The sequence below is a fragment of the Bacteroidales bacterium genome (assembly GCA_022647615.1).
Classification (GTDB): Bacteria; Bacteroidota; Bacteroidia; order Bacteroidales; family UBA932; genus Egerieousia.
The window spans coordinates 1,614,804-1,672,474 of sequence record JALCKZ010000001.1 but is presented as its reverse complement, the minus strand read 5'-3'; the positions used below and the strand labels follow the sequence as shown (position 1 = coordinate 1,672,474).

The 57,671-nt window shown below is 40.5% G+C and carries 39 protein-coding genes, 2 tRNA genes, 1 other RNA gene, 1 pseudogene and 1 riboswitch (2 of these 44 cut by a window edge); of the genes and pseudogenes, 14 read left to right on the top strand and 29 right to left on the bottom strand.

Annotation, left to right across the window (positions count from 1 at the left end):
* The 13 genes from LKM37_07260 to LKM37_07200 form a co-directional block, all read right to left on the bottom strand.
* Positions 1–35, bottom strand: partial view of a glycosyltransferase gene (locus LKM37_07260; protein MCI1720785.1) — the beginning only. Its footprint begins 3,400 nt before the window's first position; only the first 35 of its 3,435 coding nucleotides appear in the window; it begins with the start codon at positions 33–35; its stop codon lies beyond the left edge, outside the window.
* Between the two features lie 1,702 nt (positions 36–1,737).
* Positions 1,738–3,888, bottom strand: a complete 2,151-nt coding sequence (locus LKM37_07255) for a S9 family peptidase (GenBank protein MCI1720784.1) — start codon at positions 3,886–3,888, stop codon at positions 1,738–1,740.
* A 53-nt stretch (positions 3,889–3,941) separates the two neighbouring features.
* Positions 3,942–4,910, bottom strand: a complete 969-nt coding sequence (locus LKM37_07250; protein ID MCI1720783.1) for an ROK family protein — start codon at positions 4,908–4,910, stop codon at positions 3,942–3,944.
* A gap of 52 nt (positions 4,911–4,962) precedes the next feature.
* Positions 4,963–5,925 carry a magnesium and cobalt transport protein CorA gene (locus LKM37_07245; GenBank protein MCI1720782.1) on the bottom strand — a complete coding sequence of 321 codons (963 nt, stop codon included), beginning with the start codon at positions 5,923–5,925 and terminating at the stop codon, positions 4,963–4,965.
* A 101-nt stretch (positions 5,926–6,026) separates the two neighbouring features.
* Positions 6,027–7,484 carry a sodium:solute symporter gene (locus tag LKM37_07240; GenBank protein ID MCI1720781.1) on the bottom strand — a complete coding sequence of 486 codons (1,458 nt, stop codon included), beginning with the start codon at positions 7,482–7,484 and terminating at the stop codon, positions 6,027–6,029.
* A 19-nt stretch (positions 7,485–7,503) separates the two neighbouring features.
* Positions 7,504–8,118 carry a recombination mediator RecR gene (gene recR, locus LKM37_07235; protein ID MCI1720780.1) on the bottom strand — a complete coding sequence of 205 codons (615 nt, stop codon included), beginning with the start codon at positions 8,116–8,118 and terminating at the stop codon, positions 7,504–7,506.
* Between the two features lie 42 nt (positions 8,119–8,160).
* Positions 8,161–8,988 carry an N-acetylmuramic acid 6-phosphate etherase gene (gene murQ, locus LKM37_07230; protein MCI1720779.1) on the bottom strand — a complete coding sequence of 276 codons (828 nt, stop codon included), beginning with the start codon at positions 8,986–8,988 and terminating at the stop codon, positions 8,161–8,163.
* Complete coding sequence (locus LKM37_07225; GenBank protein MCI1720778.1) at positions 8,985–9,836, bottom strand: ATPase; 852 nt, start codon at positions 9,834–9,836, stop codon at positions 8,985–8,987. The genes murQ and LKM37_07225 overlap by 4 nt, the downstream gene beginning before the upstream one ends.
* Before the next feature lie 63 nt (positions 9,837–9,899).
* Complete coding sequence (pnuC, locus tag LKM37_07220; GenBank protein MCI1720777.1) at positions 9,900–10,559, bottom strand: nicotinamide riboside transporter PnuC; 660 nt, start codon at positions 10,557–10,559, stop codon at positions 9,900–9,902.
* 101 nt (positions 10,560–10,660) lie between these two features.
* Positions 10,661–12,877, bottom strand: a complete 2,217-nt coding sequence (locus LKM37_07215) for a TonB-dependent receptor (protein ID MCI1720776.1) — start codon at positions 12,875–12,877, stop codon at positions 10,661–10,663.
* 29 nt (positions 12,878–12,906) lie between these two features.
* A riboswitch (TPP riboswitch) is annotated at positions 12,907–12,996 on the bottom strand.
* Between the two features lie 172 nt (positions 12,997–13,168).
* Positions 13,169–13,915, bottom strand: a complete 747-nt coding sequence (locus LKM37_07210; GenBank protein MCI1720775.1) for a glutaminyl-peptide cyclotransferase — start codon at positions 13,913–13,915, stop codon at positions 13,169–13,171.
* A 162-nt stretch (positions 13,916–14,077) separates the two neighbouring features.
* Entirely contained in the window at positions 14,078–15,268 is a 1,191-nt protein-coding gene (locus tag LKM37_07205; GenBank protein ID MCI1720774.1) for a retropepsin-like domain-containing protein, read from the bottom strand.
* A gap of 77 nt (positions 15,269–15,345) precedes the next feature.
* The gene (locus tag LKM37_07200) at positions 15,346–16,998 is read right to left on the bottom strand and encodes a CTP synthase (GenBank protein ID MCI1720773.1); all 1,653 of its coding nucleotides are present in this window, start codon (positions 16,996–16,998) and stop codon (positions 15,346–15,348) included.
* A gap of 128 nt (positions 16,999–17,126) precedes the next feature.
* On the opposite strand from LKM37_07200, the gene rnpB reads away from it, so the two are divergent.
* Positions 17,127–17,466: RNase P RNA component class A (rnpB, locus tag LKM37_07195), an RNA gene on the top strand.
* 82 nt (positions 17,467–17,548) lie between these two features.
* Here rnpB and LKM37_07190 read toward each other — a convergent pair.
* The 3 genes from LKM37_07190 to LKM37_07180 all read right to left on the bottom strand — a co-directional run bounded on the left by LKM37_07190 (position 17,549) and on the right by LKM37_07180 (position 23,602).
* Positions 17,549–18,154 carry a hypothetical protein gene (locus tag LKM37_07190; protein ID MCI1720772.1) on the bottom strand — a complete coding sequence of 202 codons (606 nt, stop codon included), beginning with the start codon at positions 18,152–18,154 and terminating at the stop codon, positions 17,549–17,551.
* A 639-nt stretch (positions 18,155–18,793) separates the two neighbouring features.
* Complete coding sequence (locus LKM37_07185) at positions 18,794–20,290, bottom strand: histidine phosphatase family protein (protein ID MCI1720771.1); 1,497 nt, start codon at positions 20,288–20,290, stop codon at positions 18,794–18,796.
* Between the two features lie 12 nt (positions 20,291–20,302).
* Positions 20,303–23,602 (bottom strand): xanthan lyase, encoded by a 3,300-nt coding sequence (locus LKM37_07180; protein ID MCI1720770.1) that lies wholly within the window; start codon positions 23,600–23,602, stop codon positions 20,303–20,305.
* A gap of 129 nt (positions 23,603–23,731) precedes the next feature.
* Here LKM37_07180 and LKM37_07175 point away from each other — a divergent pair, with 129 nt between their 5' ends.
* Complete coding sequence (locus LKM37_07175; protein MCI1720769.1) at positions 23,732–24,715, top strand: D-cysteine desulfhydrase family protein; 984 nt, start codon at positions 23,732–23,734, stop codon at positions 24,713–24,715.
* Between the two features lie 25 nt (positions 24,716–24,740).
* Here the strand turns inward: LKM37_07175 and LKM37_07170 are convergent, their stop codons facing one another.
* Positions 24,741–25,391: a DUF47 family protein gene (locus LKM37_07170; protein MCI1720768.1), complete on the bottom strand. Its 651-nt coding sequence runs from the start codon at positions 25,389–25,391 to the stop codon at positions 24,741–24,743.
* A gap of 221 nt (positions 25,392–25,612) precedes the next feature.
* Here LKM37_07170 and LKM37_07165 point away from each other — a divergent pair, with 221 nt between their 5' ends.
* The 7 genes from LKM37_07165 (at position 25,613) to LKM37_07135 (ending at position 37,189) form a co-directional block, all read left to right on the top strand.
* Positions 25,613–26,626 (top strand): branched-chain amino acid aminotransferase, encoded by a 1,014-nt coding sequence (locus LKM37_07165; GenBank protein MCI1720767.1) that lies wholly within the window; start codon positions 25,613–25,615, stop codon positions 26,624–26,626.
* Between the two features lie 132 nt (positions 26,627–26,758).
* Complete coding sequence (locus LKM37_07160) at positions 26,759–27,793, top strand: DUF1460 domain-containing protein (protein ID MCI1720766.1); 1,035 nt, start codon at positions 26,759–26,761, stop codon at positions 27,791–27,793.
* A 7-nt stretch (positions 27,794–27,800) separates the two neighbouring features.
* Positions 27,801–30,866, top strand: a complete 3,066-nt coding sequence (locus LKM37_07155; protein ID MCI1720765.1) for a response regulator — start codon at positions 27,801–27,803, stop codon at positions 30,864–30,866.
* 14 nt (positions 30,867–30,880) lie between these two features.
* Positions 30,881–33,661: a sensor histidine kinase gene (locus tag LKM37_07150; protein MCI1720764.1), complete on the top strand. Its 2,781-nt coding sequence runs from the start codon at positions 30,881–30,883 to the stop codon at positions 33,659–33,661.
* 45 nt (positions 33,662–33,706) lie between these two features.
* Positions 33,707–35,344 (top strand): HAMP domain-containing histidine kinase, encoded by a 1,638-nt coding sequence (locus tag LKM37_07145; GenBank protein MCI1720763.1) that lies wholly within the window; start codon positions 33,707–33,709, stop codon positions 35,342–35,344.
* Between the two features lie 15 nt (positions 35,345–35,359).
* A complete protein-coding gene (locus tag LKM37_07140) occupies positions 35,360–37,006 on the top strand; it encodes a PAS domain-containing sensor histidine kinase (GenBank protein MCI1720762.1) in 1,647 nt (548 codons plus the stop codon).
* A 110-nt stretch (positions 37,007–37,116) separates the two neighbouring features.
* Positions 37,117–37,189, top strand: a tRNA-Lys gene (locus tag LKM37_07135).
* Positions 37,190–37,268: 79 nt separating this feature from the next.
* Here the strand turns inward: LKM37_07135 and pssA are convergent.
* The 4 genes from pssA to LKM37_07115 all read right to left on the bottom strand — a co-directional run bounded on the left by pssA (position 37,269) and on the right by LKM37_07115 (position 41,268).
* Positions 37,269–37,991, bottom strand: coding sequence for a CDP-diacylglycerol--serine O-phosphatidyltransferase (pssA, locus tag LKM37_07130; GenBank protein MCI1720761.1), 723 nt, complete (start codon positions 37,989–37,991; stop codon positions 37,269–37,271).
* 21 nt (positions 37,992–38,012) lie between these two features.
* Positions 38,013–39,173, bottom strand: a complete 1,161-nt coding sequence (locus LKM37_07125; GenBank protein MCI1720760.1) for an aminopeptidase — start codon at positions 39,171–39,173, stop codon at positions 38,013–38,015.
* Between the two features lie 78 nt (positions 39,174–39,251).
* The gene (locus tag LKM37_07120) at positions 39,252–40,472 is read right to left on the bottom strand and encodes an aminopeptidase (protein ID MCI1720759.1); all 1,221 of its coding nucleotides are present in this window, start codon (positions 40,470–40,472) and stop codon (positions 39,252–39,254) included.
* A gap of 97 nt (positions 40,473–40,569) precedes the next feature.
* Complete coding sequence (locus LKM37_07115; GenBank protein ID MCI1720758.1) at positions 40,570–41,268, bottom strand: 7-carboxy-7-deazaguanine synthase QueE; 699 nt, start codon at positions 41,266–41,268, stop codon at positions 40,570–40,572.
* Positions 41,269–41,587: 319 nt separating this feature from the next.
* Between LKM37_07115 and LKM37_07110 the strand changes: the two are divergent.
* The 5 genes and pseudogenes from LKM37_07110 (at position 41,588) to LKM37_07090 (ending at position 46,767) form a co-directional block, all read left to right on the top strand.
* Positions 41,588–43,651: pseudogene (locus LKM37_07110) on the top strand (AAA family ATPase).
* Positions 43,617–44,297 carry a hypothetical protein gene (locus LKM37_07105; GenBank protein ID MCI1720757.1) on the top strand — a complete coding sequence of 227 codons (681 nt, stop codon included), beginning with the start codon at positions 43,617–43,619 and terminating at the stop codon, positions 44,295–44,297. Before LKM37_07110 ends, LKM37_07105 begins: the two are co-directional and overlap by 35 nt.
* Positions 44,278–45,393 (top strand): DUF3808 domain-containing protein, encoded by a 1,116-nt coding sequence (locus LKM37_07100; GenBank protein MCI1720756.1) that lies wholly within the window; start codon positions 44,278–44,280, stop codon positions 45,391–45,393. The genes LKM37_07105 and LKM37_07100 overlap by 20 nt, the downstream gene beginning before the upstream one ends.
* A 41-nt stretch (positions 45,394–45,434) precedes the next feature.
* Positions 45,435–46,577 (top strand): DUF368 domain-containing protein, encoded by a 1,143-nt coding sequence (locus tag LKM37_07095; GenBank protein ID MCI1720755.1) that lies wholly within the window; start codon positions 45,435–45,437, stop codon positions 46,575–46,577.
* Between the two features lie 116 nt (positions 46,578–46,693).
* Positions 46,694–46,767: transfer RNA gene (locus LKM37_07090), tRNA-Arg, on the top strand.
* 968 nt (positions 46,768–47,735) lie between these two features.
* Here LKM37_07090 and LKM37_07085 read toward each other — a convergent pair.
* The 8 genes from LKM37_07085 to LKM37_07050 form a co-directional block, all read right to left on the bottom strand.
* Entirely contained in the window at positions 47,736–48,851 is a 1,116-nt protein-coding gene (locus LKM37_07085; GenBank protein MCI1720754.1) for an aldo/keto reductase, read from the bottom strand.
* 101 nt (positions 48,852–48,952) lie between these two features.
* A complete protein-coding gene (locus LKM37_07080) occupies positions 48,953–50,074 on the bottom strand; it encodes an aldo/keto reductase (GenBank protein MCI1720753.1) in 1,122 nt (373 codons plus the stop codon).
* Between the two features lie 29 nt (positions 50,075–50,103).
* On the bottom strand, positions 50,104–50,442 hold the full coding sequence (locus LKM37_07075; protein MCI1720752.1) for a hypothetical protein: 339 nt from the start codon (positions 50,440–50,442) through the stop codon (positions 50,104–50,106).
* 257 nt (positions 50,443–50,699) lie between these two features.
* Positions 50,700–51,230 carry an RNA polymerase sigma factor gene (locus LKM37_07070; GenBank protein ID MCI1720751.1) on the bottom strand — a complete coding sequence of 177 codons (531 nt, stop codon included), beginning with the start codon at positions 51,228–51,230 and terminating at the stop codon, positions 50,700–50,702.
* 65 nt (positions 51,231–51,295) lie between these two features.
* Positions 51,296–51,718, bottom strand: coding sequence for a DUF6249 domain-containing protein (locus LKM37_07065; GenBank protein MCI1720750.1), 423 nt, complete (start codon positions 51,716–51,718; stop codon positions 51,296–51,298).
* A gap of 106 nt (positions 51,719–51,824) precedes the next feature.
* Positions 51,825–53,801, bottom strand: a complete 1,977-nt coding sequence (locus LKM37_07060) for a transporter substrate-binding domain-containing protein (GenBank protein ID MCI1720749.1) — start codon at positions 53,799–53,801, stop codon at positions 51,825–51,827.
* Positions 53,802–53,862: 61 nt separating this feature from the next.
* Positions 53,863–56,277: a transporter substrate-binding domain-containing protein gene (locus tag LKM37_07055; protein ID MCI1720748.1), complete on the bottom strand. Its 2,415-nt coding sequence runs from the start codon at positions 56,275–56,277 to the stop codon at positions 53,863–53,865.
* 5 nt (positions 56,278–56,282) lie between these two features.
* A protein-coding gene (locus tag LKM37_07050; protein ID MCI1720747.1) for a transporter substrate-binding domain-containing protein crosses the window boundary here: on the bottom strand, positions 56,283–57,671 show its 3' portion. It continues 975 nt past the right edge of the window; the window shows 1,389 of its 2,364 coding nt (coding positions 976–2,364); the start codon falls outside the window, past its right edge — the gene reads right to left on this strand; its stop codon occupies positions 56,283–56,285.

Below are 57,671 nucleotides of genomic sequence, written 5' to 3'. Positions count from 1 at the left end.
GAGGGACTATCCGTCTGAAAAACCTGCTTAGCCATAACCAACAAGCTGCTTAATCACTACCCTAAAAGCTGCTTAATTATTGCCCCAAAAACCTCTTTATCATTACCCTAAAAACTTCACCTTCAGCACATACAAGATTCGCTACCAGCACATATAAGATTCGCTACCAGCACATATAAGATTCGCTACCAGCACATATAAGATTCACAATCAGCACATAAAGTTGCGAGGCCACTACATATAAAAACAACCGCAGCTAAAAATACGTTGCGGTTGCAAAAAGAGTGCTAGACGCACCTTAAACTTGTAAATTTTTAATGAACATTTCATTTCAGCTCGTTTCTTTTCGTTTCTTTTCGTTTCATTTCTTTCCATCTCGCTTCATCTCGTTTCATTTCATTTCATCTCGTTTCATCTCGTTTCATCTCGTTTCATTTCATCTCATCTCATCTCATTTCATCTCGTTTCATCTCGTTTCATCTCGTTTCATTTCATCTCATCTCATCTCATTTCATCTCGTTTCATCTCGTTTCGTTTCATCTCATCTCATCTCATTTCATCTCGTTTCAGCCAGCACAAAGAACGACACGGGTATCAAAGGACAGAAGTAATACCAGAAGTTGATTCAGATGCGTTCTGTGAAGGGATGCGTTAAGCTTACCCATAGGGGGCACTGTGTATCAATATGTTACAAAAGATTCCGATTTTAAAAAAGAGATGTTTTGTAACTACCTGACTATCAACATCACCCCAGACTACCCTATATCAGATAGTTACAAAGATGCAGGGTTGCAGGGTGCAGGGTTGAAGGGTTGAAGAGTTGAAGAGTTGAAGAGTTGAAGAGTTGCAAAGTTGAAGTTATGTCTTGCTCTGCAGCCATGAGGTTTTAGGCGCCATTGCCGCGCTGAACGAAGGTTGAAGAGGGTTGTCCGAAGATGCCCAGCGCTGCTGCTGAAAATTGCTCAAACCAATGGCATCTGAGTTCCCTCTTCAACCAAGTGCAGCCTAGGCAATAAGCCGTTAAAAAACCGTGGGCGCAAGCAAGAGCATAACAAAACTTTGCATGCTATGAGATTATCAAAAAAAGTTCTGTAGGCGGAACTGTGAATCAGATAGTTACAATTTGGCCGGTCTTACAGTTTCTGCCAAACTGTAAATCGTTGATACACAATGGCGATAGCAACACTTATATGATTAAGTCAGGTTAACAATGTGCTGAGATTGCATGCGCTAAGATTGCATGCTCGCGCTGTTCGCATGCAGAGCATTCCGCTAAGATTGCATGTGCCGCTTTGCGTCGCATGCAGAGCAATGCGCTACAAAGCAGCGCATTGCCTTGTGGTTCACGCGGCTACCGCCGCGGAAAGGCACGCTCCCTACGGTCGCGGACTCGCGGCACTGCCGCTCGTCTTGAGCACATCCGGTCGCGGGCCTGCGGCCATATAGATTTCAATCCGCGGCTACGCGGCTTTGCCGCTCCGCTGAAAGATTATTTTCCAAGCAAAGTTCAAGCGCGGGCTTGCAGCCTTTGGGACGGTACGGCATGGGCCTGCGGCCATGTGGTATAATGGACAAAAAAAACAGGCGGAAAGCGCCTGTTTTTTTTACTTTTTTTTTACCTCGTTTCAGAAACTTATTTCAGAAACTTATTTCAGAAACCTATTTCAGAAACTTATTTCAGAAACCTATTTCAGAAACTTATTTCAGAAACTTATTTCAGAAACCTGTTTCAGAAACTTATTTCAACCACTTATCCAGCCAGCTGAAGAAGGTGCGCTGCCAGAAGATGCCGTTCTGTGGTTTTAGAACCCAGTGGTTTTCATCGGGATAGATTAGGAATTCTGCTGGTACTCCGCGCATAATGGCGGCATTGAATGCGGCCTCGCCTTGTGAGTATAGGATTCTGTAATCCTTCTGGCTGTGGATGCAAAGGATTGGAGTGTCCCATTTATCTACGTATAGATGAGGAGAATGCGCATAAGTGTTCTGCGCAACTTTATTCTCTTTATCCCAGAATGCGCCGCCCAAATCCCAGTTGGCAAACCACATCTCTTCTGTCTCTGCATACTGCTGCTGCTCATTAAATATACCGTCGTGAGCTATAAAAGCCTTAAACCTCTTGTTGTGGTTGCCGGCAAGCCAATAAACTGAGTAGCCTCCAAAGCTAGCACCGACACAGCCAAGACGGTCTTTATCAACGTATTGCTCATTGCATGCATCATCAATTGCAGTAAGGTAATCCTTCATGCACTGGCCCGCATAATCTCCGCTGATTTCCTCCAGCCACTCCTGGCCAAATCCAGGAAGACCGCGGCGGTTTGGAGCAACTATGATATAGCCATTTGCAGCCATCATCTGGAAATTCCATCTGTAGCTCCAGAACTGACTGACAGGACTCTGAGGTCCGCCTTCACAGTAAAGCAAAGTAGGATACTTCTTATTAGCGTCAAAATGAGGAGGATAGATAACCCAGCAAAGCATGTCTTTACCGTCAGTTGTCTTTACCCATCTCTCTTTTACATCCCCAAGCGTAATCTGGTCAAGGATAGATTTGTTCTCCTGAGTAATCTGTTTAACCTCTTTAGTTTTCAGATTGACAGTATAAATATCATCAGGCACGCTCATGCTGTGGCGCTTGGCTATCAGGTTCTTGCCTATCATCGCTACTGAACCGTAATCATGTTGTCCCTCTGTAAGTTTCTTAACATCACCCTTTAGATTGGTGCTGTAAAGCTGAGTGGTACCATGCCATGTGCCTACAAAATATAATTGTTTGCCGTCCGGATTCCAGCAATAATCATCCACATTTGAATCAAAAGATTCAGTTACATAAACTTTTTTACCGGTCGCAAAATCCTTAACACACAAGCGATTGCGGTCGCTCTCATAACCGTCTCTCTCCATGCTCTGCCATGCAATGTACTTTCCGTCGGGACTATATTTTGGATTAATATCATAACCCATATTCAAATCTCCCTCTTGATGATTGATGCTCTGGTGTTGCAATGACTCATCATATTTTATTGCAGGATCCTTGTAACCATCAGGTTTGCAAAGATTTACCGTTTTGCCGGTAGCAACATTATATTCATAAATATCTGAATCTGTAGAGGTTGCATAATCACGCCCAGTCTTTTTGCGGCAAGTATAGGCGATCTTATTTCCGTCAGGGCTCCACGCCAATTGTTCAATTCCGCCAAAAGGTTTGCCGGGACATTCATAAGGTTCTCCCTCCATAATATCCTTAACATCAGACAATTTACCGTCATTAACATTTGCAACAAAAGGATGAGGAATAGTCTCAACCCACTCATCCCAATGTTTATGCATCAAGTCAACTACAAGCATTCCGGAAGATTTTGGAAGGTCCTTGTACATTTCCCCTGCTTTCTTTACAGAACCGTCATAAGGAATCTGCGCAACAAACAAAACTTTGGAACCATCGGGAGAAAAAATAAAACCCTCAATGTCTTTATCGTCACCGACAGTTTTGTTATCAGATACCGCAAGCATCTTTCTGTCAGAGCCATCCGCGTTCATTGTCCAAATTCTGCTGCTTCCGTTTTCTGAACATAAAAAGGCAATTCTCTTGCCTCCATCTATCCAGGCGCAATCGCTCTCGCTCTTTGCTGACTTTGTAAGCATCTTATTATCAGAACCATCAGCGTTCATAGTATAAATGACGCTGTGACTCTTGTTCTCTTTTACACTATAATAAGAGACAGTGTAAACAATTTTGCTCCCGTCGGGAGAGACATCCAGGCCTCCGATTCTACCCATTGCCCACAGAGCTTCAGGTGTAAGAACTCCGCCCTTTACCTCTATATTCTGCTTGCCTATAAACACCTGCGCTTCAGCTTTTTGCGCAGAAGCACCGACAGCAGTCATAAGTAATGCACCCATTATTAATCCTAATTTCATAAAAATTATATTGTTTAAGTTTATACAAATTCTTTTCCAAGAACTAGATATGCGGCGCCCAATAAAGCCGCATCGCTCTGAACCTCAGTGGCGCAGAACTTAACGCTCTTCATGGAGATTGGCTGCCCCCATTTGCAGGCCTCTTTGTAAATCTCCGGAATGAACTGAACAGCAGGTCCAAACACGCCGCCGCCAAAAATAATTTTCTGCGGGTCAAACAAACTTACAAGATTTGCCGCCCCCATTCCCCACATCTGAACCGCTTTATTCAGCACTTTAACAGCCACGGGATCAGCAGGATATGAGGCAAACACATCATGTGAAGTAACCGTTTCAACAGGCTTGTCCCTTAGCGCGCTTTTTGTTTCAGTGAATTTTTGTATCCCGACAGATTTTTTTAGAGCCACCAGTTCTTTACGCGCCTGATAGCCAATTCCATTTCCGCTTGCGTAAGTCTCAAAACATCCGCATTGGTCAAACTCCTTATTATAAGGTGGTTCCAAAGCCATCCATCCGGTAGCTCCAACCACATCATTAGAACCGTGGATAACTCTTCCGTCCAAAAGAATACCCGCCCCTATTCCGGTTCCAACTGCAAGATAAATTGCATTATCGCAATCCTTTGCCGCCCCTTTCCATTTTTCACCCAGGATATAGCAAGTTCTGTCACTCTCTATCGCGATGCTTATATCCTTATCTGAAAGAGCCTCTCTGACATATTTTTTAAGAGGAAAATTTTCCCATCCAGGAATATTTGGCGCCCATACGGTCTCTTTTTTGGAGTATACAATTCCTGGAATGCAAATGCCTGCGCCGGTAATTGAATACACAGGTATCAGTTGTTTAATAACGTCTGCAATAAGTTCACCTACAGCACTTCCCGTACGACCCTCCAAAAGGCGCATATCTCTTTTTTGCAAGTTGCCAAACTCATCAAAAACAGCAGCGGAAACTTTTGTTCCGCCCAAATCAATACCAATTACACCCATAGCTACACTTTGGTCTTAAAATTACTGAGGATAAAGTTACTCAAAAAACCGCCTATTTGGTAATTCTTCTGTGGCGGAATAGAATAGAGGCAACAAGAACAGACAACAGCATGATAAATAGAATCATGCAAAAATCAGCCAGCCTAAAGTTTTCTCCAAAGATTGGAAGATTCACGTTCATTCCAAAAATACCGGAAATTAAAGTCGGCGGCATAAACAGCAATGAAACAAACGTAAGAATTCTCATGATTTTATTCTGTTCCAAATTGATTAGACCAAGCACCGTATTTTGCAGATACTCAAGCCTTTCAAAATTGAAATTTGTGTGGTTAAGCAAGGATACAATATCGTTTACAAGGACCTCCAGACGTGGACGAATATCGCTTGGGAACTTATCGCTTCTTAGAACCGCGGTAACAATTCTTTGCTTGTCAACAATGTTCTCTCTAACCATCATTGTGTTCTCCTGCATCTGGTTGATATCCAACAGGAAATCCTCATTTACTTTTGCCCCCACATTTACATTTTGCCCGTACTTCTCAATCTCTTTTGCCATCACCTCAATCATATCCGCATCCAAATCTACCCTGTTCTCCATGATTGCCACAAAGATGTGATAGCCTGTAGGATACAGCTTGTAAGAATTCACCATTCTTCTTTGAAATTCCGTGAATGTTCTAAGCGGCGCCTGTCTTGTTGTAACAAGCACGCCCTCAGAGACTACAAAAGAGACAGATTCCTCAGAATAACTGTCGGGACCCGGAGATATAAAGTCTGTATTTGCAAAAATTGCCGTGTCTGTTTCCGAATAGCGGGATGAGCTTTCAATCTCCTCCGCCTGTGCACGGCTCTGAAGTGTTGTTTCTAGAAATTCCTCAACTGATTTAGTTTCAACTGCGCTAGGTTCATACAAATCTATCCATAGGACATCATCAAACCCCAGATTTTCCGTCAGTTCCTTAACATCTGACGTGGTTGCAATCTGCCCCTTAGATTTGTAAAAAACCTGAATCATAATCCGGCCTCCTTTGTTATGATTAGCGTGTTGTTCATTTTCAGTGTATTGATGGCGTTAGGCCAACGCCGCAAAAGTATTAAAATTCTTTTAAAAGTGTGCTATGCCTTTGCCGGTTTTTTGACAAACATGGCAAGGCCTGCAAAAGTAAGCAGAGCGCATACAACTATCAGCGCAAAGCCAAAATCAAATACCATTGTTTGCAGAAAGTAGCAAATCACTGGTGATAAGATACATACATAAGGCACCGCCTTGTCCGCAATATGCTTCTTTGTCAAAATTCCAAACATAAACAATCCAAGAAGAGGTCCATAAGTATATGATGCAATGGTATATACCATGTTTATGACCGCATCGTTCTTTAATATGTTAAATGCAATTATCAGCAGAACAAAGAGAACGGCCATAATAATGTTCACAATCTGGCGAACCTGTTTCTTCTTTTTATCATCCCAATTTCTCTTCTCCATATCTACAATGTCTATGCAGGTAGATGTGGTAAGAGATGTAATTGCATTTGCACAGGTTGGGTAAGCGGCTGATATCAAGCCCACAAAGAAGATAACTCCAACAACCGGCTTTAAATTAAATGCAACTATCGGGAATATTTTATCAGCCTCAACTTTGCCGGCAGAATTAGTTGCAAGCGCCAGCAAGTCGGGATGATTTTGGATAAAAATTGCCAGCACCGCGCCAAGAGCAAGGAAAAGAATATTCATAACTATCATCATCCCGATAGATGTCATAATGTTCTTTTGAGATTCATGTATATTCTTGCAGCTCAGATTTTTCTGCATCATTGCCTGATCCAGTCCCGTCATTGCTATGGGGATTACAAGACCGCTTAAAAATCTCTTAAACCAATTTGTTTTGGATACCCAGTCTGTGTCAAAAATATTTGAATAATTTGAAGCGTGAACATTAGAAATCATATCGGAGAAATTCCAGTTCATGCCTCTGCAAATAAATATCAATGAGACTACTACGGCAATTATCATAAATGTTGTCTGAATCATGTCTGTCCAGATAATTGTCTTTACTCCTCCCTTCATTGTGTACAAAATTGCCAGCAGCACAAAGACTACAGCGGCAACCCAGAACGGAATATGAAGAGGCTCCAAAACAAAATTGTACAGTACAAATACCACAAGAAAAGTTCTGACTGTTGCTCCCAACAATCTGGAAATGATGAAGAAAGAGGCTCCTGTTTTATAACTGTAATTGCCGAATCTTTTATCAAGGTAAGTGTAAATGGAGGTAAGATTCATCTTGTAATAAAGCGGCACAAGGACACCTGCAATTATTGCATATCCGCCTATCATTCCAATGAGCATCGGGAGATAATAAAACTTCTCATTGAAAACATTTCCGGGAACGCTCATAAAAGAGACTCCGCTCAAAGATGCTCCAATCATTCCGTAAGCAACTAAGAACCAGTTAGATTTGCGGTTGCCCGTGAAATATGAATTATTATCTGCCTTTCTGGATGTCAAAAAAGCAATTGCAAATAGCAAAATGGTATAAACCAAAAATGTAATCAGGAGGATAGTAGAATTCATATTGATAGCCCTTAATTTATTAACCGTTAAATGGTTGTCTGTTTTCTATGGATTTTGCAAGCGTAACCTCATCTGTGTATTCCAAATCATTCCCAAACGCAACGCCGCGCGCAATAGAGGTTATTTTTACGTTATAATTTTTAAGTTTCTTAAAAAGATAATATGAGGTAGTCTCACCCTCCATGCTTGTAGAAAGCGCCAGAATCACCTCATTCACACCGCCTTTCTTAAGCCGCTCTTCCAGCTGCGGAATTGGCAGGTCAGACGGCCCTATTCCGTCCATAGGAGAGATGATACCGTCGAGAACATGATAAAGACCATTGTAAGTCTCAGTGTTTTCTATGCTCAAAACATCCCTGATGCTCTCAACAACGCATATCACGGATTTATCCCTGTTCTTATCTGAACAAACGCTGCAAATATCTGTGTCTGAAATCATATTGCAGACGGAACAATGCTTTGCATTCTTGCGCAGCTCAACAAAAGAAGAGGCAAACTTTTGAATGTTTTCCTCCGGCTGCTTCAGAAGATGGAGAGCCATGCGCAAAGCGCTCTTCTTGCCAATCCCAGGAAGTGTTGCAAATTGTTCAACCGCATCCTCCAATAGTTTTGAAGAGTAATTTTGCTTAAACATGAGTTTTCTATCTATTTAACAATCAGGTATTAATCCCGACAGTTATTTTTTCTGTTCAGATTTGTATTTATCTATTGCCTGGCGGACTGAGCCGTATTTTACAAGATATGATTTTGCAAGATTGTAATCAGTAATCTTTGTCTCATCCATAATCATGCGTGTTCCGCGGTCAAGAAGTTTGGAGTTATTTAACTTCATATCCACCATCTTGTTCCCCTTTACATGACCAAGCTTAATCATGACGCAGGTTGAAATCATATTAAGAATCATCTTTTGAGCAGTGCCGGATTTCATTCTTGTTGAGCCTGTTACAAACTCCGGTCCTACAACTGCTACAATCGGAATATCCACAACTTCCGTAACTTTTGCATCAGGATTACAAGTAATGCAGCCCGTAAGCAAGCCGCGTTTTTTTGCCTCTGCACAAGCACCTACAACATAAGGAGTTGAGCCGCTCGCCGCAATTCCTATAACGGTATCTTTATCGTTAATATTAAATTTCTCCAAATCTCTCCATCCGCCATTGTAGTCATCTTCAGCATTTTCAACAGCTTTTCTTATGGCCGTATCACCGCCGGCAATAAGTCCTATCACCAAATTAAACGGAGCTCCATAAGTTGGAGGAATTTCAGAAGCATCCAGAATTCCAAGTCTTCCGCTTGTTCCCGCACCAAGATAAAAAAGTCTTCCGCCATTTTTCATTCTTGCGGTAATACCGTCTACTAACTTCTCTATCTGAGGGATACACCCTTCAACTACGATGGGAACATGCTGGTCCTCATGATTAATTCCTCTCAGCAAATCTCCGGTGGACATCTTGTCCAAATTGCTGTAATTTGATGCTTGTTCAGTAACTCTGGTCATATTTATCTTCCTCCTTTAACGTCAATTTGATGATAATGAATTAATCCCTCAATTGGAGAGCGCATTATAATGCCAATCTCCACTCCGCACTCCTCCGCAACTTGCTCCAGTATCTTCTTGAATACAAATGCGATAGAGCCAACAAAATTTACTTTATAGTTCTTGTAGTCATATTGATAGACATTGCGCGTAAAGAACTCTTTAAAGCTGGAGCGCAGCAAATGATCTATATGTGGACTATCCATGTGATCCTCTATAAAATGAGAGAACGATGCCAGGAATCTGCTTGGAACTGGCTGTTTATAAACCTTATCCACAATCTGAGCATAATCCAGATGGTATTGTTCTGTAAATGCCGCCTGCAAATCTTTTGGCAAAACACCTTTGATATAATCAGAAACAAGCTTGCGTCCAAGCACGCCGCCGCTGGCTTCATCACCAAGGATGAATCCGCCGGCATTCACATGCTGAGTAATTGTAGTCCCATCATAAAAACATGAATTTGAGCCTGTCCCCATTATGCATGCAATCCCTTTATTATGACCGCATACTGCTCTTGCAGCCGCCAGAATATCAGAAGCAGATTCACATCTGGCCTTTGGAAAAACTTCTCCAAATGCCTCCGCCAAATCCTGGCAAACTCCTCCGGAAACAACCCCGGCGCCATAAAAATACACCGCGGAAATTTCAGTTCCTATAACGGACAAAAGCTTGTCCTTTAGAATGTTAATTATCTTATCTTTTGTAATGAAAACCGGGTTGATACCCGCTGTTTTAATAATGCTGTAGGTTCCGTCCTCTTTAAGAGCACACCAGTCAACCTTAGTGGAGCCGCTGTCTGCTATTAGTATCATCAGTAACTTTTTAGTCCGGCAAATTTACTAATAATTTTTAAGTAAAGCAGACTTGCGGAGCCATCATATTCTGACCCCGCTCTTTTTCCAGTGCCATATTCCGTAAAATGCTGATACAATATAAAATGCATATAGTATCACCGACAATACCATTCCATTTTGCCCTCCGATATATTGCATTGCAAAAATTACAGCCATCATAATATCAGCTGCAATCCACAGCCACCACTGATACAAGTAGGATTTGCTCAGCCAATAAGTCCCCAATATGCTAAGTGCGGTTGCAAGCGCATCCCAAAACGGATATGGGTCCGGTACTTGTGAAAACAGTTTGCTGAAGGTTCCTATGAAGAGATAAAGCACTGCTGTTAAGACACATAGAATTGCCGCCCCCCAGGCAATTTGTTTACCTGTCGGGATACAATAGATAATGCTGTTCTCCTTCTTGGCTTCCGGTTCTGCGGTGCCTAAATTGCTATGTTCTAACGATTTCTCATAATTTCTGCGCTGCAAGGTCCATTGCCAGATTCCATAAAAACTCATTATTACAAAGTAGATTTGAAGCCCCATCTGGGCATAAATGCCCTGAGAGTAAAATATTATAGCATAAGATGTTGCAGTAACAAGGGCTATTATCCACATAGCCCTTAACTGCAAAATTTCAAAGAGGGTGTAAATAATTCCACCCGCAAAACCAAGTATTTCTATCCAGCTAAAATCCATTCTAGTAATTACTTATACTGCATTCAAAATACTGCTTACAGCACATTTTATAAAAAATGTCCGGTCATGCAAAGTATTTTGCATGCCGGACAAATGTAGTATTAAAAGTTGAATGACAAGCGTACAATAAAATTGGTCGTTGCCTGAGAATAAACACCTTTCTCCAGGTAATCCGCAGAACCATCTCTGAACATTGCTCTGTAAATCCAGCCATAAGAATAGTACTTGTTATTCAAAATGTTATCTACGCATAAAGACAACGTAGCAGTAGCTGTTCCCTTAATTTTAAAACTCTTCTGAGCATTAAATCCCATCACAAAATAATTTGGAACTTCAGCATCCTTTTTGGATGAATTGTCCATGTATTGTTTGCCCACATATTTTCCGTTTAAAGAAATGCTTGTGCTCTTAAACGGCTCATAAGAAACCATGGCCGCCCCTATCAGCTCCGGAGACAATGTAAGATTTGATTTTTTATAGTACGTTGCAGTCTGAGGAAGCGAGTTCCAGTCATTAGGATTGTCATAGGTATCCGTATACAGCGTATAATTTTTCAATTTGTTCTTTGAGAAAGTTACGTTTCCTTCCACGGTGACTTTTTTGCACGGCATCCAGACTGCGGTCAGCTCAATTCCGCGGCGGTAACTATCGGGGATATTCTCCTGAATTGTATATCCTGTCTCCGTAAGCTTTCCGGTAGCAACAAGCTGATTCTTGTATTCCATTGCATATAAGTTAATTCCGGCGTTGAAGCACTCATTTGCAAACTTATATCCAAGCTCATAATCTATCATCCTTTCAGATTTAATTGCATCAGCTTTTCCCGCTTTGATAGACTCTTTAACATCACTTCTGCTTGGCTCTCTGTGACCTGCAGCGACGGAGAAATATACTTTGCTGTTATCGGTTATATTGTAAGTCAAACCGGCCTTAGGATTGAAAAAATTATAATGCATATCTCTGTCGAGACCTGTAAAATCTTTATCCATTCCGCTGAGTTTAAAGAAGATATAGCGATACTGCAAATCTGCAAAAGCTGTCAGATTATGCACAATTTCATATTCGGCGCGGGCATAAATGCTAACGTCATTTTTCTTTCCGTTGTTGCGGTACCACTCAAAATTGTTTGCGACATTCTGATTATACTTGCTCCATTTCACGCGGCCGAAATGGGCTCCATTATAGAATGAGTAAGCCGCCCCGGCCGTTGCGTTGATTTTATTTTTTTTATAGTTCATATTGGCTGCCGAAGCTACATAATCATTGTTCATATATTGCCTGATAATGAAATCTCCTTTTTTGTAAGTAACACCGTCAATAGTCTGGTTTTCAAGGCCGTATTTAGAGAATTTTTTGTTGTAAATATAGTTCTCATAATAGCCGGTTCCTTTTGTATAATGCACGGTTGCATCAAAAGTCACATACGGAGAAAACTGGTGGATATAGTGCAGCTGGACGTGGTGTTGCCTATAGTTATCTGTCTCATTATCATAATAATGCACGTTGCCAGCCTCATCATAATATTCGCCCGCGTTGTTATATCTTCTATTACTATAATACTGTTCCGGAGGACATCCGTTCCAAGTAATGCCGGTTGCCTGGTCTCCGTATATATAAGTGATTTTAAAGGAGTTATTTTCATTTCTCCATCCTCCCGACAGATATAGAGAGTTCAAATCTGCCTTTGCATTTCTGATGTAACCTTTGGTGCTGTTGTGAGAATATCTCACGTCAAAAGAGAAACCGTTTTTCATCTCTCCGGTTCCAGCGCCAATTGTTGTCATATAAGTTTTGAATGAACCAAAAGAGAACTCGGCATTGCCATAAGGTTTAAGCGCAGGAGTCAGTGTCTGCATATTCATGCTTGCTCCAAATGCTCCGGGACCATTTGTTGATGTCCCCACACCACGCTGAAGTTGAACAGATTGCAAAGAACTGCCCAAAGAGGGAATATCTACCCAGAAAACTTCCTGGCTCTCTGCATCATTAATTGCAATTCCGTTTAACGTTACATTAATTCTGCTTGCGTCACTGCCGCGGACGCTAAACTTGCTGTATCCAAGACCCAGGCCGCCTTCAGTTGTTGCAACGACAGATGGCTGGAAGCCCAAAACCATTGGTAGCGAATGAGATGCGGCCACGCTCTTTAACTGCGCCTTTGATACGGTAGAAAACGTAACGGGAGTATTTGCACCAGCGCGTACCGCAGAAACAATTATACTGTCCAGCCGATTGACTTTAGAAGTATCGGACTGTAAAGAAAATGCATTTGCCGTAAAAGGAAATACAAGAAGGAACAAAAAAAATAACCTCTTCATAACAAGCTAAATATTAAAAGCTTAGAAATGCAAAGGTATCTTGCTCTCCCTACGGCGGTACTAACCGCATCAGGTTCCAAGGGTATGATCTCAGCCTTTCGGCACCCCTAAGCCGCTGCAAATATATTGCTTTTGTAATACAAAAGCAATTTATTTGCAGCACCCGCAAGGCTCACGCCTTATTTTGCCGCACAATGCGCGGCAAAATTTAGGGAATTAACGCGCTATCGCGCGGAGATGCACTGGCGCTACGCGCCAGGCCTTCGGCTTATTATCATTACTTGAAGATTATTACTTCATCGGATTGGCAATGCGGAAAAGACGAGGCCAATACTTGCCGGTGATATAAACAGCACCATCCAGCGGATTATACGCAATGCCGTTAAGTACGTCAGTATCAGCATTTCGCAAAGATGCTGGAAGAATGCCGGCACAATTAATAACCGCCTTTACTACTCCATTGGCAGGATTAATGACAACAATATTATCTGTCTCATAGACGTTAGCCCAAACCATGCCGTCAATATACTCAAGTTCATTAATCCACTTTAAAGGTTTCCCGTCAAGAGTAACATTCACTTTATGCGTGCAATAAAAACTTGCAGGATCCATAAAGAACAAAGTGGAGGAGCCGTCGCTCATAATCATCTCCTTGCCGTTTGTTGTAAGCCCCCATCCTTCAGTAGGATATGAAGCCACGCCAACCTTTTTGAATTTGTCTGCGGAATAAACAAAGCATGAGTGTTCCTGCCATGTAAGGATGTAAATATTGTTTCCAAAGATGCATGAGCCTTCCAGAAAATATCTTGCATTAAAATTCCATCTTCTCTTAAGACGCCCGCTCTTGTAATCTACTATCCTAAAGCTGCTTTCACCATATTGACCGGCGCTCTCATACATCACTCCATTATTGAAAAACAACCCTTGAGTATAGGAATGCCTGTCGTGAGGAAAAGTGGCAAGCACTTTAACTCTATATTTTTTCGCGATGGTTCTTTCTGCAGAACCTTCTGATCCGCCGGTTAAATTATCTGCCATAGCACCCTGATTTACAGAGCAAAGCAAAAAAGCAAAAGCTATGACAAAAAATATAACAACTCTTTTTTTAACGTGCAATTTGCTAACATTCATATCAAAATTATTTGCTACTTATTATCAGAAACACAATTTGTGCCCATTTGTAAAATACGACCGGAATAATTACTCAAACTTTATAAACATATGTTTGAAGTTAAGTGTCATTGTATCAAATTGTCGAATCAAATCCTGACCTATATTTCCGTATACCTTTTCATCACTCTTGATTTTTTCTTTTAGTATATCAACATTCTTTAAGGTTATTTCTCTGTTACTGATCTTAAAAGTGTAGTCCATTTTATATCCGTCAAACTCACTCCTGCCCCCGGCGCCCGCAAATTTGATTTTCTGTAACTGGCAATATTTTTCAATATTATCCCTGTTTTCCACATAAAATTTATGGTATAGTATTGTCATATCGGCGCCCGTATCAAATGTAAAATACTTTTTATCCATATAAATTAATGGTATTAAACCATTTAGAGCCATGTTAGAGGTACCGGAAAACAACGATTCTTTTTGAGGAACAACAAAGTATCCACTCCGGGTAATTTGAATCTCTCTTAAAGCTTCAATCAAGGGGAATCCTAAAATTCCGTAAATCTTATAGTTGCTCTGCGGAAAGGATAGAGACTCATCCGGTAACACTAAAAAGACCACGTTGAATATATTAATATTTCCAAGGGCAAGTGTGTCGCAAACCGCCAATTGTGCCGTCACATTTGTTCCGGTGATTGTGCCAACTTTTATTTCTACAGGAATTATATTCATATTTAATTGTTTTGCGACAGATTGGGATATGGTTGACAAATTCGCACCAGTATCAAAGATACAATCGATGGTGTCCTTCCCGGAGGAAACCTTAAGGGTATTTAATCCTGCAATATCCTTTCCCATTTTTAGTTTGGTACCTCTATTTAGATCAATAGTTTGTGGAGCGGTATCCTCAAGTGCCGACCAAATATTCAAGGCGTTTTCATAATCAGATATATCGTCTTTATCCAGATATGTTTTGTAATCTCTTAAAATAATTTCAGCGGTGTTTTTTGCCTCTTTGTAGTGATATAATTTTATAGCATTGTCATACTTGGTCTCATATAACTTGATCAGCAAGGAATCGGGAATGCCTTTTCTTTTGCTCAAAATCTCTATTTTATCTTCAGATTTTTTGAGTTTGTTAAATGCATTATCCAAGGCGGCTTCAGTAAATAAACGGTAAGGTCTTGATAAACCGCCCCGGTTTGTCTCATACAATTCTTTAGCTTTGAAATAATTATTATTCTCGAGTGAATTGTATGTTTTATTGAATGTCACTAAATTACTTGTCTTACAGCCAACAATGCAACTTGCAATCCAAACAAGGGACACGATCTTAATACAAAATCTCGTGTTCATTTTCCATCAGTTGCAACTTTCAAATCGCAGTTGCCGGATTTTTCCGTGCGGTACTTCATTGCGGCCTTTACAAACGCCACAAAAATTGGCTGCGGTTTTAGCACGCGGCTCTTTAATTCAGGATGGAACTGAACACCTATAAAGAACGGATGCTTAGGTAGTTCCACAATTTCTGCAAGACCTGTCTCGGGGTTGCGTCCGCTTATAACCATGCCGGCTTTCTCCATCATTGGAGCATAGTGCTCATTAAATTCAAATCTGTGACGATGTCTCTCTGAAATAGTTTTGCAACCATAAATCTTTGAGGCAAGAGTTCCATCTTTAATTTTGCAGCTATATGCGCCAAGTCTCATTGTACCGCCTTTCATTGTCAGAGATTTTTGCTCCTCCATCAAATCTATTACCGGATTCTTTGCGTTAGGATTTACCTCCGTAGAATTTGCCCCCTCCAGCTTTAACACATCTCTGGCAAACTCAATTACAGCCATTTGCATGCCAAGACAAATTCCAAAGAATGGAATCTTATGCTCGCGGGCATATTTAACTGAAAGGATTTTTCCTTCAATTCCCCTCTCGCCAAAACCGGGCGCTACCAAAATTCCATCCATGCCTTTCAGCTTTTCATTAATGTTTCCGGCATCAATAAATTCACTGTGAACTGTATGCACATTCACTTTGCATCTATTTGCAGCACCGGCATGAATGAAGGATTCCTGGATAGATTTGTACGCATCCTGAAGTTCAACATATTTTCCAACAAGAGCTATATTGCACTCATATTTAGGATTATACAATTTATTCAAGAACGTCTTCCAAGAGGACAAATCGGGAGCCGGAACATTTTTAATCCCCAATTTTTTAAGGACGATATCATCAAGGTTCTGAGCATGAAGCTTTAACGGAACCTCATAAATGCTCCTTGCATCTATGCTCTCAAAAACCGAATCAGATTTTACATTGCAGAAAAGAGCAACTTTCCTTTTAATCCCCACAGGCAGAGGCATTTCTGTTCTGCAAACTATAATATCGGGATTAACACCGTCTTGTTGAAGCAATCTTACTGAATGCTGTGTCGGCTTGGTTTTCAGCTCCTTAGCCGCATGAAGGAAAGGCACCAATGTCAAATGAATCACAATGCACTCACCTTCAGGCATCTCCCACTGCAGCTGTCTTACAGTCTCTATAAAAGGCGTAGATTCTATGTCGCCGACAGTTCCTCCAATCTCTGTGATTATTACATCAAACTTTCCTGTCTTGCCAAGAAGAGTCATTCTTCTCTTAATTTCATCCGTTACGTGAGGAATAATCTGGACCGTCTTGCCCAGATAAACACCTTCCCTCTCATTATCAATTACTGTCTTATAAATACGGCCGGTTGTAACGTTGTTTGCCTGCGACATGGAGACGTCCAAAAACCTCTCATAATGTCCTAAGTCAAGGTCCGTTTCAGCGCCGTCATCAGTTACGTAGCACTCGCCGTGCTCATAAGGATTTAATGTTCCCGGATCTACGTTTATATATGGGTCAAATTTTTGAATTGTAACTCTTAAACCTCTGGATTGCAGTAGCTTTGCAAGAGAAGCCGCCATAATGCCTTTGCCCAGGGAGGAAACAACTCCGCCCGTAATAAAAATATACTTTGTCTTCATGATAATGATTGTGGAAGGTCCTCTAATGGATCACTTCCTGTCGGGACACAAAGATAATTCTAATTAAAATTCAAAGCAAAGTTTTTACGCCATTTGCAGGATAAAATTAAAAAGCATACTTTTGCCACCCGGCGGGAGGCTTTATCGCTCAAGTAATTGGGAGGAAAGTCCGGACAGGATAGAGCAATGTGCTGCGGAAAGCGCAGACAGGTGAAAGCTTGTGTGAGGGTAACAGAAAATAACCGCTTTTTTCCGTCGCGACGGATGAAAGCAAGGGTGAAAATGCGAGTTAAGAGCTCACGGAAGGCAGAAGCGATTTTGCTTTGGTACTCAGCCACATCCTGCAAGGCCACATATACCGGCAGTTAAGAGCTGCTCGCTCGTTGCCGGGGGGTAGGCTGCATTAGATAAATGATAAAGGCCGCTGTACAAGCGGTACAGGATTCGGCTTACACTCCCGCCCGTAAAATAAAGGGTCTGAGAAGAAATTCTCGGACCCTTTTCCATTATGTCAACAAGGTCATTCTATTCTATTCTATTCTACTCTATTTTATTTTTCTTTTAGAGTCCCCATATATGAGTAGTATTTGAGAGAATAGTCACCATTTTGCCGGAAAACTATAATTATAGTATTTGTTGTAGGATTGTATTTTCTGGGCAATTTGTTTATTTCACTCTCTAATGTATTATGCCTAAAGGAATTAACCTCAAATGGAATAATTGGCTTAAATTCTTTTTTATCAAGGTAAGTGGCTTTTACAAGATTACGTTTAAATGGTTTATTCCTGCTTTTTTTCCTGTCATTTTTAAACAATTTCTGGATGAAATAATAAACGGGATATTTTGCATAAGAATAATAGACCGTACAATCATACTCGTCATCAAGGTCTTTAAAGCCTTCCATATAAAATAGAGTATCTCCATCATCTAGGTGAGGATCAAGATTTTCCAACGCGGCAAATCTATCCATTTCATATTCTTTTTGAAAAAGGAAAGCATTTGTGTGACTTCTAGATGTTTGCAAAATCAGCTTTGTAATTGGATTTGTAACAATCTGTCGCTTCTGGGTGCCGCAAGATGAAACCGCAAGAATTGCAGTTGCAACAAGTGCTGTAGTTACTGAAATTACACAGGAAATTTTTACGATTAACTTCATAAGATTGTTGTTATAAACATACGTATCAAAGGTAACCATACTCTTTTTCAATCAATGTCACCAAATTGTCAAATTTTGCACAACATGTTGATTATCGCATGTGTACGGCCCGTAGAGAGCTACATCCATGCTCTGCTCGCATGCAGAGCATTCCGCCACAAAGCAGCACAACACATTGTAATTAAAGCAGTTATATAACTATCTGATTCAGGGTAGTCTGAGGTGATATTGACAATCAATATGTTACAAAACATCACAGATTTAAAATTGAGATCTTTTGTAACACGCTGACACACAATGCCACCAGGAGGTACACCAAGTACAGACAGGTTTTCAAGTTCATTTGCAGATGTTGAGCGAGTCCGTTTCGTACGAGCGCTGCACGCTCCCTGCGGTCGCGGGCCTGCGGCCTTGGGGACATTCAATCGCGGGTCTGCGGCCTTTGGAACAATCCGGCGCACCTTGCAGCTCATCAAAAAAGTTCTGTAGGCGGATCTGTGAATCAGATAGTTACAATTCGGCCGATCCTACAGATTCGGCCAAACTGCATGTATCTGATACACAATGGCGATAGCAACACTTGTATGGTTAAATCAGCGTAGCAATGCTCAGAGATTGCACGTGCCGATAAAAGTCTTCTTACTTCACGGGAGATTTTGCAAGGATATCTGTGAAGTACTGCCTCAAATCTTTCCAATCATAATAAGGCCACAACTTGCTCTCCAGAGGGAGCTTGGCTTCGCGTTCATTGATTAAGATTTTTACATAAACGGGAGCTTCAGTAGCAGCAACTTTTGCGGGCATATTTGCGCAAGCATTAGCATTAGCATTAGTTTTAGTTGCAGTTTTGCCTGTAATCTTGCCCGCAGCTTTTCCAGCAACTTTTCCGGCAGCGGTTTTCCTGTAAAATATAAACTGGATGTTTGCAGCCATTGGAATATAATCTACTATGTTCCAATGATATGCAAGAGAGTCCAGATTACCGGTTTTATAATTTCCGCCATTTAGGCCCATTAGGCAGGACAAAGGAAGCACGTCTGAATCATGACCAAATCTTAACGTAGCGCCGCGGCCGTTGCAGGCTATAACAGAGTCTGCCCCCTTGATGATATTTTTAAGCAGATATGTCTGGCTGTAAGGCATTTTGGCTCCCGACAGTTCTGAATATCCTCTTAAACAGTACCAGTATGCATTGTCATTCAAATAATAATCATACAACTCTTCTTTAGTAAAGATGCCAGACATAGAAATCTTAAAATCAAGATCTTGCATTGACTGAGCCAAATTGCAAAGTTTGTTAAAAAGATGAACCGACTGATTTGAAGGGATAACCTTTCCATCAGGTCCGTAAGACTTTTTATCATAAGGTACCGTACATCTGGTAATGAATGTAGTATCAGTAAACAAAGAAGACATCAATCTGTCGGGATGAATATTGTTTGCCTCAAATGCTTCCAAAGCACCCCTTCTATTTTCGTCCTCATAAAACTTAGCAAAACTTACCTCACTATCTTTATCATCATAATTCATATAATACATATCATGCTCGCTGGCATCATTGGTAATAGTGATATTTTTATTGTATGCCCTAAGTTCTCCGCACTCTGCCATCATGCTTAATATACAACGTATTATGGTTGTTGAGCGGGCATCCACTTTCACATTTCCGGCAAAAACTTCCGGGAAATTTGCAACCATTCTGTCCGCAATTCCTCTGTGCTGCTTTGCCCCGAGCTGAGTAAGTTCTCCAAGGCGGCCGGTTGAGGCAACAAACATAGAATCAACTTTTAACTTAACGGACTTTCCAAGAGGTGTTAAAACTCCCGCCTTTTCAGCAGCGGTAAAAACATCATGCGCAAAACCGTAGTCTTTAGGACTTATCAGCCAGCGGGAGCCATGCCTTCCGTAATGGCTGATATAGAAAGGTTTGTATCCCTGCGGAGCCGGAGTTAATTTTGGTACCGCAGCAAATGCGGGAGCAGATTGCGTTGCAGTATAAGGATATGCCCACAAACTTCCGCCACCGATATTTACATTATTGTAAATTTTGTTTTTAATCTCTTGCGCTCCTGCTGAAATACTGAACATCAGCACTATGCACGTTAAAAGAGAAATTACTGTGATATTCTTTTTCATATTTTTTGAATTTTATTTTTCAAAGAAATCAATAACCTGCCCGATTAATTTATTAATCTGGGCCTGTGAAGTTAATGTCTCCAGCGGAAATCCAAAGGAGGCTATTCTATAATCATTCCCCTTATAAGCTACTGCTGCAGAGATGCTTGTCTGAGGGTAGCGGAAAATAGTGTATGCATTTTTCTCAGCAGGAGTAAAGGCATCCGGAGCCTCGCAGCAATATTTTTTCTCATTCAGCTGTGAGTAGAAATTGTAATCTCCGCTAAATCCAAAAGGATTGCCAACGGCAGAGACACATCCGTCAGTAGAGGCAGAATGTGTCATCCATTTGAATTTAAGCACTTTGGAAGCAAAATTCTTTCCTCCTGTATCAACTTTAAAACCATCAACTAAATCTGTTGATATGTAAGCTCCCGACAGTAAAAGTTTTCTACCGTCTCCGCAGAATTCTGTAATTACCTGTCTCATAGCAGGAGTATAAACTGTATAGTTAATGGCCTTCATCTTTCCGCCGTCATTGCTCTGCGCCTCTTTGCCCATAATCATATCGCAAATGTTATAATCCTTCAACACTGTCTTTCCATGTTCAACCGCGCTGCGGGTAGAAGAGACAAAGCTGTAACCCTTTTGCATAAAGGCAATTCCATGGTCGTAAGAGTAATCAAAAGTATTTCCTGCAATCACCATCTTTGCATAATCCCCGTGGCAAGCTCCAAAGCCGGGAGCATCATCATCAGTCCAAGGAACGCTCCTTCTGAACTCATACATGCTGCCAATAAATCCGGCATCCTGGACGTATGGAACTCCATGATCATATTCATCCTGGAATCCTGCAAGAGTAGAATCCTTGCTCTGCAGCCATCTTGGAGAACCCACTCTGTCAAAGGCATTTACAATAAGCGCAACTTTTCCTTTGCTAGAATTTCCGCTGGCAATTCCAACTGCGACAACTTCAGAAGGGAAACTTTTTCCTCCCTCATTAAGGGCGCAAATTTTAAACCTGTAAACTTTGCCTTTCTGCAGCTCAACTCTGTAAGTTGTATCATCAACAACAGTTCCGCCGTCAAATCCGTTATCATCTATCGCAGTATAAATCAAATACTTATCAGGTCTTGCCGTTGACTCCTCAGGGTCTTCTACAGCAGACCAGTCAAGCTGAGCATATACATTTTTATTCTGGTCAATTACATCATAAACTCTCTGAACAGTTGCAGTAGTCACATTCTTATTTCTTCTGCTTTTTCTCTTGTTAGCAGATGATTTCCTCTTATGTCTCCCCTGCTGAATTGTAGAATTATCAGAAGAGTCTCCGTTGTCAACCGTGACTCTGACATCATTAACAGGCAGCGGCTCAACAACATACGGTACATTATTCTTAAATGCAAGGAACTTAAGAATTCCCTTATACATTCCTCTTGCCGCAGTGAATCTGAATGCCGGGTCAAGGCCAAATTTCATATCCGCAAAATTTTCATGAGACAAAAATTCCAGAAGCATTCCCGGCATCTGAGGAGTTCTGCTCTCAGAGTAAGAGCGATCCCACAAACCTCTTCTTGTCCAAGGGAATCCGTACTTATTTGAAACATCGCTAACAACCTGTGTCTGAACCATATCCGCAAGATTCCTTCCCCATATTCTATCCTCTCCGTTAGGATATTTTATTCCTCCTCCAAAGTCATTGCAATTACGCGTATAAATAGAGAGCGTACCTACAATAGAATCATCCAAAAATGTTCCGGCATCAGTATGCAATGCAAAAGATAAATCCAACGGAATTTTCTCTCCGCCGTATCCCCAATTTGGAAGAGTAGAAGAACCTCCGGCCAATCTGTTAGCCCACTTTCCGCGGCTTACATAATCATCATTATAATCATTGTAATTATGTGAATATGAGTAAACTGTATCAGGGAAGCCGCTCCATTGCAGCCAATATCTTGCACCCTCTTCAAACCTAGGCATTCCGCTTGTAAACCCATCTCCTTTTCCACGCGCAATGTTGCCCCAGCCGCCGCCAAACTTTACTGCATCTGCTGTCACAATTCCCTTATCCAAGCTATTAACATTTGTCAAATAAACACCCTCATCAGAGGCTCCCTTCTTAAAATAAAATGTTCCAAGATAGACCCATATTCCTCCGCCCATCTGCTGATTAACGCGGAACTTTGCAGCGCCGCCGCTATATTTAACAGTGTAACCTGCGCTCTTAGTACTCTCAGGCAGAGAGTGATATGATATATAAACCGCATAATTTCCATCTTCAGGAATATTTGGCAGCCACTTAACCTTGCTCTCATTTTTCTCTATCTGGCTCTCCTCCGACGGTTTTGCAGATTTCATAAGTCCCTGAACCTGAACATAAGAACCCATTTTAAATGGATTCTCCTTAAATACATAAGACTTCTTTGGATTTGCAAATCCAAGAGAATCACCCTTTTGCCAGGAGAATTCCCCGTTAGACATGGAGAATCCATCCGTATTAGTGTCATTATCAACTATAATCTCATTCTTATTATAATCTCTCTCCTTTGGCATCATCACAACGGCTCCCGCATTCTCAAGCATCGGCACAAGGAAAGGAATCACATAACTTTGAGTATACATATCCTCAACAGTCTCAAAGAGTCTTGCCCTTTGCCATTCCCATCTGTCGAGAGTATTTTCATAATACCAGCCGTGACTGTTGGAGACTGCTATATGCCTATCCTGCAAACCATTATAGATTTGATAAGGACGCGTAGTCTCATACTTTAAAGGTGGGACAAAACTCTTATCCTTCTCTCTTGCGCTCCTCTTTTTTGCCTCAGCCTTATCACCTCTGGCCTCCAGTTTTCCCTCTTGCTGAAGCTCCTCAGCTTCTCTCTGAAGTTTGAGAAATTTATTCTCCTGATTAAAAAAAGGAGGCACCAAATCCTCTATTTTAGAGCCATTTGCAAAGATTGCAAGTTTCTTTCCGCTAAACTGGGAAGGAATATTTTGGCTCACGATAGAGTATACTTGCTCAACTGTCGCGGGCCTGATTGGATAATCTGCAAAATTGCGGTTGAAGACAACATACAAAGAATCATTATCCGCAAAAGTGTAAGCAGTCTCAACCTTGATGGGAACTCTTATGCCGGAAGTAGGTAATAGAAAGGCCTTTACAGCCTGCCCTGCCTGGGCAAATCCGCTGACATCCGTGATTTTCGTATAATTCTTTCCGTTTAGAACCGGCTGTCCCGGAATTTCCTCCTGAGCGTAAATCCCTTGTGGACAAATACTTGCTGCAACAAACAGAAGAGCTGCGGCCCCGGACAATAACTTATTTTTTATCATGGTTAATAATTATTTCTCTTTTTGAAAGGTTTCTGGATAATTGTTGCAAAGTTACTAAAACTCATATTAAATTTGCTACCGAATCCAGACCTTGCAGGCCGGGATTGACAATGTAAACTAGATACTAAAATGAAAAGACTTCATCTGGCAAATCTGCCAACAAAAATTCAAAAACTTGAGAGACTCTCAAAAGAACTTAACGCTAACCTCTACGTAAAACGCGATGACCAGACCGGCAGCGAGTTTTCCGGCAACAAAATCCGCAAACTGGAATTTGAAGCCGCCGAGGCGCTGGACAAAGGGTGCAATATGCTGATTACCTGCGGCGGAATACAATCCAACCATTGCCGCGCTACAGTAGAAGTTGCAACATTGCTTGGAATGAAATCGGCCGTACTGTTGAGAATATCACAGACTCCTCCTGTTACCGGAAATTATTTTCTTGACAGGCTGTTGGGAGCAGACGTAAAATTCTGCAACCAGGATGAGTACAGAAACCACCGCAATGACATTATGAACCAAATGGCGGAAGAGTATAAGAAACAGGGATATAAGCCTTATGTAATTCCGGAGGGAGCATCAAACGCCATTGGCACAATGGGATATTTCAACTGCATGAAGGAAATTGTTGAGCAGGAGAAACAACTTGGAATTCAATTTAATACAATAGTTGTTGCAACCGGAAGCGGCGGAACTATTGCAGGCCTTTACCTTGCCAATGAACTGATGAATCTTGGTAAAAGAGTTGTGGGCATGGCCGTATGCGATGATACAGAATACTTTACAAATGTAGCTTATAAAATTGCTTCAGAGGCTGTTAGCCTGCTGCCTGAGTATGCAGGGAGAAAACTAGAACGCAGCAACATAGAAATCAATGATAAATACGTAGGAATAGGATACGCGCTAAGCCGTCCGGAAGAGCTGGAATTTATAAAGAGAGTAGCTCGTACGGAGGGACTTATACTAGACCCGGTATATACAGGGAAGGCTATGTACGGTATATGGAATGAATTACAGCCGGGCGGCAGTTTCAGCCACAACGGAAACGTATTGTTCATACATACCGGCGGATTATTTGGTTTGTTCCCTATTAGCGAGACATTCCCGCTGTAAAAGGAACTATCTGCTGCAAAAGAGATTAGCCCTCTTTAACTAGAATCATTTTAATACAGTCCCCGATTTCTTTGGCTTTGTCCGTAGTATCTTCCAGGGACTGTATTATATTTTTATACTTTGTGAGCTCAATGCCGTTTTTCTCAACCTCAAACAAATTGCTCATATAGCACTCATACTGGTCGTCAACCTCCTGCTCTATATCCTTTATCTTCACACATTTATCCATAATATCCTTTGACTTTGAGCGGACAATGGACAAGTCTTTTATTATTCCCGACAGCAACTTGGAATCATCATAAATCAGCTCCCCAATTTCCGTCCATGTATTATCCACATATTTAGGATGATATATGACAACTTTTTTGGCGGAATCATGAATATAGTCCAGAAAAGTCTCTATTCTGGAGCACAGGTTCTGGACATCCTCTCTGTCAAAGGGAGTTGAATAAGTTCTGGAAAGAGCCTCAAATATAGTAGTTTCCATTACATCACCCCGTTTCTCCAGAGCCTTAACCTCACGTGCATACTCTTTCTTTTTCTCATAAGAATCCTCCTTTAGTATGCTAACAAGCAACGCAGCAGATTTCTCTACAATATCAGATTGCTCAATAAATAAGGGGTAGAATTTTTTGCCGGAACCGGTGAGAACGTGAATAAATTTATTTAACCACATATGGAAAATTATAAACGATTAACTGTGTTTTGCAAAGATATGAATTAAATCTGTAAGTTTTAAGCAGGCCTAATTTCAATGGCGATTTTTCAAAAAATTTGAATATTTTATTTAAAATTATTTGGATAATGGCATTTTTGGTTTTATATTCGCAATGAATTTAAAGGAAAACCTTTTCAAATTAAAGTATAAAATTAGTTAATCATTTAAATAACAAGAGAATGGACTGGAGTAAATTAAGTTTTTCATACACGCCAACGGATAAATACATCACATGTATGTATGAAGATGGCGTTTGGAAGAAACCAGAAATCAATAGTGATATTAACATCTGCATCAGCGGATTAGCACCATCGCTTCATTATGGCATTGAGTGCTTTGAGGGATTAAAGGCATTCAGGGGAAAAGATGGCAAAATCAGAATTTTCCGTCCGGATGAGAATGCAAAGAGAATGCAATCTTCCGCCGCATATTTGGGAATGGAAGCTCCTACCACAGAAGATTTTACAAATATGTGCATAATGGCTGTAAAGGAGAATGAGAGATATCTTCCTCCTTATGGTTCCGGCGCATCTCTTTATATCAGACCTGTATTATTTGGAGTTGGCTCTCAGCTAGGAATAGCACCGGCAAAAAAGCAGCTGTTATTTGTTGCTGTAGCTCCGGTAGGCTCATATTCAGGTAGCGGCAACTTGGTTCCTGTAAACGGAGTCATTGCCAGAAAATATGACCGTGCAGCCGGACATGGCACAGGATGCTATAAAGTTGGCGGAAATTACGCTGCATCTATTCATGCAGGACAATTAGCAAAGAAAGCCGGGTACAAGGCTGTTCTTTACCTTGACCCTATGGAGCATAAATATATAGATGAGTTTGCCTCATCAAATTTCTTTGGCATTAAGAACAACACATACGTTACACCTCTTTCAAACAGCATACTTCCTTCTATAACTAATAAGTCACTGGAAGTTGCAGCAAAAGATTTGGGTATGAAAGTGGAAAGAAGAAGAGTTCCTGCAGAGGAGCTGGCAGAATTCAAAGAGGTTGGAGAGTGTGGTACAGCCGTAGTCATTACCCCGGTAAGTTCTATAGACGATAAACCGGAGATTGATTCAACTGAATGCAAACGTTACACTTACAGCGGCCTGGATACTTGCACAAAACTTTACAGCCATATTGTAGGCATTCAAAACGGCGAGATTAAAGATGAGCACAATTGGTGCATAATACTTTAAATAGTATTTTCAAATTTTTAGGGTTATTGTTAATAGAAAGCCGCTGAGAAGCGGCTTTCTTTTTTATTTTAGACAAATTATTGCTAAATTTGGCGGTTTAAGGGAGATCAAAGAATTTAGAATCAATCTATTATGAAAAAGAGGTTACTCTATGCCGCAAGCATAGCATTAACAATGTTTATTACCATTGTGCCTTTTTCAGGTATAAAAGCACAATTTTGCAGTACGGAACAGCGTGCGCAGATGGACTCTGCAACAATGGTTATGGTTTGCCCTGAGTCAAATTGTCTCCCCGCTTCAACGGAACAATGCGCAGTAACGACGCCTCTTGACATATTTCTGGCAGATAAAATTCTTATGAAACTGCAGCCATATTCTGGCAAGAGCGTACCTCAGCTTATGATAATGGCTGCCAGCATGTTAATGGGCACCCCTTATGTTGCGGGCACCTTGGAAGATGCAAAAGATATTAATAATGAGAAACTTAGAATAAATCTGCATCAGACTGACTGCATAATTTTTGTTGAGACCTGTTTTAACCTGGCGCTTGCCGCACATAATTATGGAAAGAGCTGTACTTTCTCAGAATTTGCAATGCTTGAACGCTCCAGCAGATACAGAAAAGGTGTAGTTGACGGCTATCCAAGCAGGCTGCACTATACAACAGAGTGGATTAGACAGAATGAGGAGAACGGCAATTTGAAAGATATCACAATGGAGCTTGGCGGGGAAGTCTATAATCATCCAATATTTTTCATGAGCCGCAACTACAAGAGATACAAGCAAATGGCAGCTGCTTATGATTCAACTGCAACTGCTGCTGACCGCGCGTTTGCAAAAAGCAATCTGGACAGAATATCACAAGCGGAGGAGACATTAAACAAGCAACCTATAACTTATATTCCAAAAGATAAAGTTGACGCTTGCCTTGGTAAAATAAAAAGCGGAGATATAATATGCTATATGTCAGGCACTCCTGGGCTTGATATAGCTCACGTTACAATAGCGTATGTAGAAAATGGAAGAGTTGGATTTGTACATGCTTCAATGGCGGACATGAAGGTGGAGGTTGATAAGATGACTATAAGCGAATATGTAAAGTCCAGAAAATCAATCACAGGGATAAAGGTAGTCCGTCCCCTATCAAATAATGACAAAAACAATTAGATAAGATATGAAGAAGATTTTAAGGTTTATCTGTTTTGCCGTCGTCTTAATGGCTGCGGCGTTTCCCGCCTCCGCACAAAGCGGCAAGGCTGTGAAACACATACAGATAATCAGTTCCTATGGCTATGATGATGCGTGGGGGCAATTGTTGTGCAGCAAAATAACATACTACACTAAAAAAGTTATACCTGGAGCATCTGTCGGGATTACAAATACCGACATTGCTCATAAACAAACACTTGCAGATGGAATTACAGAGCTTACGGAGGCTTTTTCCAGAATGCAGGCAAGTCCCGACGCTATAGTTATAGTTGGAACGGAGGCTTGGATGGTTTTAAAATCCTCCGGTATCTCCCTAGGCAATACCCCTATTGTTGTATGTGCGCCTACAGATGAGACAATTAGCAACTATTCTTATTTTCTTGCAAGACATGCAGTTCCCGACAGTTTAAAGAGTACGGTGAAGGCGGATGCAGCAGGATATAACGTTACAGGAGTTTTTGGAAAGGATGTTGTTGAACCAACCATCGTTGCCTTGAAAGTGCTGTTTCCAAACACAAAATCTGCAATATATTTTTCAGAAAGAACATTTGAAGATTGCCTGAATGCGGACAAATTTGAGACGCAGCTTGGAGCAAGAAATATGGATTTTATTGTTACCGACATTAAGAAGATAAATGCGGATATGATAAATTCCACCATATCCAACTTCACAAAACAAAATGCGGCAATTCTCATAAATTCCTATAGTACAGAGAATTCTTCCGGATACAATTCTGTTTACAACGCAAATAACGTCCCTATTATAATCCTTAAAGAGATACCTGCGGATGAAAGCACTCCTCTTGTCGGAGGTATTTTTACAAGCGCATCTAAAATTGCAGCGGCAGCGGCAGCCTCTATCAAACAAATAGTTGCAGGGACGCCGGCTACCTCAATCGAGTACAAATATATCTCTCCGGAGAGAATGGCTATAAATAAGGTAGCTGCCAGCAAGATGGGACTAAAGATTGCAGGAAACAAGTATAATATTCTATATGAGGATCATACAAGTTTCATATCCAAATATGCAATAAGGATTTTATCCTGTCTTCTGATTATTTTGCTTTTGTTTGCCGCATTTATAAACCTAGCAGTACGCAAAAGGAACAAAAAAGTATCGGAAGACGTTGAGCTATACAAAAAGCTATTAAGGGATTACAGCACTTTATTCAAAAATTCCCCAATAGGAATTGCAGTCTTCAATAAAGACGGAATATTCATGGAGGATAACCAAAAGGCTGCAGCTGAGCTATCTCAGGTAATTCCTGATTACAAAAAGACCTCCTCTTTCACCCTGTTTAATTCTCCTTACGTTTCAGATGCTACGCTTCAAAAAATTAAGCATAAGGAGATTGCAGATAAGCACTACATATTTAAGGTGAATGATAACAATATTTATCAGAGGGTAATTTTCATCCCGACAGATGTAGAAAGCAAAGAGGCCCTGGTACTTTTAATTGTCAATAATACAGAGGAATACATGGAGAGAGCAGAGAAGGATAGAATTAATACCTCCTTCTTGCTTGCGATGGATGCGTCAAAATATGGTGTTGCAAAATTTGATATGGCAAAACCTGACTTTGCATACATCGGTACTGACTCATGGTTCTATAATCTGAAAATAAAGAACGGTACTAAGCTGGATATCAGCTTTAACCATCTGGTAAAAGAAGACCTTGCCTCCGTGCTTAGGTTTGTGGACCAGGCAAAGGAGGGAACTGAAACTGATTTCTCAAAGGATGTAAGAATTAAAAATGATGACGGGACATTGCATTGGCTGCATCTTGCAATTTCAGTTAGCAATTATGATAAGGCTGAAAATCAGCTGATATGCTATGCCGTCGTATCAGACATTGATTCTCAAAAACAAAAGGGCGACGAGCTCTCCAAGACGTATCAGAAATATGTGGATTCTACAAAACTGAGAAATTCGCTTATTACCAACATGGGCAATGAGCTTAAGACCCCTCTTAACGCACTTGTAGGATTTTCAGAACTTTTGGTTGAGGCTACTCCGGCAGACAACAAAGAGGAACTTCAGAAATATATAGAAGAGAATAATGACAAACTGCTGCAAATGGTTCAGCAGATGATATCTGTCTCAGATATAGAGTCTCACAATGCATATTCTCAAATGGCAGAATTCAACTTAGAGGCTGTCTTTGAGAAAGTTGTGGCCGATACAATTCAGAAAACACAAGGTACCAGCATTAATGTTGACTTCACAAAACAAGGAAATACAATTTTACTATCTGACAAGTCCAGAGTAGAAAACATTGTTCAGCTATTGTGTGACAATGCTATATCGTTCATAGGACCATCCAGAAATGGTACTATTAAAGTTGGATATGACGTGCGTGAAAACAATATTTATATGTATGCCAGCGATACCGGCAACAAAATTTCCGGCGAGAGAAGAGCAAGACTGTTTGACAGGTTTGATCATCTGAGCGATGAATCCTATGTAGGCCAGGGACTTAACCTGCCTATTGCACGTTCTATAGTAAGATCTCTGCACGGAGAAATCGGATACAAGCAAAATGAAACCGGAGAAGGAAATACCGTATGGTGCATTATTCCAAAGAATTACGCAGAAGCATCTAGCGACAACGTAAAGGGAGAGCTGGAAAATGCCGCCACTGTTCAAAACAAGGGACAGAAAGTTATTCTAATTGCAGAAGACAATCAGAACAACTTCCAGCTGCTGAACTTCATACTGAGAAAAGAGTATCAGATTATTCATGCTCACGACGGAGAAGAGGCGTTAAAGATGACTCTTGATAAGAAACCAAATGTAGTTCTAATGGATATCAAGATGCCTAAGATGGATGGATTCCAGGCAACGGCAGCAATCAGAAAGACAGATAAAACAACTCCTATAATTGCAGTAACTGCTTATACATCAGAAAAGAGCAGAGCTCAGGTAAGAGACGGACAGTTCAACGGATATATATCAAAACCGGTAAATGAGTCTGAATTGAGAAGAGCGCTTAAAGGTGTGTTATCAGATGAAAAGGAGGAAAAGAAATGAAAAATTTATTAAGAATGAAGAGTCGTTTTTATATTAGTGCAATTATTGCAGCAGTACTTGTAACTTTTGGCAGCACAAGCTCTTACGCTCAGTTTGGTATTCAGGACAGCGTATATGCTTTGCATGAGAAAGCAAAGGATGCGGGCAATACCCATAACAAGGGAGATTTTATATACGCAATAGAGAATGATGATGATAGCGTCCCTAGTCTAAAGAAGACAACCGTTCAGCCGGTAGTACCGCACAACATATTAATTATCAACTCTTTCTCCCCTGATATACTTTGGGCCAGAAATACTGCGGACAGTCTCTCTTCACAATTGAAAAAGAAAAGCTTAGAGTACAGAATCAACACATACTTTCTAAATTTTGATTGCGCATCAGGATACGGCTATGCAACAAAAGTGCTGGCCCGCATAATTAATGATTATGGCGGAAAACGTCCGGATATTATTGTGCTGATTGGAGATGATGCCGCAATGACTTGTGACCTGTCGGGAGTATTAACAGGAATATGGGGAGGCATTCCTATAGTTGCCCTTGGAATTTCACAAAGTGTTCCGGCAGGCATAGGCAAATCCGCAGGCATAGATTACCAGCGCCTGCCATACAGAAGCAGATTTTTTGGAGTAGTTGCGCAAACACCTGTAAATGAAAATCTTAAGCTAATCAATAAAATTGCTCCAAAAGTAAACAGGATTGTTTTTATAGATAATCCGTACATAGAGAGCCTATATGCAAGCGAGCTTATAAAGAAGACTATAAAGAGCGGATACCCTTCTATAAAATACTCCTCAATAATGAGGAATACAAGCAATGCTGATTCCGTTTTGAATGTCATTATGAAGGCGGATGCCAAAACAGCCTTCATTACTTATGCATGGAATTATGATGGCGGCGGAAGCTCCTACACAAAACATGAGATTGATTCTATCTTCACAACAAAGCTAAAAGCTCCGCTGTTCTCCATTAATACCTTCAATTATTTTAACAATTATATAGTTGGAGGATACAACCCTTCTGAAAGTATCCTGGCTGCAAAAGGAACTGAGATTATCAGCAATATTTTTGACCAGGGAAAAAATTACGTATCACCATCTGATCTTTACGTACTTAAGAACGGAGATTATGTAATCAACAAGATGGCGCTCAAAAGATTTAAGCTTACAAGCGGCATTAAAAGCTTTTACGGCGTAAGATACGTTAACACCGTAAAGGGCTGGCTAGCAAGACATCCAGGATTCTTCACACTGTTTATCCTTGGAATGATGCTGTTCTTCTGGCTGATTTTCATGTATTTCCATTTCTTAAAGCAAAATGTTGAAAACAGAAAGAATATTAACCAGAGCAAAAAAGTCTATGAGAAATACAACTCTTTGTTCAATGAATCAGAATTGAATTTTGCAGTATATGACGGAAGCGGCAACAAGCTCTTCAGCATAATTAAAAGCAAAGAGAAAGATGTAAAAGACGCTATTGAAAAATACTTGCCTGAGAACTTGTATACTTCCTCTATTTTCAACGACAGTGATATCAATGATATCAGAAATAAGAGAGGCGTAACAAGAGAAATCAGCACGCCAAAGAGAATCAGCTTTATGGTAAATCCTGTTGTAGGAGATATGGGAACGCCATACAAGTATATGATGGTTATTTCTGATATAACATCTGAAATTCAGGAGATTGAGCAAAAAGAGAAACTTGATTCCCTAATTAATTATGCAATTAACACTACGGATATTGGAATTGCATGTTATAACATAGTTACCGGAGAAGGTTATGCAACTGAATTCTGGTTTAGAAATCTTGGTGAAAGCGCATCAAGTTCCGGACTAATTCAGCCGTCATATTCTAATTTTAAAGAGGGTGACAAGGCTGCAATTACAGACTTCAAGCAAAGGTTAATAAAAGGAAAGGCAGGCTCTTTCACAAACGATATTCAGCTTCAGAATCAGCAGAATGGAAGAATCAAATGGATTAGAGAGAGCATATTCTTAAGAGAAACTTCAGCCGCATCCGGTCCTGTTGTTGTTGACATCAACTTCAACATTACATCTGAAAAGGTTAAGGAAATTGCTGTAGAGAAGAGAGTTAAAGAGGCTCATATAGCTTATCAGGATAGCGACAGATTTATCAATTCTATTAGCCATGAGATTAGAACACCTCTTACTTCTATAGTTGGTTTCTCAAAAATGCTTCTTACGGAGAAAGATCCAAAGGAGATTGCAAATATTACCAACATCATTAAGAGAAACAATAATGTATTAATAGAGTTGTTTAACAACATCCTGTCAATTGCAAAAATTGATTCCGGAATGTACACGTTTGCAAAGGATGATGTTAAACTTAACGGTCTGTTCAGAGAATTGAAGACCGCAACCGTCCACATGCTGCAAAATGAGAAACAGCTCACTGCCAAGAATATAGAGATTATCGCAGAGATACCTCTGGAGGACAGCACTATTGTTACTGATGAGTGGAACTTCCGCCAGGTGATGGTTAATCTGCTTTCAAATGCGGTTAAGTTCACAAAGAACGGAACAATCACATTTGGTTATCAGCCGCAGGAGACCGGAATATATTTTTACGTAAAAGATACCGGATGCGGTATTTCTGCAAAAGATCAGGAGAGAATATTTAACAGATTTGAAAAATTTGATAATTATTCCAGTGGAACCGGACTTGGCCTGTCACTTTGCAAGAGTATTGTTAGACATTTGAACGGAGACCTTGGAGTCATTTCCAATGAGGGCGAGGGCTCAACGTTCTGGTTTGTATTAAAAGATTTGAAATAAAAATATAGGCATCATTCTATTTTTTAATGCTAAAATAGAGAGAGAATGTATATCATAATTCTGATAGATATTGTCATCCTTTCCTGTATTGCCTGGCTGCTTCTTAAAACGATAAAATTCAGAAGAGAAGGAGTGCAGGCAGCAAGGGAGTTTTCCGATGTGAGAGATGAATATCAGACTCTTAACAGCAGTCTGCCGGTAGGTTTCTTCTCCTTGTCGGAGAACGGTGACGTTGAAGAGGGCAATTCAGAATTCGTAAACATTTTAAAATGCATAGACAATATAGATTATAAAGATTTCAATCTTTTTAAAGCCTCTACAGTTATACCGCAAAGTGACATAAACCATCTAAAAGAGAGCGGCCTGCTGGATACTCAATACCACACTTCAAATTCCACCTATTCAGACTTGCTGTTCAGAATCAGGAGGCTGGGAACAGATGCATCAAAAAAGCAGGGTTATATTGGTACTATTATTGACAAAACGGAAGACATCTCTACAAGCAGCACAAGGGCCGCCATGTACAGCATGTTCCAGCTTGCCATGGATAAAGCCAATATCGCGGTTGCAACAGTAAATGCATTTGATAGTACTTTTAATGTTACAAATGCCTGGTACAATTTGCTTTACGTAAACAAAGGCGTCTCCTTAAAAGAGAGTTTCAAGAATGTTCCCCCGGAGGATCTTGTGAAGATTACAAACTTCATGAACAGAATAAAAAACATTCAGTTTAATGAAGAAGAGTACGCAAAATACTACGGATATAATATTAGCAGCGCGGCAGATGATAAGAATAAAATTGACGTTACCGCAAACATTAAAGTCCTGTCGGGAGGAAAAACACACTACATAAGATTCTACGGAATTTTGACTGAATACTCCCCTGATGAAGGGAAGATGATTATTGAATTTGTATTGTTCAACATTGACGGACCGGTTGAGAGAGAGATAAAATTGCTTGAGTCCCTGCATAAGACAAGGTCTGCGGAAACGCTTAAGAATAAGTCAATTGCAAATATGAGTACAGAAATTCAGCAACCTCTTAACAATATACTGGAAGATACTTCAAAAATATTCTCTGCGTCAAAACAAGAGGATGAAAAGAGATATCTCAAGGATCTTTCCAGAAGCAATGCAGAACTTCTTCTTACAATTTCTGAAGTCATAAATATCTCCAGAATTGAGTCTGACGCCTACATTCCAAAGATAGTTGACATAGACCCGGGAGTCCTTGCTGCAGAGGTTGTTAATGAGTTCAAGGCAATGCTTAAGGAGAATGTATTCATAGAGTATCATCCTGCAAGCTATGATAAAGTATCACTGGATATAAGATTGGTAAAAGAGCTGCTTAGAGATTTAGCCATAAGTTCAGCTAAAAGGACATCAGACGGTACTATCACATTTACAATCAGGGAGGAAGACGATGGAGCAAATGCAGGCAGCACAAATTTGTTTATGGCCATCTCTGATACCGGGACCCCGCTTAATAAAGAGGAGATGCATCCGGAGAACTACAAATCTGTGGCAAAATTATTAGCAAAGACAAACCTGGAAATATATATAGCTCACCACCTTGCAAACATGCTGGGAGGTAAGCTTGGATTTGAAATTGATAAAAAATTTGGGAAGGATGTCAACACCGTTTGGTGCAGAATCCTTACAAAAAAAACAGTTAACAATTAGTAGCAAAATTTTAGGATGAATACCGCAGTCACTTTATCTTCAAGTACCATTTTGCTGTTGGGAACTCTTGTGTTCCTGATTGTTGCCCTATTGGCTGCAATTGTAATGCGCTCTTTGGCCAAAAATAAAAATGAGAAGCTAAGGGGAAAAATTATTGAATACAGGCGCAGGATAGAGAACATTAGCAAAGATTCAGGATTGAGCTTTGCCTTGTACAATGCAAACGGAATCAGGGAAAGAATCATAATCAACGGAGAGGAGAGAGATAATAATTTAACTCTCGGAGGCATGCTTTGCGTGAATCTGTTTGAGAATCCTTTTGATGGCACCACTGCCGACGTGATAAAGAATCTTGCTCCGGGGCAAAGTATTAATAGCCAAATAGATACATTCTTAAACAGATACGCTGATTTCTTGGGTTCAGATAATGCGAATGCGGAGAATTCAGAGCATGTTTTCAAATATATCATACGCAGAACTACAGAGAAAAAATATTCATACATAGTAGTTGCCGCAAATATCACAGGAATAGAGAGCAATGAAGATGAGCAGGAGGAGATTGAAAAAAGGCTAAGAACAGCGTCAGCCAATTCTAATGTCGGAGTGGCATCGTATAACAGTGAAGGCGAAATTTTATTCGCGACAGGTTCCTGGTTTAAAAATTTGGGAGAGTCCGGCAACGGAATTTCAGATGGAAAATTCAAAGGAGCTAACAGAATTGATTTTAAGGAAATTAGAGAGTTTATTTCCAAAGCGGCAAATGATTCTAAACCGGAATCTGACACCCCTCCGTTCTCAACAACGGTAATGATTAACCGTGCTGACAGAACAAAAAGGTGGACTCTCGTAAACATTTTTAAAGGGGAAATAAGTTCAAATCAGGGCAGTAGAAAAATTCCATATTTTATTGACCTTAACATGGACATTACAGACCTTAAAGAGAAGGAGGTAACTCTTTCTGAACTAAATAAAAAGGCGCTGCTGGCTGAGAGAGAAGCCGATGAATTCCTAAATTCCATAAGTCATGAAGTTAGAACGCCGCTGAATTCAATTGTCGGATTTACAGACCTATATGTTAATGAAGAGGATAAATCTCAGCGTTCTCAATTTATGCCGGTCATTAAACAAAATAATGAACTGCTCAAAACTCTTCTGGAAAATATCCTTAGCATATCTACATATTCCGCCGGCATGGTAAAAGCGGGAAAGAAAGAGGTTAACCTGAATAATTTTGTAGAGGAGATGAAGGAATATGCCGCAGAACAAGCATTTACGATTAAAGACATACTGCGCAAAAATCTCTACATAAATACATCTCTTCCCCCTGAAGAGCATATTATTGCAACGGATATATCAATGTTAAAGAAGGTTATGTCCGCCCTTATTTCAAATGGTCTTAAATTCACGGAAAATGGAGGAATAACCATTGGTTATACTCCAGAAAATGACAATATTATGTTCTATGTAAAGGATACCGGAATTGGGATAAATGAGGAGGATAAAACAAGAATTTGCGCACCATTTGAGAAGGTGGACACATTCAAACAAGGCCTGGGACTGGGACTGACACTATGCAAAAGCATTTTGAAACTTATGGGAAGCGAGCTTCACATAGACTCAAATCCTCAAGAAGGGAGTACTTTTAGTTTTTATCTGCGATAGAATTATTTGACGTTAAATCAATGATATGGGCGGGCAGATTTCATCACATAAATAAATTTTGATAAAATGGAATTTGTTTATACTTTTGCAATCCCAAATCAAAAGGGAATGACTTGCTAGCTCAGCTGGTAGAGCACGACACTCTTAATGTTGGGGTCCAGGGTTCGATCCCCTGGCAGGTCACTAAAAAAGTCCGGTTTTTTTTGCCGGACTTTTTTTTTGTCTATAATTGCTCTGAACTTATACTAAGTGCATTAAAGCGTCAGGCTGTTCTCTTTAGCAGCAACAAAAGATTGAGAATTATATACGTTGCAAAGGCAAGAAATACAATAACACTCCATCTTAATCCAAGTACCAAAGTAGCCAAAGCTTCCAGCAAAACAATGCCAAGAAAAACAAAACGCAGCTTGTTGTCAGCCCATGTAAAGTTCTTAAACTTAAAGGAGAACATAGGAATCTCGCTGACAAGCAGAAGAGATAACCCTACCGCAATTACTCCAAGAAGCCAAGGAACTACATGCCAGAAATGCCATATTGCCGGATAAAATTTGCTTGTGCAAAACAGGGATGCCACAAGCAGCGCGTTGGCCGGTGTGGCAAGCCCTATAAAAGTTGTTGCCTGTCTGGGATCCGTATTAAATTTTGCAAGACGCAAGGCGGAAAAGGCAGCAATAAGCAGAGGCAAGAAAATTAGGAAACTGTTCCCCGTAATGCCGCTATCCATTGCGTAAGAGAAGATTAGCGCAGGAGATACTCCAAAGCTAACCATGTCCGCCAAAGAGTCCAAATCCTTCCCAATTGGAGAATGAGCATTTAGCGCCCTTGCCGCCATACCGTCAAAGAAATCAAACACGGCAGATATGAGCATGCATATCAGCGCCAAATCAAAATTACACTCTACAGCAAACTCAATTGCAACGCAACCCATTATCAAGTTGCCGCAAGTCAGCGCGTTAGGTACATGTTTACTTATAGACATAATTATCCCGACAGTTAAAAGTCAAATTTATTTTACTTTAAGCTGGTTGCTTAGCATGGTATATAAACCTTTATTAACCAACTCTTTAGGAACAGCATTTTTATTTACAAGAATAGAAATTGTCTTTGCCTTTATGTAACTTACAGAGGCATCGTCATATCCGTCCTCATTATAGCCCGGAACCTTGCCCCAGGAATTTTTTACAATAAAATACTGAACACCTTCCTTATCTTTTGCAATTCCCGTAATATGCATCAAATGGTCATCAGATGTTGTATAGTTCATAAACATCTTCTCTCTAATTTCCTGGTTTATAGGCTGCTCAACATACTTTGACTTTATCTCCTTTGCAGCCCTGATATTTTCTCCGGGAGCAAAAACCGCTATGTGATTACGATGAGCAAAATAAGTCTCGCTCATGTCAGCATCCCAACCTACTGTATATCCTTTATTGATAGCATAGTTCATAACAGACACCATGTCGTCTATCGGAAAATTAAGGTACAGATAATGATCAAAATTATCAGGAATCTCAAGAGGAGTCGGAGCATAGAAAGGATGATGAGAAAAACTTGTAATCTCTATATAATCAGAACCTTTCAAGCCAAGCATATCTCTGAAACTTTGTGCGGTATAGGTCTTGCCCTTGTATTCAAAACTATCGGGAACAGCGCCAAGATACTTATCCAAAATAGAATTTATTTTCTCATAAGGGACGCCATTTTTCTCCTTAACAGCCACATCCATCAATGAATCCAGAGAGGCCTGAAGTTTTGAATGGTCATGATGATCCATCCCGTAATTGATTCCATGATAGGCACTTTCCGGCATAAGACCATAATGATCCATAACCCAAAGAGCCTGGTGCCCTACTCCGCCGGGACCGGTATTGCCCTTGCCTCTGCGATAGTAATCATCCTCAAGCCTTCTGATGTAATTGCACCTTACAATATACATCTCTGAAAGGTCAAGCGTTGTATCTGCCGTACCCTTCTTAATAGCCTCGCTCTCAAGGAAAGAGACAGTTGCAAAGCACCAGCATGTACCAGTATTCGCCTGGTCTTTTACAGCCGTGGCGGGGTTGTTTTTTACAGTTGTAAACTCATACTTATACTGCGCATAAGATGCTGTGACAGTGAATAATCCTGCACAAAGCGCTGCTGCTGCAACAAGGAATATCTTTTTCATTTTAATTATTTTTTATATCCCGACAGATTAAATTTTTCTTTAATCCATCGGGATTATTAATAAATAGCTTTGTTATTACTACTTGATACCTAACTTCTTGCGAAGTTCTTTTGGAATGCCGTTCTTGTTAACGACAAAGTCCATTGTCTTGAATTGTACAAATGGAACTGATGCATACCAAATGCCCTGATACTTTCCGGTCTTGCCCCATGAGTTCTTTACCATGTAATACTTTGTACCGTTCTGGTCATGTGCAATACCATAAATCTGAAGACCGTGGTCATCTGTAGTTGTCTTATTATCATAACCTTCCTGTCTCATCTCCTGAGTAATGGTCATCTCTTTTCCAGGCTTGTTAAGATTGTAAATGTCAGCCTTTTTCTGGTTAGGATCTTTGCCTACCCAACGCTCCTGGTCAGAACCTGCAGCCTTTTCATTAGCTACAACATCCGGAACAACAGCAATACCGTCGCGAGTAAAACCGTTCTCACTAACGTCTGAACCCCAGGCAATTGTGTAACCATTTGCAAGAGCATAATCAATGATTTCCATCATTTCATTCATAGGAACATTGTAGCTCAAATCCCAGCGCCAATTGTCAGGAACCTCAACTGCAAACTGTGAATAGAAAGGGTGATGAGTATAAGATGTGATAGAAACATAATCATCCATATCCAGTTTTAAACCTTTGGTTACAAACTCTTTAGGTGAATATTCAACACCTTTGTAAGTAACTTTGTCCGGGCATTTGCCAAGATAAGAATCAAGAATAGCATTGAAAGGAGCCATCCATTTGTCCTGAGCAGAAATCTTGTGCTTTGTATTTGCTACAAAAGCCTTTGTGTAACCGTCAAGAACAGAGAACATTTCTGAGAAATTGATTCTCTTCTCATCCCCTCTCAGGCAAGGCATATCCTTCTCCAAAACAACGCCGTAATCTTGATAAGAGTGGACAACATCCATAGATGCGCCGCCCTCTGCAAAATTAAGAGTTCCGTCCAGGCGAACATACTTTACAAATTTTTCCTGATAGTTTTTGTAAACTGTGTACCAAGTAGATAGAGCAATGCTGGTATCAGCAGTTCCTTTCTTTATAGCCTCGCTCTCCAGAAATGAAGTTGTAGAGAATGCCCAGCAAGTGCCGGAACTTCCCTGATTTCTGATGCCGCTAATTGGAATAGCCAAATCTGTGGTGAATACATAGCCGGAGTCTTTCTTTGCCCCGCTATTTTGTGCAAAGCTGTAAGTTGTTGTTGCGCAAAGCAATGCAATTGTCAGTAATGCAAATATTTTTTTCATTTAATACTATTTTAATTAATAATTATTTTATCTAAAATATAAATTCCAATTATTTTCTTCTCATTAAAAAGCTTATTAATAGCTGATATCTAATCATTTATGGAATTCTCATAAACTTATGTGTCTGCAAAGACACGTTCCATTCCGGATGCATTTTCACATACTCAACTATCAGCGGCATAACAGTTTTCATTCTGCTCCACTCCGGCTGCAGGTAAAGCCGGCACTTCTCCCCCACCAGCTTCCTGTTATATTCAGCCCACTCAAAATCTTCCGCGCCCTCAATAATAACCTTAAGCTCACTTGCCACAGGATAAATCCCCGGCAGCGGCTTTTTCTTCTTCTTTGGAGAGAGGCATATCCAGTCAAATACTCCCGACAGAGGACTGCTGCCGCTGGTCTCCAAAAATATCTGCAATCCGTTCTTTCTTAAAGCATTGCACAAACTGTCGAGAGGATAATTAAGAGGCTCTCCACCTGTAAGAACAATTGCTTTTGCGGGGCATTTTACAGCCTCCTTTACAATTACATCTATATCAACGGGCGGGAACTTTTCAGGATTCCAGCTCTCTTTAGAATCGCACCAGCTGCAGCCGACATCACAACCTCCAAGTCTTATAAAATATGCCGGCTTGCCGGTATTAAAACCCTCTCCCTGAATAGTATAAAAGCTCTCTACCAAGGGCAAAAATTTGCCGCCTTTCAGCTCCGGATATTCGTAATTTTTTCTCACTCTGCTATAACTGCTGTTAAATAACCCCAGCGTCCTTTTTGAACGCATCTGACTATTAGACACAAATATAACATTTTTGTCTTACAAAAAAGAGCAAATCCGTGCCAGATTGTCACAAAATGAGGTTTTTCAGGAATTTATGCACTGCTGGTAGAAGATTTGAGAGGTATAATGTTGCTTAAGAAACTCAGCTGCAAAGGCGAATAGAAGGTAGCTTAAAAAATAGAGGGTAGCTTAAAAAGATGTAATAGCAGATTGAAGAGAGCTTAAACAGAGAGCTAATAGGCAAAAAGGAGATAATATTATGGAAATGAACAACAATCAATCACAGGAAAAAGCGCTGGACCGCTATGCCGTCAATTTGAATCAGAGGGCAAAGGCAGGCAAGCTGGACCCGGTCATTGGAAGGGATGATGAGATTAGAAGAGTTCTGCAAATCCTTAGCAGGAGAACAAAGAACAACCCTATTCTTGTGGGAGAGCCAGGCGTAGGCAAAACCGCTATTGCAGAGGGGCTTGCGCAAAGAGTAGTACACGGTGACGTTGCAGAAAATCTAAAGGACAAAGTGATTTATTCTTTGGACATGGGAGCATTGATTGCAGGAGCAAAGTATCAGGGAGAATTTGAAGAGAGGCTGAAAAGCGTTATAAAAGAGGTAGTTGACAGCAACGGAGAGATTATTCTATACATAGATGAGATTCACACTTTGGTTGGAGCGGGCCAGACAAGCGGAGCTATGGATGCCGCAAATATCTTAAAACCTGCACTTTCCAGAGGAGAACTGAGATGCGTTGGTTCAACCACTTTGGATGAGTATCAAAAATATTTTGAGCAAGACAAGGCGCTGGAGAGAAGGTTCCAGATGGTAATGGTAGATGAGCCGTCACCTGCTGAAAGCATCTCTATACTAAGAGGTTTGAAGCCAAAATATGAGAACCATCATAAGGTAAAAATAGAGGATGATGCTATCATTGCCGCAGTTGAATTATCTCACAGATACATAACTAACAGGTACTTGCCGGATAAGGCGATTGACCTGATGGATGAGGCGGCTGCAAAATTGAGGCTGGAGATGAACTCTGTCCCTGAGGAAATTGATGAGCTTAACAGAAAAGTAAAACAGCTGGAAATTGAGAGAGAAGCTATTAGAAGAGAGGGCAAATCTCCAAAGCTGACTGAAATTAATAATCAGCTGGAATCACTTAAGAAACAACAGGATATATACAACAAGCAGTGGAAGGAGGAGAAATCTCTTTTGGATAGCATACAAACCAAAAGACAAGATATTGACAAGCTTAAATTTGAAGCCGACGAGGCGGAAAGAAGCGGCGATTATGCAAAGGTTGCTGAGATCCGCTACGGCAAAGTAGCAAGTTTGGAGAAAGAGATTGCCGCACTTAAGAAAAAGGAGGAGAGCAATGAGCATCCTTTGATTAATGAAGAGGTTAAGCCGGAGGATATTGCAGAGGTTGTTGCAAAATGGACAGGCATACCTGTTAAAAGAATGCTGCAGAGTGAAAAGGATAAGCTGCTTCATTTGGAGGAAGAATTGCATAAAAGAGTTGTAGGACAAGATGAGGCGATAGAAGCTGTCGCTGATGCTGTAAGGCGTTCACGTGCAGGGCTTCAGAGCGAGAAGAGACCAATAGGTTCTTTCCTGTTCATGGGTACTACCGGTGTTGGAAAGACGGAACTGGCAAAAGCTCTTGCGGAATTTTTGTTCAACGATGAGAACCTTATGACAAGAATAGACATGAGCGAATATCAGGAGAGTTTTGCTGTAACTCGTTTAATTGGAGCGCCTCCGGGATACGTTGGATATGATGAAGGCGGCCAGCTGACAGAGGCTGTAAGGCGCAAACCATACTCGGTTGTATTGTTTGATGAAATTGAAAAAGCACATCCGGATGTATTTAACATACTTCTGCAAGTACTTGATGACGGACGTCTTACGGACGGCAAAGGAAGGACTGTCAACTTTAAGAATACCATCTTGATTATGACCAGCAACGTTGGCGCCGATATTATTCAGGACTACATGTCCAGGATAAATGAGAGCAATAAAACGCAGATGATGGCTGAGTGCAAAGAGAAAGTAATGGCTATTCTTAAGAAGAGCATCAGACCGGAATTTTTAAACAGGATTGATGAAATCATAATGTTCCAGCCACTTGGAAAAGAAGAGGTTAAAGGAATATTAAAACTGCAGATCAATCAGATAGAGAACACTTTGAAGGAGAAAGGCATTACGCTGGACTTTACGGAAAGCGCTCTTAACTATTTGGCCAACAAGGGTTATGATATAGCATACGGCGCCCGCCCTATCAAGCGGCTGCTGCAAAAAGAGGTCATCAATACCCTTGCAGAAAAATTGATTAGCGGAGAGATATCTTCCGGTAAAAAAATCAAGATTGACTACAAGAATAATCAGCTATTATTCAAATAAAGAGTCCCACCAAGAGATTGGCGGGATTTTTGCTATTTTTGCGACGGTTATCTCATTTACTATGCTGAAGGCTCTTAGAACATATCTGAACAAGAAGTTCCCTTTGACTCCGTCCAGGGATATACCTGCGGAGTATCGTAACTTAAAGGATATCAATCTAATAGGCTTTGCATATAACATCAGGTCCGCTGAATCAGGAGAAGTGCTTAAACAAATAATTGATTGCATATCAGGACAGGACATCCAGTATAAAGGATTGATTATTGAATCAAAGAGGAACGCTTACAAGAAAATCCTGGCTTCAATTCCTGAAATAGGTGAAAATCCAAACCTTACAATTATTACCAAGAACTACCTAAGCTGGATGGGCATTCCTGATATTCACAGAACTGCAAAGTTTTTCAGCCATGTTTACGACCTGTTCATAAACTTCAACAGCCGCAGCGATTTTAAATTTGACTACATAACAAAGAGAGCAAAATCCAAGTTTTCCATTGGAATGCGCTCCTCTGCAATATCTTTATACTCAATGGTATTAGAGGGAGAATACAAAAGAACGCTGGATGAGGTAGAGTATGTGAAGCAGGTTTTCCATTATGTTAAAGCAATAAAAGCAGGAGGAGAAAATGGACAACATCAATCATAGCGATGAGTTTGAAAATCCAGAGTATGCGCGTCTGGTCAGGCTTTTCAAAAAGTTTGATGCTGCATACAAAAAAGGCACATATCAGTCTATAGAATTGTCCGAGGATGAGTATAATTTTATAATAGATTCATACGTAGATAGAGATGATCTTTCCAAGGCTGCTGTTGTTTCAGCTGCAGCGTTTGATAAATACCCGTACTCTTCAGATTTAGTCATAAAATATTGTGAATCACTTCTTTTAAACGACAAAGCAGATGAAGCAGAGAGTGTGCTGAACAAATACCAAAACGCTTTCCCAGATAATTCTGAATTTTATCTGCTATACGCCAGAATTTTTATTAGGAGGAAAAAATGGGATGATGCTCGCAGCGCTTTTGATAAAGCCATGGAAGTTGAGGAATACCCGGAGGACATATATAACTCAGTCCATAACTTAGCACAAGAGTGCATATATGTAGAAAACTATCGCGAGGCTATTTTTTATCTTGACAGGTCCAACGCATTGGAAAACAGGTGGTGCAAAAAAAATGATTATCCTATGGATGATTGTGATTTGGCCAATGCTTATGAAGTATACGCATCTTGCCTGGAAAGGATTGGGGAATTGGAAAAATCTTTGGAATATTACAAGAAAAGTTTGGCTATCAACCCATTTGATGATATAAACTGGTCTGTCTTAGGGGCAATTTACTGTAGACTTAAAATGGTCAGAGAGGCCGTTGACGCATTGGAATATGCTGTCTCTTTAAACCCAAATAATGACTCCGCTCTATTTAGCCTTGGAATTATATCGTTGAACTTAGGGGAGTTCAAAAATGCAATAAAATATTTTACAGACTTTTGCAGGCTGGAAAAGAAGAACGTACACGGAACTGTTGGATTAGCACAGGGCTACATGGGGCTTGGAGATTATGGAGAAGCTGAAATTTTGTTCAGGAAGGCGCTAATGCTAGATAAAAATTGCAAAGAGGCCAAAGATGGGTTAAAATGCCTCAATAAAATTAAGTCCACGGGAACCGGCAAAAAAAATAGAAATAAAAGTAACAAAGTCAAATCAGCCGAAGGGAATAATCATAAACCTAAGAGCAACAAATAATTTAGCAACCTATTAAACATCATACTAATAAACTTCAATCAATGAGCGATTTAACAAAATACTCAATCCTTACCCTTAAGGGCATTGGCATTGGAATGGCAAACGTAATCCCTGGAGTTAGCGGAGGTACGATAGCATTCCTGACAGGGATTTATGAGGAGCTGATAGAATCCATTAAATCTTTTAACCTGGTAAATCTCAAGCTTTTACTTAAAGGGAAATTTAAAGAATTTGCAAAAGCCACTGACCTTGCATTTCTTTCATGTATTTTGCTGGGCATTCTGGTGAGCGCATTTTCGCTTGCCAAACTGATGGTTTATTTACTTACATATCAGCCTATTGCAACATGGAGTTTCTTTTTTGGATTAATTCTTGTCTCCTGTTTTTACATATTTGCTGAGATAAAGAAATGGAATCTCGGGACAATAATTTGCCTATTAGTTGGAATTGCAATAGCGGTATTTGTATGCATGGCTTCCCCTACCCAAACGACTGACGATTGGTGGTTTATAATGCTTTGCGGTGCAATAGCAATTTGCGCAATGATACTTCCGGGAATTTCAGGAAGCTTTGTTCTGCTGCTTCTTGTTAAATATGAATATGTTATGAACGCGCTAAGCACGTTTAACCTCCCCGTACTGCTGCTGTTTGCAATTGGAGCTGCCGCCGGAATCATTGCATTCTCACACTTGCTAAGCTGGATGCTTAAAAAATTCTACGCACAGACAATTGCACTGCTAAGCGGTTTCATGGTTGGTTCATTAATGAGGGTATGGCCTTGGCAAGAGGTTATTCATCATGCAGCCGGAGATACTTCACTGCCGGTAACACCAGGAAAGTTTGTAGAGATTCAAAATGCGATTGCAAGTCAAAATGCTGTCACACAAATTAATTCAGCAGCCAGCCATCCGGTTAGCGCACAGGTTGGTATAGCTATAGTATTCATAATCATTGGTATTGCGCTGGTAGTTGTACTTGAATCACTGGGCAAGAAGAAAAAGACAGAGGGCGCAGATACTATGGAGTCTACGAAAGCTACAGAAGTAACAGATATAAATTATGCAACAGAAGTAACAAAAATCACAGAGATAACAAAGGCAACAGAAGTAACAAAAATCACAGAGATAACAAAGGCAACAAAAGTTACGGAGAAAAGAGGGGTCACAAAGAGCGATAATGCGTAATCTTGAGGAAGTAAAATTTTACAATAGGCAAAAAATGTTTACATTTGCAGCCTAAAAAATCGGAGGGAGATTCGCAGCGCCGGGCAGACACCGGCAGCAACTGCGAAACTCATACCGGATCGGTAGCTCAGTTGGATAGAGCAACAGCCTTCTAAGCTGTGGGTCGAGGGTTCGAATCCCTCCCGATTCACGCGAATAAAACCCGCAAGCTTTGGCTTGCGGGTTTTTATTTTTGCAGCGAGCCCTCGCTGCAAAAATCGCTGTAGTTAAGCGCACTTCGTGCGCGAGGATGCACGCTCCCTACGGTCGCGGGCCTGCGGCCATGGGGACTAGATTCAATGCAAAGTTGAAGTTATGTCTTGCTCTGCAGCCATGAGGTTTTAGGCGCCATTGCCGCGCTGAACGCAGGTTGAAGAGGGTTGTCCGAAGATGCCCCGCTCTTCTGCTGAAAATTGCTCAAAACCAATGGCATCTGAGTTCCCTCTTCAACCAAGTGCAGCCTAGGCAATAAGCCGTTAAAAAACCGTGGGCGCAAGCAAGAGCATAACAAGACTTTGCATGCGATGAGATTATCAAAAAAAGTTCTGTAGGCAGGACTGTGAATCAGATAGTTACAATTCGGCCGATCCTACAGATTCGGCCAAACTGTATGTAGCTGATACTCAATAGCGACAGCAACACTTATATGATTAAGTCGGTTTAGTTATGCGAGAATTGCATGTGCCGCTTTGCGTCGCATGCAGAGCATTCCGCCAAGATTGCATGCTCGCTCTGCTCGCATGCGTACGGCCCGGCAAGAGCTGCATGCTCGCTCTGCTCGCATGCGTACGGCCCGGCACAAAGCGCCGTGCCGTTTTGTGGTTTGACGCGCTGTCGCGCGAGGAGGCACGCTCCCTACGGTCGCGGACTCGCGGCAATGCCGCTCGTCTTGGGTACATCCAATCGCGGGCCTGCGGCCATGGGGACAAGCGTAACTATCTGATCTAGGTTAGTCTGGGGCAATATTGAAAATCAGATAGTTACAAGACATCGCTGATTTAAAATTGAGATCTTTCGTAATGTATTGATACACAGCGCACCCTATAGGTACACTTGCACGGAAAGCCTGCAACCATGTATGTATACGCGCACGGAAAGCCTGCGGCCTGGGGACATCAGCTATTCAAATTCTTTGGCTACAAGTTTTAGATTCTCGCGGATATGAATGTGCTGCGGGCAATGCTCTTCACATTGGCCGCAATCAATACATTCTGAGGCTTTTCCGTGAGTTGCATTCAAGTTGCTGTAATATGTGATTGTATTCATGGACTGCGCGGCTCCAAATTGCTTCATTGTGTTGTACAGAGAGAAATACTCAGGGATGCAAATTTTCTGAGGGCATCCTGCGGTGCAATAATGGCAAGCCGTGCAAGGTATTGCAATACTGCCATTTATAATCTTCTCAGCCTTTGCTATAATCTCTTTTTCTTTGTCGCCGACAGGTTTGAAATCCTGCATATAAGAAGTGTTATCCTCCAGCTGCGCCAAATTGCTCATGCCGCTCAATACCATAAAGACATTCTCCAAGGAAGCGACATAACGTACTGCCCATGAGGCTGGTGTAGCATCTGGAGCATAATCCTTAAACATCTTCTCCACTTCAGCAGGAACTTTTGCAAGGGCGCCGCCTTTTACAGGCTCCATAACAATAACAGGCTTCCCGTACTTAACACAAAGATCATAGCACTTATGAGCCTCAACTGTAGGATTTTCCCAATCAATGTAATTAATTTGAAGCTGAACATACTCACTCTCAGGATGTTCCTTAAGCACCTGCTCTAACAAAGGCACCTCATCATGGAAAGAAAAACCAATATGCTTAATCTTCCCTTCCGCCTTCATCTTGGAAATAAATCCAAATCCGTCGAGAGCTTGAATAGTCTTATAATAATCTTTGTTGATTGCATGAATCCAATAGTAATCAAAGTATTCCACCCCGCATCTTTGCAGCTGCTCATCAAAAATACGCTGCAAATCCTCTTTCTTGTGAAGCTCCCAGCAAGGCATTTTGTCAGTGACAGTGAATGAGTTGCGCGGATATCTTTTAGCCACGGCCTCTCTAAAAGCAATTTCAGATTTACCATTATGATAAGGATAAGCGGTATCGTAATAAGTAAAACCGCGCTGCATGAAGATGTCAGCCATCTTCTTAACTGTCTCAATATCAACTGCGGAATAGTCATCCGGATTAAGCTGCGGAAGACGCATCATTCCAAAACCAAGTTTCTTTGCCATAACATTTCCTTTTTGTTATAACAAAGATAACGGCAATGCGACCAAAATAAAGTAAATAAATTACTGATTTTTTTACCTTTTTTACTGATTGAAACCACTATCTATTCAAACTCTTTAGCCACAAGTTTCAGACTTTTCCTAATAGATATGTGTTGCGGGCAATGCTCTTCACATTGGCCACAATTAATACATTCTGAGGCCTTTCCGTGAGTATTACTTAAACTTTGGTAATATACGCAACTATTGTCCATAACTGTTTTGCTCTTGCCAAAGCGTTTTTGAGAATTATAAATTTCAAAATACTCCGGAATGCAAATATGGACAGGACACCCTTCGGTACAATAATGGCATGCAGTACATGGTATTGAGATAGAATTGTTTATAATTTTTGCCGCTTTTGAGAACAGCTGCATTTCTTCTATCCCGACAGGTTTTAATCTGTCCATTAGCTTTATATTCTCCTCAACCTGAGACATTTCGCTCATTCCGCTCAGAACCATAAATACATTATCAAAAGATGTAGCAAAGCGCAAAGCCCAAGAAGCCGGAGAATAGTCGCTGTCATATTCTTTAAATAATCTCTCTGCCTCCACAGGAACGCGGGCAAGGGAACCGCCCTTTATAGGTTCCATCACTACAACAGGCTTACCATATTTTGTGGCAACCTCATAACATCTTTTAGAATCAATTGCGGAACTTTCCCAGTCCAAATAATTAAGCTGTAACTGAACATATTCCGTTTCCGGATGTTCTTTTAATATTTGTTCTAACAGAATAGAATCTCCATGGAATGAAAAACCAATATGCCCTACCTTTCCCTCTCTCTTCATTTTCAATAAAAAACCAAATCCGTCAAGGTTTTCTATAATTGTATAGTACTCTTTGTTTAAAGAGTGCAGCCAATAATAATCAAAGTATTCTACACCGCATCTTATAAGCTGCTCATCAAAAATTCTTTGCAAATCTGCCTTTTGGGTTAAAAGCCAGCTTGGCATTTTATCTGTGATTGTGAATGAATTGCGATGATGTCTCTTGACAACTGCCTCTCTAAATGCAGATTCACTGTTACCATTATGGTAAGAATACCCTGTATCAAAATAAGAAAATCCATGCGAAATAAAATAGTCCGCCATCAGCTTAAATGCCTCTATATCAATGGAAGAATAATCATCTGGATTAACGAGCGGCAATCTCATAACTCCAAATCCGAGTTTCTTGTTCATGATTAACAGTCTTTTTTAAGACACTCTGCTTAATCGGCAGTTTTTGTATTGGTAATTATAACAATTCCACCCGCAACAATAGATAAGAGAAGCATGGCGGAAAAAATATTAATAATATTAAAACTATGTTCAAGCAAAGCCATTGAATGCTTCAAAACAAATGAGGCTCCGCCAAAAATCGCAAATAATGCAACTCCCAGAAAAAGAGATATTAGCACAATCCAACGGGTCCATTCAGGCTGTTCTTTTTTTACCTGCGGCTGCGGATAATAATCAAGCTGCGAGATTATTTTCTTTGTAAAATCTTCTCCGTCAAGATGTTGCTTGCCAGCATCAAAAAAGCCCTTTATTTCCTTATCGCTTAACATATTGCAAATTTAATATTATCTTACTTATACCATTCTTATTATACAACTAATATCATTACTGTACACACACACTTTCTGCACACATTCACTTACTGTACACACACACTTTCTGCACACATTCACTTACTGCACACATTCACTTTCTGCACACATACACTTTCTGCACACATTCACTTACTGCACACATTCACTTACTGCACACATTCACTTACTGCACACACTCACTTACTGCACACACTCTTATTGCACCCAGACACTCATTGCCCGTAACCCGCTTGTTTTAAGTACACCTTTAAATGCTCCCTGCCCCTTGATAAATGGGACTTAACCGTATTCTCCTTCATCCCCGTAATCACCGCAATCTCAGAGATTTTCTTCTCCTCCATATAGAACAAGAGCAGCACTGCTTTCTCATTTTCCGCAAGATTTTTTAGAGCTCCGTTGATATCATTATTTACCGTAACTCTGTCTGAACCTGCAGTTTGCACTACCATTGGGTCAGAGGTGCGGTCTGCGCCGTTCATTTTTCTATCTGTCGGGAGCTGTACTTCATTGAGCCTCACCCGTTTGCTCATCTGGTCATAAAAGCAGTTATAGGCAATTCTAAAGAGCCAGGTAGATAATTTTGACCTGCCCTGAAAAGAAGAGAGCCCCGCATAGGCCTTAATAAAAGCATCTTGCGCTATATCGTCTGCAAGTGCTCCATTTCCTCCCGACAGGTTAAGCAGGAATCTCCTTAAAGGTTCCTGCTGCTCCCTGACAAATGCCGTGAATTCCGCTTTGTCCAATTGACAAACTATATTAAATCTTATGAAAATCTGTGCAAATCACTGCACAGCAATTTATTAAGGAGCTATTTAGAGATGTCTGATTCCTTTTGTCCTTCATCCTTTTTCTTGTAATATCTCCCTGCATAGAAAGATACAAGCAGCCCTGCGCCAACAAGAACCGGAATTAGTCCGGTACATGCAACTCCAAGCGCATAGGCGCTCATCACAGGCTGAGCACGCAATAAGAAATAAAGCAAAAAGAAAATACCGAAACCAAATCCGACAAGAGAAACTCCCCATGTGAACAACTTCATGGGATTTTCTTTTTTAATTTTTACATCCTGAGCATCCTTAAAGAAATTGGGATCCAAAGGGACACCTTTCTCTATTGCCTTGGCTATCAATTCATTTTTATTCTTTTGAGAAAGATAGCGAGACATGTAAACTGTCAGCACAATTGCCACCGGCAATATCACGCATACAAAAATTGGAACTAAAATTCCCATAACGTATAATTTTTAGTTAATAATTAATTTTTATTTGTTTCCAGTTAGACTTTGGAAAGGTACAAAAGGTTGCAAAGAAGAAGGAAAAATTTTGCAGAATTTGAGATTATTTCTCAGATTCCTCAATATCTGCAATTTGGCAAGGGATAATTGCCCAGAAAGTTGAACCTTCAGACTCTTTTGAATCAAATCCGATTTTGCCGCCGCAAGATTCTACAATGGCTTTGCATATAGAAAGCCCAAGCCCCGTACCTTGAGCAAAAGTATCAAGCTTCTCAAACCGCTGGAAAATAAGATGTTGCTTATCCTCAGCAATGCCGATTCCCGTATCCTCAACGGATATCTTAAGACCGCTATTTTCATAAACATAAGAGGCCGTGATGGTTCCGGATGGAGTGTACTTTATGGCATTAGTGATAAAGTTTGTAAGGACTTGAGCCACACGGTTTTTATCAGACAGTATAACACATTTTTTATAAGGATTGCAAGCAAGAAGTTCCACAGAAGGCTTTATCCTGCTCTTTACAGATGCAATAACTTCATCAAAACAAGCGGACATGTCAAACTCACCCTTCTCAATTTTTACCATTCCCGCCTCCATCTTAGACAAATCCAAAATGTCATTAATTATCCTCAGCAGCAAGTCGCTATTGCTGTTAATCAAATTTACAAACTCTTCTCTCTCTTCCGGATCACTCTCCTCCTGCAACAAATTGGAAAATCCGACAATTGCATTCAACGGTGTTCTAATTTCATGACTCATATTTGCAACAAACGCAGACTTAAGCTTGTCAGCCTCTTGAGCGCGCTCCATCTCCTCCTCCAAGCTCTTTCTCATCATAACAGACTGAGTAACATCTCTGTGCGTACCAATAACAGTCACTACATTTCCTCTCCTATCTTTAATTGGAGCAAACTCCTTTTCTGTGTATTGCCAATTTCCCGACAGGTTGTGATCCAATCTAAAGCACAATTTTTTTGGCGCCTCCGCACCGGCAATCACGCTACGCATCGTCTCTTTAAAGAGCTGCACATCATCTGGATGGAAAAATTTCATCTCATCCTCAAAAGGTCTCCCGTCGGGAGGAAAATAATCACACTCTACATTAAAGAAACGCCCGGATTTTACATCATAGCCCCAAACGGTAACATCACCCGCACTAAGCGCCAATGCAAGCTGTCTGTTCCTTCTATCAAGCTCATTCCTAGAGACATGAACTCTGTGCTTTAGAAGAAAAATAAATGTGGCAAGAATTAAGGCACAGGCAATAAATATTACAAAGAATATATATACGAATTTAGGAATCCAATGTCCTGTCAAGACCGGAGATAACCATTTGTCTTTCAATTTGTCAAAGCTTCCGTCAGCACGCATGTTGCTTAAAGCGGTATCCATGCGGAACATCAGGACGCTATCCCTTCCAACATAACAATACTTCTGATTGGGAATATCAAGATTCTTATACTCAAGATTTCTAATCTTAAGACTATCCATGTAATACAAAGCAATGCTGCGCACACAGACCATTACATCGCACTTCCCCTGAGACAGGCTCTTAAGTCCAACTCCAATATCATCTAAATAGTGGGACTCATTGTAAAGACCTATTTCCGTCAGGAATTCATCCGGGAATGAGCCCTTCTCCACAATGATTTTTTTACCTTCCAGCTGAGCCAGTTTGCCGTAAGGGCCTTCTCCCCTTCTATATATCACACTATGGATAAGATAGTTATGAACGGGTCCAAAATTATATTTGCTTTCCCAACTCTTGGTCATGTTCATGCCCATAATTACAGAAGAAGGGTGCTTGTCATAGTATTTGAGCAGCTGCTGCCATGGCATTGAGACAATCTTATAATTTCCAATGCCAAGCCTTTTCATGAGCTTTTTGGTCAAATCAATATTAAAGCCTTTAGGATTACCCTGAGCATCAACAAATTCAAACGGCGCATAATATCTGTCGCCGAGGAAAACTATAGTATCATTTTGAGATTGCTTAAAACTGCAAAAAATTAGAAAAGCGGCAAGCAAGCCACACAATTTAGCAGCTCCATATAAAAACCGTTTACTAAAATTATTCATAAAGGGGGGGTCAACCAACTTGGACAAAGGTAATGAATTATTAATTTTCAGCAAGCTCTATTTACGCCCTCTTTTTGCAAGGAATCCATGCCCAAAATGTTGAGCCTTGATTTTCTTTTGAGGTAAAGCCAATCTTCCCTCCGCAGGTATCTACTATAGCCTTGCAGATAGAGAGACCTAGCCCTGTTCCCTGCGCAAAATTATCCAGCTTCTCAAACCTCTGAAATATACGGTATTGCTTCTCCTCCGGAATGCCAATGCCGGTATCCGATACAGCAATCTTTACACCTCCGTTCTCGTAAACGTATGAAACCGTTATAGTTCCCAAAGGTGTATATTTTATGGCATTAGTAATAAAATTCGTAAGTATCTGAGATATTCTCTGCCTGTCTGAAAATACTATGCACTCCTTGTATGGATTGTTCTCAACAAGCTTCACACCTGCCGGAACTTTGCTCTTTACAGAACTTACAGTATCGGCAAAACACTTTGACATATCAAATTCGTTCTCAGCTATTTGTACAGCACCAGCCTCTATTTTGGAAAGGTCAAGTATGTCATTGACCAACCTTAAAAGAAGCTCGCTGTTGCTGTTAATCAGACTGATATACTCGTTCTTGCTCTCTTTGTCATCATCCTCCTGAAGCAAACCGGCAAAACCTACTATCGCATTAAGAGGTGTTCTAATATCATGGCTCATGTTTGCCAAAAATGCTGACTTCAACTTATCTGCCTGTTTTGCTTTTTCCATCTCAACCTTAAGCTCTTGCTGCACCATTACAAGGTCTGTATTATCTTTCCTGAATCCTACATATTTAGTAACCAAGCCGTCGGGACCTATATCAAACGGAGTTGCTGTAGTTGTGCAGTAATGCCACTTCTTATCCCACTCAAACCACATCTTTGAATCACATACAAAATTTTTAACAATTCCGGCTGTTAAGCCTGTTCTCATTTCATCAAAACCATTAACATTCTGTATTTTAACCAAATCAAAATATTCATCTACCTTAAAAATTTTCCCATTGATAAATCCTGAAACTGGGTCATTGAACATAGTAAACGTATTTGAAGGCCTATTCATTTCCCAATAAACAAGTCCGGAAGCCTTAATGGCCATATCATTCTTTAAGATATTTTCTTTAAGCCTTTTTTGAATATATACAGATGAAGTGATATCTCTGTGCGATCCGATTATTGTAACTACCTTATCATTGCTGTCTTTGATTTGAGCAAACTCTTTCTCTGTGTACTGCCAATTTCCGGATGCAGAATGATCCAGTCTAAAAACCATTTTTTTAGGTGGGGTATCTCCGGCAATCAGGCAATTCATTGTATTGATAAACAATTGTTTATCTCCAGGATGAAAGAAATTAACCTCATCTTCAAACAATCTTCCCTCAGGAGGAAAATAATCACATTCTACATTAAAGAAGCGCCTTGATTTAACATCATATCCCCACACTGTAACATCGCCGGCATTTAATGCAAGGGCAAGCTGTTTGCCTCTGTTCTCCAAATCCAATTTAGCCTTATCAACCCTCTTATTAAGCAACCAAGTAAAAGCAGAAAGTACAGCGGCTGCGCAGATTAATACAAATAGAATTGCGTACAAAAATTTTGGAATCTTTTCAACCGTAGTATTTGTAAACCATTTCCTAAAAATTCTTGAATAATCTCCGGCGCTTTTCATTCCCTGAATTGCCGTATCCAGCTGATACATAAGCAAACTGTCTCTCCCAACATAGCAATATTTTTGCAGCGGCATAGCTAAATCTGAAATTTCCAGATTATGTATATTCAGATTTTTAAGATAATATTTTGCTAAATCGTTATCGCAAACTAAAACGTCATGTTCACCGGATGAGAGCATTTTGAAACCCTGTTCATAATTATTAACTCTCATAATTTCATTGCTAAGCCCCATAGATACAAGTATCTCATCTTCATCTCCTCCGCGCTCTACAATGATTTTTTTACCCGCTAATTGTGAAAGTGCATTAATCTTTTTTGACCCCTTTCTGTAAACAACACTATGAGAAGTATAACTGTGGACCGGACCAAAATTGTACTTATTTTCTCTCCTTCCAATACGGTCCATTCCCATGATTACGGCATTGCTATGCTTATCGTAGAACTCCAGCAAGTCCTGCCAGTCCATAGAAACAATCTTAAAATTATGTTTGCCAATCCTATTCATTAATGACTTAGTCAGCTCAACGTCAAACCCATCCGGCATACCTGAATTATTAATGAACTCATAAGGCGGATAATACTTATCCCCAAGGAAAATTATCGTATCAGACGGTACGGCATCTTCTGTCTTATCACCTGTATTAGCCTCAGCGACAGATGTATCTTTATCTTCTGAATAAGCATATTCCGCAAACCGGGCAGTGATAAGCATTATAGAGAAAAGAGCAAACAACAATTTATGAAGTCTTCCAAGTCCCATGCTGTAAACAAAATTTTTCATTGTCATTACATTAAACGCCTGCAAGGAATCCACGCCCAAAATGTTGAGCCTTGATTTTCTTTTGAGGTAAAGCCAATCTTTCCTCCGCAGGTATCAACTATCGCCTTGCAGATAGAAAGGCCAAGCCCTGTTCCCTGGGCAAAATTATCCAGCTTCTCAAACCTCTGAAATATACGGTATTGCTTCTCCTCCGGAATGCCAATGCCGGTATCCGATACAGCAATCTTTACACCTCCGTTCTCGTAAACGTATGATGCTGTGATGGTTCCGTGAGGAGTATATTTGATGGCATTTGTTATGAAGTTTGTAAGTATCTGGGCTATCCTCTGATGGTCAGAGAATATTATGCACTCTGCGTACGGATTGTTCTCCACAAGCTTTACCCCTGCCGGCACTTTGCTCTTGACGGAACTTATCGTATCCGCAAAGCACTTTGACATATCAAACTCGTTCTCAGCTATTTGCACAGCTCCAGCCTCAATCTTGGAAAGGTCTAGTATATCATTGACCAACCTTAAAAGAAGCTCGCTGTTGCTGTTAATCAGACTGATATACTCGTTTTTGCTCTCTTTGTCATCATCTTCTTGAAGCAAACCGGCAAAACCTACTATCGCATTAAGAGGTGTTCTAATATCATGGCTCATGTTTGCAAGGAAAGCTGACTTTAACTTGTCCGCCTGCTGTGCCTTTTCCATCTCTACTTTTAACTCCTCCTGAATGCTCATCAAATCTGTAACATCTCTTCTAAGTCCAAAGAAGTCTGTAACTTTTCCAGATTTATCACGCAGAGGCACACCATTGTAAGAAATATATTTTATGCCAATATTTCCGCCATAATCAATTTTCCTAGTCACAGAAAAAGGCTTGCAAGTGCCATCTTTTATACTGTTATAAATTGCACGAGCTTCTATTTTATCCTGCGCGGTTAACTTTTCTAAAAAGTCACTTGACTTAATTTCAGCAACAACCGTATGCACATCTGAATAAACTTTAAACACGTCAGTATCAGGCGAATATTCCCATGTCTGAATATTGCTTTCCTTCATTACAAAGTCCATCCTTGTGATAAAATGCCTCATTTTCTCCCCCATTTCCACAAGTGGCGTATTATCTCTTCTGAAACCAACGTACTTTAAAACAACACCGTTTTGTCCAACTTTCAAAGGTGCTGCTGTTGCCTGGCAATAATGCCATTTGCCATCTTTAGGATACCATAGCTGAACATCAGAAGATAAGTTTTCATTACTACCAGTTTTCAACTTATCAATCATAAGTTGCATATCTTTTATATCGCTTAACTTCACCACCCTAAAATACTCATCCAAATCCATCTCCTTGCCATCCTCATAATTCAAGAATGGATCATTATAAGTTTTTATCTTGTTACTCTTGGT

Bases quoted from the DNA above. Each gene is read 5' to 3' on its own strand.
- LKM37_07255 (MCI1720784.1), bottom strand. From the start codon at position 3,888: ATGACTGCTGTCGGTGCTTCTGCGCAAAAAGCTGAAGCGCAGGTGTTT.
- LKM37_07250 (MCI1720783.1), bottom strand. From the start codon at position 4,910: ATGGGTGTAATTGGTATTGATTTGGGCGGAACAAAAGTTTCCGCTGCT.
- LKM37_07245 (MCI1720782.1), bottom strand. From the start codon at position 5,925: ATGATTCAGGTTTTTTACAAATCTAAGGGGCAGATTGCAACCACGTCA.
- LKM37_07240 (MCI1720781.1), bottom strand. From the start codon at position 7,484: ATGAATTCTACTATCCTCCTGATTACATTTTTGGTTTATACCATTTTG.
- recR (MCI1720780.1), bottom strand. From the start codon at position 8,118: ATGTTTAAGCAAAATTACTCTTCAAAACTATTGGAGGATGCGGTTGAA.
- LKM37_07225 (MCI1720778.1), bottom strand. From the start codon at position 9,836: ATGATACTAATAGCAGACAGCGGCTCCACTAAGGTTGACTGGTGTGCT.
- pnuC (MCI1720777.1), bottom strand. From the start codon at position 10,559: ATGGATTTTAGCTGGATAGAAATACTTGGTTTTGCGGGTGGAATTATT.
- LKM37_07215 (MCI1720776.1), bottom strand. From the start codon at position 12,877: ATGAAGAGGTTATTTTTTTTGTTCCTTCTTGTATTTCCTTTTACGGCA.
- LKM37_07210 (MCI1720775.1), bottom strand. From the start codon at position 13,915: ATGGCAGATAATTTAACCGGCGGATCAGAAGGTTCTGCAGAAAGAACC.
- LKM37_07200 (MCI1720773.1), bottom strand. From the start codon at position 16,998: ATGAAGACAAAGTATATTTTTATTACGGGCGGAGTTGTTTCCTCCCTG.
- LKM37_07190 (MCI1720772.1), bottom strand. From the start codon at position 18,154: ATGAAGTTAATCGTAAAAATTTCCTGTGTAATTTCAGTAACTACAGCA.
- LKM37_07185 (MCI1720771.1), bottom strand. From the start codon at position 20,290: ATGAAAAAGAATATCACAGTAATTTCTCTTTTAACGTGCATAGTGCTG.
- LKM37_07180 (MCI1720770.1), bottom strand. From the start codon at position 23,602: ATGATAAAAAATAAGTTATTGTCCGGGGCCGCAGCTCTTCTGTTTGTT.
- LKM37_07175 (MCI1720769.1), top strand. From the start codon at position 23,732: ATGAAAAGACTTCATCTGGCAAATCTGCCAACAAAAATTCAAAAACTT.
- LKM37_07170 (MCI1720768.1), bottom strand. From the start codon at position 25,391: ATGTGGTTAAATAAATTTATTCACGTTCTCACCGGTTCCGGCAAAAAA.
- LKM37_07165 (MCI1720767.1), top strand. From the start codon at position 25,613: ATGGACTGGAGTAAATTAAGTTTTTCATACACGCCAACGGATAAATAC.
- LKM37_07160 (MCI1720766.1), top strand. From the start codon at position 26,759: ATGAAAAAGAGGTTACTCTATGCCGCAAGCATAGCATTAACAATGTTT.
- LKM37_07155 (MCI1720765.1), top strand. From the start codon at position 27,801: ATGAAGAAGATTTTAAGGTTTATCTGTTTTGCCGTCGTCTTAATGGCT.
- LKM37_07150 (MCI1720764.1), top strand. From the start codon at position 30,881: ATGAAGAGTCGTTTTTATATTAGTGCAATTATTGCAGCAGTACTTGTA.
- LKM37_07145 (MCI1720763.1), top strand. From the start codon at position 33,707: ATGTATATCATAATTCTGATAGATATTGTCATCCTTTCCTGTATTGCC.
- LKM37_07140 (MCI1720762.1), top strand. From the start codon at position 35,360: ATGAATACCGCAGTCACTTTATCTTCAAGTACCATTTTGCTGTTGGGA.
- LKM37_07125 (MCI1720760.1), bottom strand. From the start codon at position 39,173: ATGAAAAAGATATTCCTTGTTGCAGCAGCAGCGCTTTGTGCAGGATTA.
- LKM37_07120 (MCI1720759.1), bottom strand. From the start codon at position 40,472: ATGAAAAAAATATTTGCATTACTGACAATTGCATTGCTTTGCGCAACA.
- LKM37_07100 (MCI1720756.1), top strand. From the start codon at position 44,278: ATGGACAACATCAATCATAGCGATGAGTTTGAAAATCCAGAGTATGCG.
- LKM37_07095 (MCI1720755.1), top strand. From the start codon at position 45,435: ATGAGCGATTTAACAAAATACTCAATCCTTACCCTTAAGGGCATTGGC.
- LKM37_07085 (MCI1720754.1), bottom strand. From the start codon at position 48,851: ATGGCAAAGAAACTTGGTTTTGGAATGATGCGTCTTCCGCAGCTTAAT.
- LKM37_07080 (MCI1720753.1), bottom strand. From the start codon at position 50,074: ATGAACAAGAAACTCGGATTTGGAGTTATGAGATTGCCGCTCGTTAAT.
- LKM37_07075 (MCI1720752.1), bottom strand. From the start codon at position 50,442: ATGTTAAGCGATAAGGAAATAAAGGGCTTTTTTGATGCTGGCAAGCAA.
- LKM37_07065 (MCI1720750.1), bottom strand. From the start codon at position 51,718: ATGGGAATTTTAGTTCCAATTTTTGTATGCGTGATATTGCCGGTGGCA.
- LKM37_07060 (MCI1720749.1), bottom strand. From the start codon at position 53,801: ATGAATAATTTTAGTAAACGGTTTTTATATGGAGCTGCTAAATTGTGT.
- LKM37_07055 (MCI1720748.1), bottom strand. From the start codon at position 56,277: ATGAAAAATTTTGTTTACAGCATGGGACTTGGAAGACTTCATAAATTG.